At 44.8% G+C, this 51,686-nt stretch carries 41 protein-coding genes and 1 pseudogene (1 of these 42 cut by a window edge); 25 read left to right on the plus strand and 17 right to left on the minus strand.

The window, feature by feature from the left end; genetic code table 11:
- Positions 1-220 carry the 3' portion of a prolyl oligopeptidase family serine peptidase gene (locus R7P67_RS01820; protein ID WP_238967412.1) on the plus strand. 1,814 nt of this gene lie to the left of the window's left edge, so only the last 220 of its 2,034 coding nucleotides appear in the window; its start codon lies off the left edge, out of view; the stop codon is at positions 218-220.
- Between the two features lie 236 nt (positions 221-456).
- Here the strand turns inward: R7P67_RS01820 and R7P67_RS01825 are convergent, their stop codons facing one another.
- The gene (locus R7P67_RS01825) at positions 457-2,088 is read right to left on the minus strand and encodes an ABC transporter ATP-binding protein (protein ID WP_238967413.1); all 1,632 of its coding nucleotides are present in this window, start codon (positions 2,086-2,088) and stop codon (positions 457-459) included.
- 85 nt (positions 2,089-2,173) lie between these two features.
- On the minus strand, positions 2,174-2,671 hold the full coding sequence (locus R7P67_RS01830; RefSeq protein WP_005375116.1) for a hypothetical protein: 498 nt from the start codon (positions 2,669-2,671) through the stop codon (positions 2,174-2,176).
- A 187-nt stretch (positions 2,672-2,858) separates the two neighbouring features.
- Here R7P67_RS01830 and R7P67_RS01835 point away from each other — a divergent pair, with 187 nt between their 5' ends.
- The 3 genes from R7P67_RS01835 to R7P67_RS01845 all read left to right on the plus strand — a co-directional run bounded on the left by R7P67_RS01835 (position 2,859) and on the right by R7P67_RS01845 (position 8,498).
- A complete protein-coding gene (locus R7P67_RS01835; protein ID WP_136976844.1) occupies positions 2,859-5,219 on the plus strand; it encodes a Lon protease family protein in 2,361 nt (786 codons plus the stop codon).
- Positions 5,220-5,512: 293 nt separating this feature from the next.
- Entirely contained in the window at positions 5,513-7,141 is a 1,629-nt protein-coding gene (locus R7P67_RS01840) for a methyl-accepting chemotaxis protein (RefSeq protein ID WP_005375120.1), read from the plus strand.
- Positions 7,142-7,538: 397 nt separating this feature from the next.
- Positions 7,539-8,498: a porin gene (locus R7P67_RS01845; protein WP_151515316.1), complete on the plus strand. Its 960-nt coding sequence runs from the start codon at positions 7,539-7,541 to the stop codon at positions 8,496-8,498.
- 124 nt (positions 8,499-8,622) lie between these two features.
- Here R7P67_RS01845 and R7P67_RS01850 read toward each other — a convergent pair whose 3' ends face one another.
- Positions 8,623-9,369 (minus strand): flagellar brake protein, encoded by a 747-nt coding sequence (locus tag R7P67_RS01850; RefSeq protein WP_411912800.1) that lies wholly within the window; start codon positions 9,367-9,369, stop codon positions 8,623-8,625.
- Between the two features lie 127 nt (positions 9,370-9,496).
- Here R7P67_RS01850 and R7P67_RS01855 point away from each other — a divergent pair, with 127 nt between their 5' ends.
- Complete coding sequence (locus R7P67_RS01855; RefSeq protein ID WP_262653289.1) at positions 9,497-9,772, plus strand: GNAT family N-acetyltransferase; 276 nt, start codon at positions 9,497-9,499, stop codon at positions 9,770-9,772.
- Positions 9,769-10,746 (plus strand): ecdysteroid 22-kinase family protein, encoded by a 978-nt coding sequence (locus R7P67_RS01860; RefSeq protein WP_262653306.1) that lies wholly within the window; start codon positions 9,769-9,771, stop codon positions 10,744-10,746. The genes R7P67_RS01855 and R7P67_RS01860 overlap by 4 nt, the downstream gene beginning before the upstream one ends.
- 46 nt (positions 10,747-10,792) lie before the next feature.
- Here R7P67_RS01860 and R7P67_RS01865 read toward each other — a convergent pair whose 3' ends face one another.
- Positions 10,793-11,293: a GNAT family N-acetyltransferase gene (locus tag R7P67_RS01865; protein ID WP_318085863.1), complete on the minus strand. Its 501-nt coding sequence runs from the start codon at positions 11,291-11,293 to the stop codon at positions 10,793-10,795.
- A gap of 395 nt (positions 11,294-11,688) precedes the next feature.
- On the opposite strand from R7P67_RS01865, the gene napG reads away from it, so the two are divergent.
- From napG to R7P67_RS01885, 4 genes are all read left to right on the plus strand, one after another.
- Positions 11,689-12,459 (plus strand): ferredoxin-type protein NapG, encoded by a 771-nt coding sequence (napG, locus tag R7P67_RS01870; RefSeq protein ID WP_213875886.1) that lies wholly within the window; start codon positions 11,689-11,691, stop codon positions 12,457-12,459.
- On the plus strand, positions 12,459-13,313 hold the full coding sequence (gene napH, locus R7P67_RS01875) for a quinol dehydrogenase ferredoxin subunit NapH (protein WP_213875888.1): 855 nt from the start codon (positions 12,459-12,461) through the stop codon (positions 13,311-13,313). The genes napG and napH overlap by 1 nt, the downstream gene beginning before the upstream one ends.
- A 199-nt stretch (positions 13,314-13,512) precedes the next feature.
- Complete coding sequence (locus R7P67_RS01880; protein WP_005375129.1) at positions 13,513-14,694, plus strand: MFS transporter; 1,182 nt, start codon at positions 13,513-13,515, stop codon at positions 14,692-14,694.
- Positions 14,695-14,900: 206 nt separating this feature from the next.
- Entirely contained in the window at positions 14,901-15,182 is a 282-nt protein-coding gene (locus tag R7P67_RS01885; RefSeq protein WP_025768568.1) for a YrhK family protein, read from the plus strand.
- Positions 15,183-15,304: 122 nt separating this feature from the next.
- Here R7P67_RS01885 and R7P67_RS01890 read toward each other — a convergent pair whose 3' ends face one another.
- The 9 genes from R7P67_RS01890 to deoD form a co-directional block, all read right to left on the minus strand.
- The gene (locus tag R7P67_RS01890; protein ID WP_104976444.1) at positions 15,305-16,144 is read right to left on the minus strand and encodes an energy-coupling factor transporter transmembrane component T family protein; all 840 of its coding nucleotides are present in this window, start codon (positions 16,142-16,144) and stop codon (positions 15,305-15,307) included.
- Complete coding sequence (locus R7P67_RS01895) at positions 16,141-17,880, minus strand: ABC transporter ATP-binding protein (RefSeq protein WP_213871256.1); 1,740 nt, start codon at positions 17,878-17,880, stop codon at positions 16,141-16,143. The genes R7P67_RS01890 and R7P67_RS01895 overlap by 4 nt, the downstream gene beginning before the upstream one ends.
- Before the next feature lie 6 nt (positions 17,881-17,886).
- On the minus strand, positions 17,887-18,435 hold the full coding sequence (locus R7P67_RS01900; protein ID WP_005375133.1) for an ECF-type riboflavin transporter substrate-binding protein: 549 nt from the start codon (positions 18,433-18,435) through the stop codon (positions 17,887-17,889).
- A 335-nt stretch (positions 18,436-18,770) separates the two neighbouring features.
- A complete protein-coding gene (locus tag R7P67_RS01905) occupies positions 18,771-19,901 on the minus strand; it encodes an HlyD family secretion protein (RefSeq protein WP_005375134.1) in 1,131 nt (376 codons plus the stop codon).
- Positions 19,901-20,281, minus strand: coding sequence for a DUF3302 domain-containing protein (locus R7P67_RS01910; RefSeq protein WP_005375135.1), 381 nt, complete (start codon positions 20,279-20,281; stop codon positions 19,901-19,903). Before R7P67_RS01910 ends, R7P67_RS01905 begins: the two co-directional genes overlap by 1 nt.
- Before the next feature lie 244 nt (positions 20,282-20,525).
- Positions 20,526-22,109, minus strand: coding sequence for a GGDEF domain-containing protein (locus R7P67_RS01915; RefSeq protein ID WP_151515322.1), 1,584 nt, complete (start codon positions 22,107-22,109; stop codon positions 20,526-20,528).
- Entirely contained in the window at positions 22,093-23,577 is a 1,485-nt protein-coding gene (locus tag R7P67_RS01920) for a hypothetical protein (protein ID WP_005375137.1), read from the minus strand. The genes R7P67_RS01915 and R7P67_RS01920 overlap by 17 nt, the downstream gene beginning before the upstream one ends.
- A 166-nt stretch (positions 23,578-23,743) precedes the next feature.
- Complete coding sequence (locus R7P67_RS01925; RefSeq protein ID WP_005375138.1) at positions 23,744-25,213, minus strand: hypothetical protein; 1,470 nt, start codon at positions 25,211-25,213, stop codon at positions 23,744-23,746.
- A gap of 70 nt (positions 25,214-25,283) precedes the next feature.
- The gene (gene deoD, locus R7P67_RS01930; RefSeq protein ID WP_005375140.1) at positions 25,284-25,994 is read right to left on the minus strand and encodes a purine-nucleoside phosphorylase; all 711 of its coding nucleotides are present in this window, start codon (positions 25,992-25,994) and stop codon (positions 25,284-25,286) included.
- A gap of 398 nt (positions 25,995-26,392) precedes the next feature.
- On the opposite strand from deoD, the gene R7P67_RS01935 reads away from it, so the two are divergent.
- The 4 genes from R7P67_RS01935 to R7P67_RS01950 are packed head-to-tail and all read left to right on the plus strand — an operon-like array spanning position 26,393 to position 30,504.
- On the plus strand, positions 26,393-27,343 hold the full coding sequence (locus tag R7P67_RS01935; protein ID WP_005375141.1) for a YbgA family protein: 951 nt from the start codon (positions 26,393-26,395) through the stop codon (positions 27,341-27,343).
- Complete coding sequence (locus R7P67_RS01940; protein WP_262653296.1) at positions 27,333-28,133, plus strand: MerR family transcriptional regulator; 801 nt, start codon at positions 27,333-27,335, stop codon at positions 28,131-28,133. The genes R7P67_RS01935 and R7P67_RS01940 overlap by 11 nt, the downstream gene beginning before the upstream one ends.
- Positions 28,134-28,155: 22 nt before the next feature.
- Positions 28,156-29,571 carry a deoxyribodipyrimidine photo-lyase gene (phrB, locus tag R7P67_RS01945; protein ID WP_047104510.1) on the plus strand — a complete coding sequence of 472 codons (1,416 nt, stop codon included), beginning with the start codon at positions 28,156-28,158 and terminating at the stop codon, positions 29,569-29,571.
- A 6-nt stretch (positions 29,572-29,577) separates the two neighbouring features.
- On the plus strand, positions 29,578-30,504 hold the full coding sequence (locus R7P67_RS01950; protein WP_005375144.1) for a L,D-transpeptidase family protein: 927 nt from the start codon (positions 29,578-29,580) through the stop codon (positions 30,502-30,504).
- A 26-nt stretch (positions 30,505-30,530) separates the two neighbouring features.
- Here the strand turns inward: R7P67_RS01950 and R7P67_RS01955 are convergent, their stop codons facing one another.
- Positions 30,531-30,785, minus strand: a complete 255-nt coding sequence (locus R7P67_RS01955) for an Lpp/OprI family alanine-zipper lipoprotein (RefSeq protein WP_005375145.1) — start codon at positions 30,783-30,785, stop codon at positions 30,531-30,533.
- A 550-nt stretch (positions 30,786-31,335) separates the two neighbouring features.
- On the opposite strand from R7P67_RS01955, the gene R7P67_RS01960 reads away from it, so the two are divergent.
- The 6 genes from R7P67_RS01960 (at position 31,336) to R7P67_RS01985 (ending at position 41,438) form a co-directional block, all read left to right on the plus strand.
- A complete protein-coding gene (locus tag R7P67_RS01960; protein ID WP_053350051.1) occupies positions 31,336-32,679 on the plus strand; it encodes a DEAD/DEAH box helicase in 1,344 nt (447 codons plus the stop codon).
- 324 nt (positions 32,680-33,003) lie between these two features.
- Positions 33,004-35,001, plus strand: a complete 1,998-nt coding sequence (locus R7P67_RS01965) for a prolyl oligopeptidase family serine peptidase (protein ID WP_054574923.1) — start codon at positions 33,004-33,006, stop codon at positions 34,999-35,001.
- Positions 35,002-37,143 carry a TonB-dependent hemoglobin/transferrin/lactoferrin family receptor gene (locus tag R7P67_RS01970; RefSeq protein ID WP_054574924.1) on the plus strand — a complete coding sequence of 714 codons (2,142 nt, stop codon included), beginning with the start codon at positions 35,002-35,004 and terminating at the stop codon, positions 37,141-37,143.
- A 9-nt stretch (positions 37,144-37,152) separates the two neighbouring features.
- Positions 37,153-39,405, plus strand: a complete 2,253-nt coding sequence (locus tag R7P67_RS01975; protein ID WP_262653298.1) for a proprotein convertase P-domain-containing protein — start codon at positions 37,153-37,155, stop codon at positions 39,403-39,405.
- A 25-nt stretch (positions 39,406-39,430) separates the two neighbouring features.
- The gene (locus tag R7P67_RS01980; RefSeq protein ID WP_262653300.1) at positions 39,431-40,864 is read left to right on the plus strand and encodes a DUF1566 domain-containing protein; all 1,434 of its coding nucleotides are present in this window, start codon (positions 39,431-39,433) and stop codon (positions 40,862-40,864) included.
- A 1-nt stretch (position 40,865) separates the two neighbouring features.
- Positions 40,866-41,438, plus strand: coding sequence for a DUF1566 domain-containing protein (locus R7P67_RS01985; RefSeq protein ID WP_017820503.1), 573 nt, complete (start codon positions 40,866-40,868; stop codon positions 41,436-41,438).
- Positions 41,439-41,539: 101 nt separating this feature from the next.
- On the opposite strand, the gene R7P67_RS01990 is transcribed toward R7P67_RS01985, so the two are convergent.
- Positions 41,540-43,183 carry a methyl-accepting chemotaxis protein gene (locus R7P67_RS01990; RefSeq protein WP_262653301.1) on the minus strand — a complete coding sequence of 548 codons (1,644 nt, stop codon included), beginning with the start codon at positions 43,181-43,183 and terminating at the stop codon, positions 41,540-41,542.
- 331 nt (positions 43,184-43,514) lie between these two features.
- On the opposite strand from R7P67_RS01990, the gene R7P67_RS01995 reads away from it, so the two are divergent.
- From R7P67_RS01995 to R7P67_RS02015, 5 genes are all read left to right on the plus strand, one after another.
- A complete protein-coding gene (locus tag R7P67_RS01995; RefSeq protein WP_005375153.1) occupies positions 43,515-44,336 on the plus strand; it encodes a phosphate ABC transporter substrate-binding protein in 822 nt (273 codons plus the stop codon).
- Between the two features lie 100 nt (positions 44,337-44,436).
- Positions 44,437-45,369 carry a phosphate ABC transporter permease subunit PstC gene (gene pstC, locus R7P67_RS02000; RefSeq protein ID WP_005375154.1) on the plus strand — a complete coding sequence of 311 codons (933 nt, stop codon included), beginning with the start codon at positions 44,437-44,439 and terminating at the stop codon, positions 45,367-45,369.
- Positions 45,370-45,391: 22 nt separating this feature from the next.
- The gene (gene pstA, locus R7P67_RS02005; protein WP_005383923.1) at positions 45,392-46,255 is read left to right on the plus strand and encodes a phosphate ABC transporter permease PstA; all 864 of its coding nucleotides are present in this window, start codon (positions 45,392-45,394) and stop codon (positions 46,253-46,255) included.
- Between the two features lie 60 nt (positions 46,256-46,315).
- A complete protein-coding gene (gene pstB, locus R7P67_RS02010) occupies positions 46,316-47,065 on the plus strand; it encodes a phosphate ABC transporter ATP-binding protein PstB (RefSeq protein ID WP_005375156.1) in 750 nt (249 codons plus the stop codon).
- Between the two features lie 327 nt (positions 47,066-47,392).
- Positions 47,393-49,516 (plus strand): GGDEF domain-containing protein, encoded by a 2,124-nt coding sequence (locus R7P67_RS02015; RefSeq protein WP_132936297.1) that lies wholly within the window; start codon positions 47,393-47,395, stop codon positions 49,514-49,516.
- A gap of 129 nt (positions 49,517-49,645) precedes the next feature.
- On the opposite strand, the gene R7P67_RS02020 is transcribed toward R7P67_RS02015, so the two are convergent.
- Entirely contained in the window at positions 49,646-51,292 is a 1,647-nt protein-coding gene (locus R7P67_RS02020; RefSeq protein WP_205391373.1) for a BatD family protein, read from the minus strand.
- A 4-nt stretch (positions 51,293-51,296) separates the two neighbouring features.
- A pseudogene (locus R7P67_RS02025) lies at positions 51,297-51,686 on the minus strand (hypothetical protein); the annotation flags it as partial.

Below are 51,686 nucleotides of genomic sequence, written 5' to 3' on the forward strand. Positions count from 1 at the left end.
CTTGGTGACAACCGCTGATCATGACGACCGAGTTGTGCCTGCTCACTCGTATAAGTTTATTGCTGAACTGCAAGACAAACAGCAAGGCGAAAATCCGGTGTTGATTCGTATTGATGTGAATGCCGGTCATGGTGCCGGTATGCCGCTCAGCAAGCAAATCGATCTCACGACCGATGTGTACGCATTTACGCTATACAACATGGGTATCGGTTCGATTTAACGATTTTGAGCTTTAGAGAATAAAAAATGCCGCGACAGAATCGCGGCATTTTTCATGGTTGGGGGAACTCAAGTAATACTATTTTTCAGTATTGTTGAGTCAGGGTGACTAAGTCTGACTCGATGAACCAACCAGTCTCGGCGGCCAAACCGAAAGGCAGCTACGCCATTCTCAAGTAAAGATGAAATAATCATCTTTACTTAATCCTAGTTCATTAATATGAAACTGTGATGAATCTAAGCAGCATCATTTTGATTTTCATTGTTTTCAAGATCAAATGAGGCATCAATCAGTTTTCTAGTGTACTCACTTTTTGGGTGATGGAAAATCTCTTGTGCGCTTCCTTGCTCCATGACCTCGCCCTTTTGCATGACAAGAACACGATCAGAAAGGGCTTTGACGACTGATAGATCGTGGCTAATAAACAAGTAGCCAATGTTATGCTTTTTCTGCAAATCTTTCAGAAGGTCAATCACTGTCAGTTGCACCGAGCGGTCTAATGCAGAGGTTGGCTCATCAAGCAGAATAAACGAAGGTTCAAGGATCAGTGCTCGCGCGATAGCAATACGCTGACGCTGGCCTCCTGAAAACTCGTGCGGATAACGGTTGATGGACGCGGGATCTAAGCGGACCTCACGGAGCACGTTGCGCGCTTTCTGCATACGTTCTTTTTTACTCAACATTGGTTGGTGGACAGTTAATCCTTCTGTGATGATCTCGCCGATAGTCATACGAGGAGAAAGCGAACCATAAGGGTCTTGGAATACCATCTGAACGTCTTTTTTCAGCTCAAAACGTTCTTTGTTTGTCAGCAAGGCCATATCTTGGCCTTTATATTCTATTTTGCCAGTTGAGGTCAGTAGACCTATCAAAGCTCGGCCGAGTGTAGACTTACCTGAACCGGACTCCCCAACGATCCCGAGGGTCTCTCCTTGTTTAAGCTCAAGAGAAATGCCTTTTACCGCTTCGAAGTACTCATTCTTGCTCGCAATAAAATGCGACTTTACCAAGAATTTGACTCGTATATCGTCGGCCTTTAAAAGCTGTGTAGCACTTTCGCTAATAGGCTCCTTACTGCCTTTAGGAATCGAGTTGATTAGCATACGTGTGTATTCGTGCTTTGGGTCCTCGAAGAGTGTTTGCGTTTCGCCTTCTTCGACGACTTCTCCTTTACACATCACAATGACACGGTCTGCAAAGTGTTTTACGACGCCTAAGTCATGAGTAATAAATAGGATTGCCATGCCCATCTGAGCCTGAATTTCTTTAATCAGGTGCAACACTTCTGCTTGAACCGTGACATCCAACGCTGTTGTAGGTTCGTCGGCGATCAAAATATCGGGCTCGTTAATCAGTGCCATCGCAATCATGATGCGTTGCAATTGACCACCAGAAAATTCGTGTGGGTACTTGTTGTACGCTTTTTCTGGGTTTGGCATATGAACCAATTCAAACAGCTCTAACACCTTTGCTTTTGCTGTTCGTCTGTCGACCGGGCGGTGACACATGATGGCCTCAGCGACTTGGATACCCACCCGCATGTACGGGTTTAGTGAGGTCATCGGCTCTTGAAAAATCATGCCAATGCGATCACCGCGAATACTTTGCATTTCACGCTCTGTTTTATCCAAGATGGAGCTACCCTCAAACATGATGGATGAGCTTTCATGCACAATAGCGTTGTCTGGCAGTAGTTTCATCAGTGCGTTGGTTGATACTGACTTGCCAGAGCCAGATTCGCCAACGATGGACAGCGTCTCGCCTGCTTTTAAATCGAAGCTAACATTCTTTACTGCATCGACGATCCCATCGTTTGTCGTAAAGCTGACTGATAGGTTGTTCACCGAAAGAATGGTTTTAGAAGACATCACAGATCCTTGTGGTTGATAAAGCAAATGATACTCAAGCAATGGACAGCATAAACCTAGCTGGCCTCAATGCTTGAGCTTTAGATTAATTATACAGGTGAGAAGGCGAAGATTTTGCCGAACTCATTGCTTGCAAATGTAAGAACTGCTCATGCGCGCGCGTTACGTGCTCGAGTTCTATCATCCATTGAGCATTACGTTGGGCAGAGCAAAATGCCGCCATGTGAGCTAACAAGTCTTCGCTCTGTTGACCAAGTAGGTGACCTACGCGCTCAATCAGTTCATGGCTCTCTAGCTGCAAAAATTGAAATAGCGCGTAAGTTTGATTGAGTATTGAGAACGCATCATGCTGTAAGCCGAGTTTGTTGAGAATCTCTGATTGCGTCACGCTGGCATCTCTAAGCCCCGTAATGAGACATACAAACTGGCAAGGTTTAGTTTGTGCATTTTCTAGCGCTAGATGAATGTGGTTGGGTAGATTGTTGAGCACGTCGTCATATAAACGATGAGCTTCTGGCCAATGGCCTTGTTCCATCAGTTGCTCCGCTTTTAAGTAGCGCATCCAGCATTGCTCAATATTCATATCCATCTCCACAACATTTGATTTGTTTAGATATTAAATGAAATTGATTATCAATTGCAAGTGCGTGTTAATATTACTTATGTGTTCATAAAATGTCCAATCAATCTAGGGTGGAAGGTAAATCACTTAAAATTAAGCAAATAATCTCTACACTCAAATAACGAAAATAAGAAAAAAGGAAGTGGATATGGCAATACTAAGATTGGAAGCTAAGCAGCTATATTCTGTAGCAGATCTAGAGAATATGCCATGTAAGTCGACCAAGGAGTTACCTCCAATTGATGAAATCGTGGGCCAAGAGCGCGCGCAAAAAGCGGTCGAGTTTGCGATGTCCATCAAAGAGAAAGGGTATAACATCTACGCCATTGGTCAGAATGGGCTAGGTAAACGCACCATGATCTTGCGCTATCTGAATCGTCACCAACACGATGCAGCAGCCCTGTTTGATTGGTGTTACGTTGCGAACTTTGAGGATACCCGTACACCAAAGGTATTAAAGCTGCCTTGTGGTATCGGAAATAAGCTACGTGTTGATATTGAAGCTTTAATGGGCAAATTATTGAATGCTTTACCCCTAGCATTCGACAATGAAATGTACTTTAGCCGCGCTGAGCGATTAAAAAATCAATTGGCAGCTAAGCAACAAAACGAGCTGGATCGTATTAGTCGAGAGGCAAAAGAAAAAGGCATCAGCCTAACACTGACTACACAGGGGGATTATCAGTTTGTCGCCATGAACGGTGATGAGCTTCATACGGAAGAGTCTTTTGATGCACTAAGCAAAAAAGAACAAGAGCAATTCAGCGATGCTATTGATGAACTCGAAGTGCGATTGCGCTCGATGGTTCGTGAGCTTACGGAGTGGGAAGAGACATACAGCGATAAAATCAAAAAGCTCAATGATGAAGTGACGCTTGATGTGATTACTCACTTCATCAAAAAACTCAAAGTGGATTACGCGCAATATTCCGAAATCAAAACCTACTTAACTGAGCTGCAAAAAGATATTGTTGAAAACGCAGATATCTTCCTTGACCAAAGTGGCGAGCAAGGCGAAATTGCGACGGCATCCTTGGATAAAAAATTGCCACGTCGTTATAAAGTGAACGTCTTGGTAAGCCGTAAAAGCAGCGAATTTCCTATCGTTGTTGAAGAAAATCCCAACTATCATTCACTCTTCGGGTCGATTGAGACTGCCACTTTCAAGGGAACGGTGTTTACCGACTTCTCGCTGATTCGCGCAGGGAGCTTGCATAAGGCGAATGGCGGCGTTCTATTAATGGATGCTCAGAAAGTACTTGAACAGCCTTACGTTTGGGATGGTTTGAAGCGCGCATTGCGTGCTCGTCAATTGAGTTTTACGTCTCTAGAAAAAGAGGTCACATTGACGGGGGCGGTATCACTCGATCCTGAACCGATTCCGCTTGATATCAAAATTATCTTATTTGGTGATTACCGAACTTACCAATTACTCCAACATTACGATCCAGAGTTCAGCGAGTTGTTCCGTGTGACGGCAGATTTCGAAGACGAAATGAAACGTACGCCGGAGTCTGAGCTGCATTACGCGCGCTTTATCTCTAGCGTGGTGCATGACAACAATATGCTGCATTGCGATCGCAAAGCCATTGCTCGGATCATCGAATACAGCTCACGTTTGTCTGGCGACCAATCCAAGCTATCTCTACATTCGGCTAATATCGCCAACTTGCTTCGAGAGTCGAACTACGTGGCTCGTCAAGCCAACTCCAACATGATCCGTATTGGGCATGTTGAAGAGGCGCTCAATAACCAAGAAATGCGAGTAAGCCGATTACGCGATAACGTAATGGAAACCTTTATTAACGGCACAACGCTGATTCGCACCGAAGGAGAAGCCGTAGGCCAAGTGAACGCACTTTCGGTATTGAGCACTAGTGACTACATGTTTGGTGCACCGAATCGCATCACAGCGACGACGTGTTACGGTGATGGGGATGTTATCGATATCGAGCGCAGCGTGGATTTGGGTGGCAGTATTCACTCTAAGGGCGTAATGATTTTGTCTGCCTACTTATCTTCCGTATTTGGTAAAACGGCACGAGTGCCATTAACGACAACCATTACCTTTGAGCAATCTTACGGTGGTGTTGATGGTGATAGTGCCAGCATGGCTGAGTTATGTGCGGTTGTGTCTGCTTTTTCAAAGCAACCAAATCGACAAGACATTGCGATAACAGGGTCGATGAATCAATTTGGTCAAGCTCAGCCTATTGGTGGCGTAAACGAAAAGATCGAAGGCTTTTATGATGTGTGTGTAATTAAAGGTCGTCATGACGGGCAGGGGGTCATTATTCCGCGCTCTAATGTTCACAATCTAATGCTTCGTTCCGACATCGTGAAAGCAGTCGAAAAAGGTGAGTTTAATATTTGGGCGATTGACCATGTTACTGAAGCTATCGAATTGTTTACGGGGAAAGTTGCTGGTGAGCCAACCGATGAAGGCTCTTATCCAATCGATACCATTTTTGGCCTTGCTCAAGCTAAGCTCAATTCGTTGAGAAAATAGGCTGAAACCGTCCTAAATGTGAATGTATCTCATCATAAGTGATCATAATTTATCATAACGACAATATCCCGACGCCACTGTCGGGATATTGTCAATAACAGATTGAAAATGGAGAGTTTTTGTACTAGACAAAAGTGTGATCAACCTCTAATATTCGCCACTTGTTTATTCGTCTGGGATTTATCCCGTCGCAAGGAAGCATAGATATTCAAACTGCCGAAAAGTAACGTTGTTATAGGCACTGCTCGAGTTTGTTTGGATATAGACATCACGCATACAACTGAGGCCCTGTCATGCAGTTATCACTGAAAAATTTGTCAGTACGAACGCAAATTTTGGTTCCGGTATTATTTACCGCGATTGTTTTGTTTATTGCTCTTTGGATTACTAAAAACAATCTTCAAGCAGAGCAAGATGTTATTGCTTCCAACCAAGAATCTTTGGTTTTTCACAAAGACACATTGGCGAGTATTGACGACCAAATTTACCCTCTGCGCATAAGCGCGGTTTACGCTATTTACGATGCTTCTCGTCGTGAGAATTTTCTAACCGAATTGAAAGAAGGCTTAAAGCAAGTTGATGCCGATTTAAGCGCAATTGAAGCCCGAAACCTATTCCGTGACGATGCCGTTAAAGTTCGCCAAGCAATTGAATCCTATGTGCGATATTCAGAGCGCTCAGTTGCTTTCTTCAACCAATACGATCAAGGTTTGAAATCGGATAGCGAGTACCGTGCATTTGTCAAAGAGTATCGCAATGTTGGCCGAGAAATGGTCCAACAAATTAACACACTATCAAAGCATGTAAACGAGCAAGCTGAACAATCTACTATCAGAAGTCATCAGCAAAATGAACGTGTGCAAAATAACGCTATGTTGACGGTTTTAGCGGTATTTGCTTTCTCATTGATAGGCGCTTGGTTCCTATCTGGCATGATTGTTACACCAATCCAAAAGCTGCAAGAAGTGATGCGTCAGTTAGCAATGGGTAATCTATCAGTACGTGCAGATGTCGATGGGGACAATGAGATCTCTAAGCTGAGCAAAGATGTAAACCAAACCGCAGAGCAGTTATACAACACTGTGGACCAGTTAACCCGTATTAGTGAGGAAGTTGCATCTGCATCGACCGAATTAGCTGCGGTAATGACGCAAGCGGAAGCGAACGCTCAACAAGAGTTAGCGGAGATCGAGCAAGTTGCATCTGCGGTTAACGAGCTTGCAAGCACTGCGAATAATGTGAGTGATAACGCGACCTCTGCTGACGCAACCGCGCGTGAAGCTGATGGACTTGCTCAATCAGGTTTGGCTATCTTCCAAGAAAGTGCGGAAGCAAGTGCGCAAATGTCTCAAGCATTGAACGATGCAGCGCAAGTTGTTTTGCGTCTAAAAGAGCAATCTGTACAGATCAACGATGTTATTGAAGTGATTCGCGGCGTATCTGAGCAGACCAACTTGCTAGCATTGAATGCTGCGATTGAAGCGGCGCGAGCTGGTGAATCTGGTCGTGGTTTTGCGGTAGTAGCTGATGAAGTACGCATGCTAGCAGCGCGTACTCAAGACTCGACACAAGAGATCCAAACGATCATTGAAGAGCTTCAAGCGCAGTCTGGGCTGGCGAATGACAGTATGCAAGTCAGCCTTGATATGCTTAGCCGCAACAACGAGCTGACGCAACAAGCGAATGAAGCGTTGGTTGGAATTACCGAGTCGGTCGCCAACATCAACGATTCAAACACGCAAGTAGCAACCGCAGCCGAAGAGCAGTCTCAAGTTACTCAAGATATCAATCGCAACGTGGTTAACATGTCGGAGCTTGTAAACCAAAACGTAGCGGGCATCAGCCAAAGTGCAAGTGCGAGTACTGAGCTTTCATTACTTGCAGAGAAGCAGAAAGAGCAATTAAGTTTCTTTAAGCTTTAATTCATCATCTACTTATCAAATCTCTAAATCCCTGAGTGAATGCTCAGGGATTTTTTTGTTTGTAATAATCGGATTTATTATCAATAAGTCTATCTAAAACAGTCAGTTAACAAGATTTTTTTGCGGGCAATATCACGTTTTGTGATATTGTTTTTACATTTTTTTCGTCAATTTTTTTTTGACGCGAACATTTTTTTTAACTCAACCGATAACTTGATGGTTGAGAGGTATTCATATCGTCATTTTAAGTGGTGTTTTCTTCTATAAGTGCTGTTTATTCAACACGTTGCGTGAAAAATAACAGCTGCTACTATGCCGCCAGTTTTCTCGTTGGTACAGAAAAGTCCTGTTTTTCTGGTGAGAAAACACATATAAAACAATGATATGGAAAATAACAATGAAATTAAAAACTTTAGCTGTAGCAGTGGCGCTAATGGCATCAGGATCTCAAGTTGTCGCTTCAGAACTATACAACCAAGATGGCACTTCTCTTGAGATGGGCGGCCGCGCTGAAGCGCGTCTTTCTATGATGGATGGTAAGGCAGAAGACCGTACTCGCATCCGTCTTAACTTCCTAGGCAAACAGGAAATCAATGAAAACCTATACGGCGTTGGTTTTTGGGAAGGTGAGTTCAAAACAAAAGAAGAAGGTGCCGTAGATAACAATAGTGATCTTGAAACTCGTTACGCTTATGCGGGTCTGGGTGGCAAATACGGTGAAGTAACTTACGGTAAAAACGACGGCGCACTAGTGGTTCTTACTGACTTTACTGACATTATGGCTTACCACGGTAACACAGCAGCACTTAAACTGCCTGTTTCTGACCGTACAGATAACATGCTGTCTTACAAAGGCCAATTCGAGCAACTAGCTGTACGTGCTAGCTACCGTTTTGCTGATCGCACAACAGATGCACAAGGCTTTACAGACAACGAGGAAGATGGCTTCTCTCTATCTGGTGTTTACGCGTTTGCTAACACTGGTTTTGAACTAGGTGCTGGTTACGCAGATCAAAACGACAGCGATGAGTTCATGCTGGTAGCTGCATACTCTGTAGGTGACTTCTACTTCGCTGGTAACTACACTGGCGCGGATATGGATGTTGCAGGCAAGACTCTTGATTACAAAGGCTACGAACTAGCTGCTGCTTACACTATGGGTCAAACTGTATTCACTTCTACGTTCAACAAAGGTGAACTAGAAGACGCAGATACTGTAGAAAACCTAGCTGTTGATGTAACTTACTACTTCAAGCCTAACTTCCGTGGCTACGCATCATACAACTTCGATCTAATGGATAACGAAGGCGCTGATGAAAAAGATGAGCTAGCGCTAGGTCTACGTTACGACTTCTAAGTCATGACTCTTATCTAAGATACTGCCTTATTCTTAGTAAATAAAAACCCCTTACTGAAAAGTAAGGGGTTTCTTGTTTTCTAGCACTTCAAAGCTTCTTGATAAGCGATAGGGGTTATCAAATCTATCTTTTTAGTGTGAGCTTAGTACCATCAAATTTGAGGTGACTGAGGAGGTTTTTAGCGTTGTTTTTACCAACCTCATCAAACTCCATTCCGTAGCGAGCATAGTGCGTTGATTTTTGTAAATTACAAATACGACCTCGCAATGGCGCTAGCATACGACTCTCTCCGGGCATCGTTAGATCCAATGAAACGTGGTCACCAACCTGAAGTGGCCGGCTCATTGGTGATGTTACAAAACGACAGCCACTACGAGATAAATCTCTTATTTCGCATTCAGTTCGATAGGCTTCTAAACAAACACGCGCTCTCAAATTTACTTCGTAACGTACTTCTTTGCGAAGCTGAAAGACCTGCATAGTGTTGGGTAGGTCTAGCACCAAAATTGGGTACGGTTCGCCTAGTCGATGCTGTAATTGGGCCCTAAATGGGATAACGGCCCCTTCACCTCGATGAGAGTAGGCTTTTACATTGATCCAAAAGCCTTCTTGAAAATAGAACTTCAAGTCTTCATCGGAGATGTTCGGAACCTCTATCAATGCAGTATTATTTGAGTGACAGCCAACAAATGTGCTGGTTGTAATAAACTTTGTACCAACGGGGGTGGTGACGTTTACGCTCACTTCACTGCCGTGTTCGACCATTGCCATTGCATCGGTGCTATTTAATGTACTTGCCTGACGTTCTGGTGCCTTCTTGTTTTGCAGAGGTAGCTTGCCGTCTCTGGCAATTGGGCTCATATTTCTCATTATAATTGTCGTACCTGATGTAAGAAGGTAATCGCGTGAGGCGAAGAAGCACTCTCGCATGGTATCGATTTTATTCAGTGATATAGTTTGATTCAATCAATCTGTAACAAAAATTAGAGAGCAAGATATGCATGAAGTAACTCATGAAGCCACGAATAGTACATTCTGGGTTGATTTAGAGCAGGGCTATAAAGCCAAGGTGATTTACCAGCTTGAGGGTAATGTCATGCACATTACATCAACGGTTGTTCCTGAAGCACTGCGAGGTAAGGGGTACGGAAAAGTGATGATGGAAGCGGTGTTGCCAGAAATTGAGTCACTCGGTTATCAAATCAAACCAGTTTGCTCATATGTTATTCACTATATGGAGAAGAACCAAACGTGGTCACATCTGCTCGCATGATGAGTAACAACCACCAACGCTACCAAACTATTGGCCAGGAACTCAATCTAGGTAATTACCGCTCTGTAGAAGTCATACAATCGCTATGGGGAGGCTATGGAGAGTTAGTCCGAGTTACTTCTTCTACTCGTTCGGTGATCATTAAGCATGTAAAACTCCCTAAGCCTTCAGAGCATCCTAGAGGCTGGAATACGGACCGTTCTCATCAAAGAAAGTTGCATTCTTATCAGGTGGAAGTGAATTGGTATGAGTATTTTTCCGGAGGGGTGGATACTCGCTGCCGAGTACCACAAGGTCTAAAAACGTTCCAATCGGAGAATGAATGGCTCATTGTGATGGAAGATCTCGCCGAGGTGGGCTTTCCAAAAGTCATCACAGATGCACAGCTAGAGCATCTACAAGCCTGCCTCACTTGGTTGGCGAACTTTCATGCGCGATACATTGATGTTCGTTCGGATAAGTTGTGGCATACCGGAACATACTGGCACTTAGCAACCAGACCCGACGAGCTTGAAGCATTGCAAGACACTGAGCTACAAAATGCGGCTCAATTGATTGATCAAACGCTTTCGCAAGCTAAGTTTAAAACACTAGTACACGGTGATGCCAAATTGGCGAACTTCTGTTTTGATGAAGAAGAATCAAGCGTTGTTGCGGTTGACTTTCAATACGTTGGATGTGGGTGTGCAATGAAAGATGTGGCACTGTTTATGAGTAGCGCCGTTAAGCCAGAACGTTGTGCAGAGATGGAAGTTTGGGTTTTGGATACGTATTTTGCTCAGTTGCAACACGCGCTAATGGTCTATCAACCGAATCTTGACCCTAATGAAGTCGAGCGTGAATGGCGTCCTTTGTTTGCTGTGGCTTGGGCAGACTTTCAGCGATTTGTGAAAGGTTGGAGTCCCGACCACTGGAAGATCAATCCCTACACAGAAGCATTGACTCGCAGAGCGTTGGCTTACTTACGAAAGTGAGTCGAAGTTTAAAAAGAAAAGCCTCCAATTAGTAGGAGGCTTTGTTTTATCTTTGGCCTGGTCTGATGCGCGCCATGTAATAGGTATTGATGAATTCACCATCACGGAAGGAACCGTCAATCGCTTCACCTTCAATTTGAAATCCATGCTTTTTATAAAGCCCAATGGCGGCGTCGTTATCGGCATTGACCTCTATCTGAATTCTTCTCACATTTAACCAGTTATCTGCTAGTTCAGTGACTGTTTCTATCAATTTGCTACCAATACCGAGTCCATGGAAACTATCATGTACTCCGATGCCAAACGATGCAGTGTGCATCGTTCTTGGACGTAGAGAGTGGTGAAAGCCAATATTTCCGACGACTTTACGATCAATTTCAGCGACATAGCTATAAACACCATCAGGTATGTTTGACAACCTTTCCACCCACATCGCGAGCGAAGGCTTTGGGAGTTGCAGGGTTTCACGTTGTGCTTTTGGTTGTGAATAGATTTCTACGAGTGCCGCTGCGTCTTCGACGGTCGTTGGACGTACGATAATTTCCATGCCTCTCTCCTTCGCTTTTTAGTTTTAATTTTTAATCTAACCACAGTTTTCTTATTTGGATAGTGTTTTTTTATGTTTAATGGATAAATGCCTTTTAAATTAGCTTGTTATGATGTGTTTTTTTGAATTTTTAGTAGTGATTTGTCATCGAATTGAACGAGTAGATTGCAAAGGTGTTGAATTATTGTACTGAGAATGGCGCGTACTGCAGAGTATCGTGGTGAATTTCATGTCGCAGTAAATAAACGCATTTAGTCAAACTGTGACGACGGCACTGTGCGTCAGTTGACTTGAATCAATAGAGGATGGAGTTACCTCCTATGAGGTATAGGGAAACGACACGTTTAGGGCTATTTATGCTTAACTTGATAAGGGAGTTTTGTTGAGGAAATAGCATGAAATCCTCTCAGTCTAAAATATCGCAAAGTCGGCGCCGATTTTTGCGTGATACAGCTCGGACTGCGGCTGGTGTTGGCGCAGCTGCGTGTGTATTGGGCTTACAATCGCTACAAAGCCAAGCTCGAGAAACCAAAGGTGTGCCTATTCGTCCGCCAGGTGCATTGCCGGAAGGCGATTTCGAATCAGCTTGTATTCGATGTGGCTTGTGTGTTCAGGCATGTCCTTACGATACCTTGAAACTTGCGACATTACTTTCACCCGTCGCGACTGGCTCACCTTACTTTACTGCACGCGATATTCCCTGCGAAATGTGCGAAGACATTCCTTGTGTTGTCGCTTGTCCGAGTGGGGCGCTGGATCCGAAACTAACCGATATTGATGATGCTCGAATGGGTACAGCGGTTCTTATTGACCATGAAACTTGCCTTAACTGGCAAGGGTTACGATGCGACGTTTGTTATCGCGTTTGTCCGCTGATTGATGAAGCCATCACGTTAGAGATGGTTCACAACGACCGAACCGGCTATCACGCCAAACTTATCCCTACAGTGAATTCCGAAGTGTGTACCGGATGTGGTAAGTGTGAACAAGCGTGCGTGTTGGATGTCGCTGCTATTAAAGTTGTCCCGACGGATTTGGCGAAAGGCAAAGTGGGCAGCCACTACAATTTTGGTTGGAAAGAGATCGACAAACCACTCGAAAATATCCTCTCTAGTGAGACGCCTGTGCCGGAAGGTGCGCTTGAATCGCTAAAAGGAGGTAAGTAATGGCAAAGAATTTAGCTCAAAATGCTGGCAAAGAAGCGCTTGAAAAGCTTGGTTGGTGGCGCGCGCATCGGTTTTTGATTTTACGTCGGCTATGTCAGTTCACCATCATTGCGCTATTTATGGCTGGGCCGACGCTGGGAATTCTAACTGGTAATCTGTCATCAAGTATGTTGCTCGATACCGTGCCGTTAAGTGACCCGTTAATTGTGCTTCAAGCTTTGGCGACAGGGCATGTTCCGGAGTTTAATGCGTTGTTAGGCGTAGTGATTGTCGTGGTGTTTTACGCGATTTTGGCGCCGCGCGCATTTTGTGCTTGGGTGTGCCCGTTGAACATCGTGACAGACTTGGCGGCGTGGTTGCGTCGAAAGCTCAACATGAAAGCGAGCTATCGTTGGTCTCCCGTGATTCGTTATTGGCTGATCCCTGTTTTGATGTTGGGCAGTGCGCTGTCTGGCGCAATTCTTTGGACATGGTTAGATCCAGTGGCGGCACTGCATCGCGGGTTGGTGTTTGGTATGGGCGCAGGTTGGGTGTTGATCGCCCTAGTGTTCGTGTTGGATTTACTCTTGGTTGAGCATGGGTGGTGTGGGCACTTATGTCCACTGGGGGCTACCTATGGCGTGATAGGCCGAAAAAGCCTGTTGCGCGTTACTGCTGTTCGCCGCGAAGATTGCACCAAATGCATGGATTGCTTTTACGTTTGCCCAGAACCAGAAGTGCTTCGGCAGCCTTTGAAAGAGGGAGATCGTCGAGTTATGGATCAAAACTGCATTAGCTGTGGTCGTTGTTTGGATGTATGTCCAGAACATGTGTTTGAATTTAAAAATCGCCTATCAGTAAAAGTCATTGATTAAGCCACTGAGCACATTTACTCATGCTTTATTTCTCTTGATACTTGAACATCGCGCTTAGCCAAGGAGTTAAGTGCGATGTTTATCTTCATAACAATATCCCTCAGCCATATCTGCTTGCTCTGGGTTGAAAATAATAATGATATTGCGAATTTGTTACATTTAAAGCTATGATGATGCCTTCATATTTAAAGGAAACATCATGACTACCTCATCGCACGGCTGGAGAACGCCGCAAAATTTCCTCCTGTTAATTTCCATTATCGTGCCCATTGCTTTTTCTACCTGGATGGCGTTGTTGAACAACTTTGTTATCGAGAAAGCAAACTTTGATGGTGCCGACATAGGCCTATTGCAAAGTGTGCGTGAAATTCCGGGTTTTTTGGCCTTTACCGCCGTGTTTGTATTGCTGTTTATCCGAGAGCAACGCTTTATGCTCGTCTCTTTGGCGATGCTTACGCTTGGTACGGCATTAACAGGTTATTTTCCCACTTTGTACGGTCTACTTTTTACAACGTTGTTAATGTCCACCGGCTTCCATTACTTTGAAACACTCAAGCAGTCTTTGTCTTTACAATGGCTATCTAAAGAAGAAGCGCCAGAAATGCTGGGTAAGTTTATTTCTGTTGGAGCTTTGGCTTCTCTGTTTACCTACGGCGCCATTTGGGTTTCGCTCGAACAGCTCAAACTTGATTTTAAAACGGTCTATTTAATGGCTGGTGGTTTAGGTTTTGTGCTCATTTTGGTGATGGCATTTGCCTTCCCACAATTTAAGACAAAAGTGCCTCAGAACAAGAAGCTCATCCTGCGTAAACGTTACTGGTTATACTATGCGCTTACGTTTATGAGTGGAGCACGCCGTCAAATTTTTACGGTGTTCGCTGGCTTCTTGATGGTAGAAAAGTTTGGTTACTCCGCCGCAGATATTACGTTGCTGTTCCTGATTAACTATGTCTTTAACTTCTTGTTTGCGAAGCGAATAGGCCGTTTTATCGGCGTTGTTGGTGAGCGCAAAGCGTTGATGTTTGAATACGTCGGTTTGATCTTCGTGTTCGTCGGGTACGGTTTGGTGCAAACGGCAGAGTGGGCGGCAGCATTGTATGTTGTCGATCATTTATTTTTCGCGTTAGCGCTTGCGATTAAAACCTACTTCCAAAAAATTGCCGATCCTGCCGATATGGCGTCGACCGCAGGCGTTGCGTTTACGATTAACCATATTGCTGCAGTTGTAATACCTGTTACGTTTGGTGTCATCTGGCTTGTTTCACCTGCGAGCGTATTTTACATCGGCGCTGGTATGGCAGCAGTGAGCTTGCTGTTGTCACTCAATATTCCAGCGAAGCCGGAAGAAGGCAACGAAACTCGCTTGTTGAAGTGGAGTTAAGTTGGTACTCACTATCTAATCATTAAAGCGAATACCTGTAATTAGACTCGCTAAAAAGGGTGCTTATGCGCCCTTTTCTTTTTATTGCAAAGAGATAATCCCTCCAATGGTTGTCAATGCATGCCACGTCCGTTAGGGTTTAGAACTAAGTATTTCGAAATAACTTGGGCATAACTGACGCGAAACAATAAGAGGGGAGCTATACAGTGCAGATACATGGCAGAGAGTTGGATTTAGATCTAGGAAGCCGTCACATCGTTATTCAGCGCCGCTATGAGGCGTTAGGTGCTGCAAACGACCTACTCATTGCTATTTGGTTTTTAATTGGTAGCTTTTTCTTTTTGAATGATTCGTTGATTGAAAGTGGTACTTGGCTTTTCATCGTGGGCAGTGCGCAGTTGATCATTAAGCCCCTGATAAAACTGATGAGTTTAGTTCATGTTGGTCGTTTAAATAAGCAACTTTCTGGCACATCAGCGAGCCGCTGAAATTACCGCTTCTTTTGAACACTCGCAAGCAAGAAGCCAACAGGCGAGTTATCGAGGGGAAAGCGGGAAGATAACGTGTTCGCAATACTAAGCACGTTATCTTCTGTTTGAAGCTTAAGAATTTAGAACGGATACCAGAACAGTTGTGTGTCGATAACACGCTTGCTGATCGCCGCAATCACTATCACCGCAATCCCAGCCATGCAGATCATATCGGCTTTGGTCAGTGGTTTTAAGCTGTACCAAGTGCGAGAGGAGTGGCGGCCAAAACCACGTAGCGTCATCGCGTTTGAGATTTGATCGGCTCGGTCTAAACTAGAGAAAATCAGAGGTCCAAGAATCTTCGCGACGTTCTTCATACGAGTGAACAACGGAGCCTTCTTGCTCAGTTCTACTCCGCGTGCTTGTTGCGCGTGCATGATGTTAACAAAGTCCTTTTTCACTTCCGGCAAGTAGCGCAGCGTTAAGCTTACGGCATAGGCGATTTTGTAAGGCACACCCAAGCGGTTCAAGCTGGCTGAAAACTCCGTCGGGTGAGTGGTAAATACAAACACCAACGCGATTGGAAACATGCTGAAGTACTTCAACGTCACTGTTACTAGGTAAAACAATGTCTCTTGAGTGAGCGAGTAATTACCGGGTAACGAGAGTAAAACCGTTGATGAACCCATGAACTCAGTACCTTGTTGCGGTGCTAACGCGAACATAAACAGGGCATTGATCAGTAATACCGTGCCTGTACCGAATAACAGCGGTTTGTAGACATGAAAGGGCACTTTGGTCATTTTCAATAAGCCCAAACCCAGCACGATCAACAGCGCGATGATTCGCAAGTCAAATGTGGTCAATACCACCGTTACCCAAGCAATGAAAAGCAAGAACTTAGTAATGCCATTCAACTTATGAAGTGGCGATTGGGTATCGATGTAGTTGATACCAAACTTCATTTTGTTGTCTTTCATGCCACTGCTTTCTCTGGTTGGTTTACTTCGTCGCTTTTTTGTTGGCGGTGCGCTTTTTCTACATTGATAAAATGCTGCATAAAGCCATTGGTGTCCTCGATACCAACTTTCGTAGCCAACTCAAACAAACTTGTGGTAGTGAGGTTTGCTTGGTCTAGTAGCTCTGGACTGCTGAATACCTGCGTCATTGGTGCATCCGCGACTAATTTACTGTCTGCAATCACGATAGAGCGCGTGGTGTATTCCAGCACTAAATGCATGTCATGAGAGATGATCATCACGGTTACGCCCAACTCGCGATTGAGCTTTTCGATGAAACTCAGCATAGACGTGTAGTTTCGATAGTCCTGACCTGCCGTCGGTTCATCAAGGATCAGAAGCTCTGGTTCCAATACCAAAATTGACGCAATGGTTACGCGCTTTTTCTGGCCGTAGCTCAATGCTTCGATTGGCCAGTGACGGTATTTGCTCAAACCGCACAGCTCAAGGACTTCAAGTACTTTAGCTTCGATTTGTTTCTCTTCAACGCCACGATTACGGAGGCCGAAGGCCACTTCGTCGAAAATCATGTGATGGGAAATCATGTGATTCGGGTTTTGCATCACCACGCCCACTTTCTGGCTGCGCTCGAAGATGGTCAGTTCGTTAAGATCTTGACCATTCATACTCATTGAGCCGCTATCCGCTTCAATAACGCCCATAATCAGTTTGGTGATGGTCGATTTACCCGAGCCATTTTTGCCAAGTACAGAGACAAACTCGCCACGCTTGATGTCAAAACTCACGTCTTCTAACGCGTTTTTCTCACCGTCGTAAGAATAGGTGAGGCCACGGACTTCAAGCAAAGTCTCGGCTGGCGTTTTGGGCGGTTGTGCTTTTGAACCATCAAACCATGCTTGTACTGCCGGTTTATATTGCTCCAACGGTAAGGTAGTTAAGCTAGAAGGTTTTGCATCGCCCTCAATCGAGCAGCCTGCTTCTTTCAGTGCTGAAATATAAAGCGGTTCGCGGATGCCGTAATCTTCTAGCAGAGGCGACGCTAAAATTTCATCTGGCGTTGTATCGGCAATGATTTCGCCGCTTTCCATCAAGATAATACGGTCAACGGAGCAATGCAGAACGTCCTCAAGACGATGCTCAATAATTACGATGGTTTTACCCGTTTCGCGGTGTAGATCATCGATGATCTCGATGGTTTTTTTACCCGTTTTAGGGTCAAGCGCAGCTAGTGGTTCATCAAACAAAAGGATATCGACGTCATCGACGAGAATGCCCGCCAAAGAAACACGCTGTTTCTGCCCGCCAGATAAATCGTGGGGTGAGCGTTCTAGCATCTGTTCCAAGTCGACCATTTTGGCCGTGGCTTTGACCAATGGGTACATGTCGATATTTGAAGTTAGCTGGTTTTCCAGCGCAAATGCAATGTCTTCGCCAATGCTCAAACCGACAAATTGGCTGTCCGTATCTTGCAGTACGGTGCCAACTTGCTCAGTGTATTGGTGCATGTCGAAAGGGGCGGTGTCTTGACCATTGATGGTCAATGTTCCACTGGTTTCCCCTTTGATTGCGTGTGGGATCAGTCCGTTAAGACATTGCCCAAGGGTAGATTTACCACTACCACTTGGACCGATAATGACGATTTTCTCTCCTTTCTCTATCCTTAGATTGATATTTTTTAGCGTCGGTTTGTCCAGCGACTCATATCTAAAAGAGAAGTTAGAAAATTCGATTGTCATTCGACATTAAGCCTCTGTTAAGTTACGGCTTTGCTTGTTACGTTTAGCGACAGACTTAAGAATGAAGAAGCCAACAATAGCAATAAGAATGGTGTTACCGATCGCGATAATAGAAAGCTGGGTAAACACTTTAGTGAACGGTTCTGCGTATAAAATCGTGTCGAGGAATGCAGAGCAACCGTAACCAAATACGTTGCCTAATAGCGCAAGTACTACGAATAACGCGAAGTCTTTCATATTGAAATCACCTTTCTCCAAACGGTAGCGCGTTAGAGAAGGGAATAGACCGATAATCAAACCAACAATACCTGAACCAAGTACCCAAGTGAGCCATACGCCCCAACCTGCAAATAGGTCAGTAACCCAGTGACCAATAAAACCAACCAAGAAGCCAACAAGTGGTCCAAATAGTACTGAGAACAATGCTAATACTGCCATTGCTGGTTTTAGCGTTGTGTTTGCAAACACAGGGATGCCAAACATAGGTAAGCCGCCGATACCGTAAAGAGCAGCACCGATTGCAATAACCACAACAGTTTTAGCGGAAAGATTCATAGATAACCTCAGTTCAATAGTCGATTTTAAAGAACGTTCATTTATATTGTTGGAAAGCGTTAGTTATTTGATTGTGTAACATATATTCAAAACAACCAAGCTGCTTATTGTTTGCTCTATTTTTCTTCAGGAAATGTGTGATTTGATTCACGCATCCCTTTGACTGGCTTTGGTTTTAGCAAGCATTAAAAATAAGGCGCGCATTATACAGAATATTAATAAAAGTGGGAATGCTATCTATCTGGATGGCTAGAATGAATCAGGGGCTGATCGTCAGCCCCTGATTACACGGTTTGATGTTATTTTTACCAATAAATGAATGCGCTATATGTTCATTAATGGTCGAGGTATAAATAGTTCTGCCAGCTCTTCATACGAATAAGCACTTTGCGCATCACTGATACGTGAGTAAAGCTGTCTGAATAAACTGCAACTTCAACCGCAGTACCCATTGGTAGGTGGTATCCACTCAAGTCGTCGGTAATTTTCAGCTTCGCAAAAACACGTCCGCTCGTGCGCAAGGCATCAGTCCCAAGCAGAGCGCCTCGCGCTTGAATTTGGCTTTCACCAATGGCTGGAATCACGTCAATGACTTCGCCACGGAACACTTTGCCCGGAATTGCGCGGAACATAAATTCTGCTTCAAAGCCTGGCTTCAAGCGTTGTAATGAGTTCTGTCTGAATGCCGCGGTGTACGTAATGTCTTCGGTATGTACGAAGGTCATTGCCGGGGCAAGTGGCAACGGCACAGCCATAACACCAGGACGCAAAGCCAATTGCGTAACGTAACCATCGGTTGGCGCACGAACGACGGTTTGCTCTAGGTTAAACTCTGCTTTACGCAGCTCGGCAAGAAGTTGCGCGACTTGGGTATTTTCGCCTCCGATTTCAGAGTCCAGAGCGATTTGAGCTTGTTCTTGTTGCAAAATCGCAACGTCTAACATGGCTTCTGCCGCTTTATACGCTTGGCGTCGAGTATCCAAATCTTGTTCAGTAAACGCGCCACGATCAAAGCCCCTTTGATATCGGCTAAATTCCCTTTGTGCTTTATCTCTGTCCGCTTGCGCTTTCAATACAGCAGCTTCTGCCTCTCTTAGATCAGACTCTAAGCCCAACGCACCTTGGCTTGCTTCTTTGACTTTCGCTTCCAGGCGAGCAACTTCTGCTTCAAAAGGCACAGGATCGATTTTGAAAAGAATATCGCCCGTTTTGAGCGGTTGGTTGGCCTGGACTGGCACTTCCACCACGCGGCCACGCACGCCAGAGACGATAGGCGTAGTCGGGAACACTTGGTTACCCAATTGAGTAAATGGGTGGTTGTAGTTCATAAGCAGCACGAGTGTGCCCACTAACACTACGCCGCCAAGTACGGCGGTTGGAACGGTCCATTTGTTTAGAGGAATATTGAAAATTTTAAAAATGGCAATACAAAGAGCTGCGTAAGTCAGAATCAGCAATAAGTCCATTATTCGTCCTCTTTACTTTGTTCAGGCAAAGGCTTTTGCTGAATCTTTTGTTGTTTCAACATCGATACTTCGTTTTTGAGTTCGTTGACTTCATCGATGAGTTCTTCAAGGCGGTGATGAATGTCGTGTGTTTCTTGTTCTAGTTGTTTAAAACCCCAGCCGCGTTCCTTGCGCCATAATGTTGCCCAGATCCATAAAAATGGCCACAGCGCATGCAAAGTGAAAAGGCTGACCCAGCCAGCGTAGTGAATTGCGTCTTGGTGCGGGTGCTCTCTCTCTTTGGCGATTTCATATGGAATATCATGGATGACAATGATTCCGTAAAAGATCACTAAAGCAACGAAGATGAGTAACCCAAGTGCAAAATAGTCTAGAAACATCTTACCTACCTGTGCGTATTGCGAAATGGAAAATCTACGTAAATTAACAATTTAAGTATTTGTCTTAACTACAGATGAATCAAGCGGTTTTTATGTAGGAATTATGTTTATGCGATGTAAGTATCCACTGATGTTTATTGGCAGTTAAGGTGTTGCTGAGTACTTATTTAAACAAGCAGTGAAGTGATATAGGAAGGATAAGTAAAAAGTATACTAAAGCCCCAGGTGTCAACCGGGGCATGGTTTAAAGTTCGGTACAGACTTGGTTTCTGCCATTGGCTTTGGCGCGATAAAGAGCTTTGTCTGCACGATAAAAAGTTCGCTGAGTATTCTCGCCTTCTCGATGCAAGGTAATCCCTATGGATACGGTCAGCCCCCGTTCACCAAGAATATCGTCCCAACCATATTGATAAATCCGTTCACGATAATTCTCGGCATGCATTTCTGCGCGTTCCAGTTGGGTATTCTCAAGGATCACGAGGAACTCTTCACCACCAAATCGTACGCACGATGCGCCTTTAAATCTGAAGTAGGACGCCAGTTCCTGTGACACACTTTTGATCGCTTTGTCGCCCACCAAGTGGCTTAGTTCGTCATTGATGGATTTGAAGTGATCGATATCGATGACCATCAATGCAAATGCAGTATCGTGCAGAAGTAGATCTTTTAGTTTAACTTCTAACCAGCGTCGGTTGTGTAAAGACGTAAGTGGATCGGTAAAGACGTCCTGCTGTAGCTGAGCAACAGTATTTTTATGCTGCTTGGTGGTTTCTTTTAGTTCTTTGTTTTCTAGCTCTGACAAAATGAGTTTGAGTTGTAACTCAAAGCGTGAAAGTCGGCGTAGTTGAGCAGACCCTAACTCACCGATCGGAATATGTTTTACAAGATCACATTCGATTCTGTGCGCTTTTTTTTCACAATTTAATGCTTCTTGATACAACCCTTGAGAGGCGTAAACTTGACTCATCGCGTTATAAAAATGCTGAGTAACGATAGGAGATAGCTGCTTTTGAATCCTTTTACTGATGGAGTCCAGCGTTAAGTTAGCTAAAGAAGTGTGCCCTACACCGTTTAGACAATACGCAGTCTCAATTTTGACCATCGTGGATAACCAGTATGTCGTGGCACTACCCGTTGTATACTGAACATTCGAAATAGCCAGCAACGCACTGGGGTAGTCTTCTTGCAGACGATATAATTTGGCTCGGTAGAGGTGAATTTGTGCGGCGAGGTTTTTATCACTGACGAGAATGCTCAGTTCTTCACATTCACTCAATAGCTCTTTGGCGTCTGCGGTACGGTTCAAGCTGATATAACAGGCTAGCATGTACAGCTTGTAACGAAGGCGTAGGGATCGACTGCCAATAGCGTGATCGATAGCATCTATTTTTTGATAATAACGTAATGCACGTTGGTGATCCCCATAGGCATCGCACAAATTACCCATTCCAATAATGGCCAATACGTACTCATCAATATAGCCGTACTCGACGGCGATATTGGTTGAAGCAACATACTCGGTTAATGCCGCATTGTAGTCACCTACTTCAACTAAACGCTCACTCAAGCTTGCTTTCACAGAAAGAATATCTTCTACATCCTCTGGTAAAACAAGCAACTCAAGCGCTTGTTTCAATTCACTAATGCTGTCGTTGAGCTGTTTGATCTCTCTTCGATACTCGGCGCTAATGATATAGCAATGCGCTTTCTCTCGGTTTGTTGACGCAATATGTAACCCTATGTGTTCCCATAGCGTAATCGCTTCTTCACCTGAAACGGAAGAAGGATCGATACCTGCGTCAGTCACCTTGCTAAGCAGTTGTTCCATTCTTCATTACCTCAATATAACTTTCTTCGAGCTGTTCTAACGTGAATGGGAAGGTCAGGATATCTTGCAAATACAGTATCGGTTTCGGGCCTTTGATTCCGCGTCGCTTCCATGGATAGATGTCTAACATCGCTTGGACAGTGCGGTAGACCTCTTCTGCTGCTTGACCTTTTTCTGCAATTAACATTGCTAGCCTGTTACTGGAAATTCTCGAGATGAGGTCGCTGGAGGTTGTCAATGCATGAACGAGCTCGGTACAAACATCGAGAACTTCGGGGTTTGAATGCTGAATCATAATGATGGCGTGGTTAGAGCGTTTGAGCTCCGTTTTAAACAAAACTAACTGTTCCCACCAGTAGGTCTCAGAAACGACATTAGAGAACTGTTTTTCAGGGTCGTATTCGTGTTGAGAGCGAATATGATTGATCAGCTTACGTGCTCGCTGCTCTAGTTGGCGTTTAGAGCCTCTTGCTTTATCCATGCTGATTCGATGAGTTTGTTCTTTGAGCATTTTGAGTGCGTGCTTACGGTATTTCTTGAACGCGTTAAACGCAGACTCAAAGTCACCTTGTTCTTCAGCGACTCGTGATTGTTGGAAGCAAATTTGGCTGAGTAGCTCACCGTGGTCGAAACTGAGTGCAGACTCTTCTGCTGCAAGTAGCAACTTGGCAGCGCTGTCTGTATTTTGGCGCAAAAGCTCAAGTCTTGCTCGGCTAATAAAAGAGTGTGCTTTCATCCAAACGAGGTCATGCTCAATGGCGAGCTGGTGGGCTTTTTGGGTGGCTTCTTCGGCCGCATCAAGGCGTTCTAGTCCAAGCAGTGCTAACCCTTTAAAGTCCCAGATCTCGGCTTGCCACGTACTGTCATCATGATCTTTTAATACTTCGGTTGCTCCATCCAGTACCGTAAGCATCTCGACAAACTTATTTAGTAAGTAATAGTCCCAAGCTAATAGGATGCGCGCTTTGCCTTCTAACCAAGCAATACGAACATTGTTTGCCACTTTAACGGCTAACTCATGAGTTGAAGCGGCAAGTTGGTGTTCATTAGTGATGCGCCATACATTACCAAGCCCAATTAGAGATTCGATTTGAATTTCAACATCATCAACAAGAGCAGATTGTTCGAGCGCATTAATCCAATATTGTTGCGCGGAATAATACTTTGCTTGGCCCCAATATTGGAGAGCAAAAAGATGGAGAATTTCCGGGAGATGATCGTCGGTTTCAAGCTGTGTTTGTTTGCTGTAAGCGTCTTTGACGAGTTTTAAGCCTTGTCGGTAATCCATTAGGCACCAACAGCATTGCGCCATGATGAGTAAGGCTTTGATCTCTCCGTCCACAAATAAAATTTGTTCCGCGCGGATACGATATTGCTGCGCAATATTAAAGGTATGTTTAGGGGCCGATTTTATTTGGCCTTTAAGCTTAGTGAGATCATCTTCTAGCTGAATTTGGTTTTTATCCAACGTTCACATCCATGACTATCGAACTGGAAATCACACCTAATATTAAGTGGTTAGATGCATGTTTCTTTACCAAAGCGATGCGGATAACGTTTTGGTAAACGATCAGGGGCCGTAATGTATACCGTTACAACCCCTAATTACTACATCTAAATTACCAATAGAATAGCTACGATAGGAGCTGTTTGATTGTCAAAGGTGCATCAGAGACTTCTAACCTTTGTGCAGCGGTAAGACCTTGTTTATCCTGATAGCACAAATTATGCCAAGCTCTGAATATATCTAAAAGAGGTAAAATACCAGCAGGTCGTAATTTGCGACGTGGCTCGTTAATGAAGCTTTCGAAAAGAATCTGAAAGCGGTTTTGATAAAACTTCACATGACGAGTTGTCGCAACGTTAAACCATTTTTCAGGCTCATTTTGATCGCCAGCGAGGTAGCAAATGCCTTTGTGGTTTTCGTTTTGACTAGAGATTGCCCAACGATCGCGCCACCAACTCATATAGGCGATATCGACTTTGCCAAAGGGAGTGCTCATGTCCCAACTAGCGTCCTCTTCTACGTACATCAAGTCGACACTTTTCTCTTTAATACGAGGTAAACAAACGCTCAGTGCAGCTGAACGTAGTAGGGGATCTTGAGGCATGTATAGAGATACACGTTTGTTTGGGCAGCACATATCAAGTACGTGCAAATAGTGTGCATACGAGGTGTATGGCGGACGGACTAATGCCCCTTTTGAAGGGTAATGAAATACAGATAGATTACCAAGAGGGTCTTCTACGTTACCGCGAGCCAAAATTGTTTGGTATTTTTGGTCAATTCGCTCTCTGAGGTGATAAGAAGGTTCCGCAAGCGGCTCACTTGCTTCCGCTACATACTCCTGGGAAACAAAACGAGACACCTCATCGTAAGGATTATGATCGAGCGTTGCGATTGGCTCTTCATCAGCGGAATAATTGACGTGCTGGCAAAGAATATAGCCAGAATGCGCTTCGCCAGAAACAATCCAATACACACCGTTATTGCTGTTCGGTTGCAATGCAATATAGTTTGAGGCCAATTCATAATGCGTTGCGTGGTTTACCCAGCGCGCATCAATGGTTGCAAGCTTGCGGCGGCAGCGGCTAGCTATATGGTCAACATGGTCGTAAAAGGTTTTTGGGTTAATACTAAGCTTACGGCAGATTTCTCGTACGGAATATCCCGTAAACAACAAGCCCATCAAGTTCTCTTGAAACTGAAGCTTCTTGTTGGCACCAGACCACTTGTCGACAAAGGTACTTTGACACACTTTACAGCGGTAACGTTGGCGATCGCCACTGTAACCGAAAGCGTGATAGAGGTGTTTGTGAGTGTGGACAGAAAGTCCAAAGTTGTCGCAATCATCATTACGGCAAGCAGGCAACCCGTCACTGTGGACGTGCCGCAGGCGATGAAGTTCGTTCACGACATCGCGATTATTAAGTAAGGGGGGGAAAGCTCCACATTCACGGCATACCATCGCCGGACGCTTAGGGTTCGCATGTTGCAGAACGTAACGCTTTGCATCACTCAATCCAAAGTTGTCACACGCCAATGTTTTACAAAAGTTGAGTTGTAACCCATCTGCGTCTTTTGGCAGTTCGCCGTTAGACACAATCGCCCCCTCGGGATAATTCGGGCAGCCAGCATAACTCTGGCTGCAAATTATTACTTACTATTTGTTCTTAGATGTTGATTGCAGTTTCTAGTGCAACTTTCATCATGTCGTTGAACGACTTCTGACGCTCTTCTGAGCTTAGTTTTTCACCACGGATGATGTGGTCAGAAACTGTCAGGATAGTCAGTGCTTTCGCGCCTAGGTCAGCTGCTACGCCGTAGATACCAGCCGCTTCCATGTCTACACCTAGGATGCCTAGTTTTTCCATCTTCTCGAAGATGTCTGCTTCTGGTGTGTAGAACAGGTCTGCAGAGAATACGTTACCTACTTTTACAGGCACTTCCTGAGCGCGTGCTTGGTTAACTGCTTCTTCTAGAAGACCGTAATCAGCGATTGCTGCGAAATCGTGGTTGTTGAAACGGATACGGTTAACTTTAGAGTCTGTAGAAGCACCCATACCGATAACAACGTCCATTAGTTTCACGTCGTCACGTACTGCACCACAGCTACCCACACGGATAACGTTTTTCACGCCGTATTCAGCGATTAGCTCGTGTACGTAGATACAGCAAGACGGGATACCCATGCCGTGGCCCATTACAGAAACTTTTTTGCCTTTGTAAGTGCCAGTAAAGCCGAACATGTTGCGAACGTCACAAACTTGTTTCACATCTTCTAGGAACGTTTCAGCGATGTATTTAGCGCGCAACGGGTCGCCTGGCATCAGAACTGTTTCAGCGAAATCACCTGGTTGTGCGTTAATGTGTGGGGTTGCCATAAGTGCTCTCCAAAGTTTTGTTTTGATAAAACGCCTCTATTATAGAACGCTATTACCAATTCTGTTGAACTTGTTCGTTTTCGTTGAGGCAATAATATCGGGACGTACAGTAGCCCCTTGAGAGCTTAGTCACAAAAACCACGCATTTAGAAACTGCAACTCCTATTGATAACTAAATCTGTTGAAACCAAAAGAGCAATCGATTTGCTTTTGAGCAGTTTGTCGATTGCGCGCACAAATTCTTTGTTTTTGGGCCAAACTTTTTTCTGAAAGCTGGTTGATCGAAATACTTTCGAGTGAAGTAAAACGATTAAATTGTACAACTTATTTTCTTGTACAATCTGGAAAGGCTTGCTATAAGTTATACAACAAAACTTTTTGTATAGGGATGCGTCATCATGGAATCTTCAATCAAAGTAGGTATCAGTTCGTGTGTTTTGGGTGAACGAGTGCGTTTTGACTCTGGTCATAAGGTGAGCAACTTTGTGACTAAAGAGCTCAGCCCGTATTTTGACTTTGTTTCGGTATGCCCTGAAGTCGGCGTAGGTATGCCAGTACCCCGTCCAACAATTCGTCTTGTTTCTAATGAAGAGCGTGTTGCATTGGTTGAAACCAAAAATCCAGAAAATGATCATACCGACAATATGCTCACTTACTCGGCCAATAAAGTAGATGAACTTCAAAGCGAGCAGCTTTGTGGTTACATCGTTTGTGCCAAGTCACCAACTTGTGGCATGGAGCGAGTCAAGGTTTACAGCAAGAACAGTGCTGCGAAAGAAGGTGTTGGCTTGTATACACAAACATTGATGCAAAAAATGCCTTGGTTGCCTGTTGAAGAGGATGGCAGACTTAACGACCCTGTATTGAAAGAAAATTTTATCACTCGAGTATTTTGTCTAAATGACTTTTACGACTCGATGGATGGTGAGCCTACTCGTGGCAAAATCATCGACTTTCATTCGCGCTACAAACTGACGTTAATGGCACACCACCCAGAGTCATACCGCTCCCTTGGCCGCTTAGTCGCTGATGTCGCTAATTATGAAATTGAAGACTTTTACCAAGAGTATCGTTTAGGACTTATGAAGGCGTTAACGAATCGGGCTAGCCGCAAAAATAACACAAATGTGTTGATGCATTTACAAGGATACTTCAAACGCTCACTAACTAAAGAAGAAAAAGAAGAGTTAGCGACAGTGATTCACGACTACCGTATCGGAATGCTGCCTCTGTTAGCACCACTTACATTGATTAAGCATTACTTAAATACTTACCCAGACGAGTATTTAGCAAAACAGAAGTTTTTAGAACCGTATCCGCAGGAGATGAGATTACGCTATGGTTTGTAGTTCAGAAGAAAAACTATACGCGATCCGAGATGTCGCAGAAATCACGGGTGTAAAACCAGTTACGCTGAGAGCTTGGCAACGAAGATACAACTTGATCCAGCCTCAGCGAACAGAAAAAGGACACAGACTCTATCGCCAGCAAGATCTCGATACGATTCGCGAAGTCCAGAGTTGGCTCGCGAAGGGGATTTCGATTGGTAAAGTGAAGGGGCTGCTAGGAAAAAGCGCCGATGTCGAAGTCAAAAACGAGGTTCGCACACTCGAAGAAGTTGAAAACATGCTGATTGCGCTGTCTACCCTGAATCGAGGAAAAGCAGAGAGTTTACTTGCCTCTGTTCTTAAAGAGTATCCACTAAAACTCGTTATTGATCAGTTTATTAGCCCAGTATTTGATGCGCTAGACATGGTGAAAGGATCGCTGCGATCTTTACAGGTCGGGTTATTTCAGACTTGTTTGATCACTCGACTTGCCCTTGTTATCGATTCTGAAAACAAAGCCGCTTCCAAAGGAAAGTGTCTGCTCATTAGCTTTGAACAAAACAGAGAGTCTGAGAGTTGGATTCAAGCAGCGAAGCTTTGCGAACAAGGGTATCACACGACTTTGATCGATAAGGTTGATGATGTTTCTGGTCTACTAGATCACGAGGTCGTTGAAAATGGTTCGTTTATCTACCTTTTCTCCAACAAAGCGCTAGCTGCTAAACAAGTAGCGTCCATCAAAATGCTTCACGCACAACTAGGTGATCGGATGGGGTGCTCTGAAGTGATAGAGAAATTACACCTAACTTAGTAGACAAAAGATAGGAGCTACCATGATTTTAGTATGGTTTCGACGTGACTTACGTACGTTAGACCACACGGCACTCAAAGCGGCATTGGATTCAGGTCAGCCTGTCGTCGCTTGCTTTATCGCGACGCCAGAGCAGTGGCGGGAGCATCACATGGCGCCGATGCAGGCAGACCTCATTGCTCGTCGCTTAGCTTGTCTTAACGAGGAGCTTGAAAGCCTTAATATTCCCTTTTTGTACAAAGAGGTACCGTCGTTTTCCGATTGTACAGATGTGATTAGTGGGTGGGCGGAAACACTTGAAGCTACGTCTGTCATGGCAAACATTCACTATGAGGTGAACGAACGAGAGCTCGATACACAAGTAAGTGAAGCGTTAGCTTCTCACGATATCGAATTTGAACTGTTTCATGACAAATGTGTGCACGCGCCAACGACGGTTCTTAATAAGCAAGGCGAATATTTTAAGGTGTTTACGCCATTCAAGCGTGCTTGGTTAACGCAGTTCCATATGCCGACGGTAGTAAAACCTCACGAGCAAGCGCCACTCAATAAAAAGGTACTCGAACAATTAGAGTCGGCTCGATTTAATTCAAGCTTCACATTTAGCTATCCTCGAGAATCCAGTGAAGACTGGCTGGCTTCGACTAATGATATTTTGAAGCAGCTTAGGGAATTTGCACGGGAGCGCAGTGACGCGTATCAAAGCGAGCGAGACTTTCCAGCTATTGATGGCACTAGCCAACTGTCTCCATACCTTGCGATTGGCGCGCTATCACCAAGGCAGTGTATTGCTCGTTTGTATGCTGAAAATCAACAAAATGACCTTACAGAAGGGAAAGCAACTTGGTTAAGTGAGATCATTTGGCGTGAGTTTTATCAGCACCTATTGGTTTTCGAACCAAAACTCGTCAAAGGCAAAGGATTTATCGATTGGGAGGATAAAATCCAGTGGTCCTATGATGAGAAAGCCTTTGAGCGATGGAAGACAGGAACAACAGGATACCCAGTCGTTGATGCAGCAATGCGTCAGCTCAATCAAACAGGTTGGATGCACAATCGATTACGTATGATTGTCGCGAGCTTTCTTACCAAGGACTTACATATTGATTGGCGATGGGGAGAAGCGTACTTCATGAGTAAGCTGGTGGACGGCGATTTTGCAGCGAACAATGGTGGCTGGCAATGGTCTGCTTCTACGGGCTGTGACGGGCAGCCATACTTTCGTATTTTCAACCCGATAAGCCAAGGCGAAAAGTTCGATGCTAATGGTGAATTTGTGCGCCACTGGGTACCAGAAATCAAAAGTGTACCGAACAAATACATCCATAAACCTTGGACTTGGGAGGGCTTTTCTTTACTGGAATATCACAAGCCGATGGTTGATCACAAGACAGAAAGAGAGATAACCTTACAGCTCTTTAAAAGTGCCAAGGAATAGAGTGAAATGCTTAGCAAAAAGCGATCAATGAGTTTCGCAAAACGTACCCTGCTATCTGTGTCGTTATCTTTAGTGAGTGGTCTATCATTCGCTAAGATGTACGAATTACCAGAGGATGGAAGCCGTTTAATTGGTCGCCTTGAAAACCACGTCGTGCAAGAAGGCGAAACCATGGCAAATATCGCTAAGCTCTACGATGTGGGTATGCTAGGTTTAATGGCCGCAAACAAAGGCGTGGATCCCTTCTTACCAGAAGAGGGGCATGTTCTTACTATTCCGACACAGCTAATCCTCCCAGACGTACCTTATAAAGGTATCGTTATTAATCTAGCCGAGCTGCGCTTATATTACTTTCCGAAAGGAGAGAATATTGTCCATGTATTTCCTGTCGGAATTGGCCGAATAGGGCGCGATACCCCAGTAATGACAACGCGTATCAGCCAAAAACGACCGAACCCTACATGGACTCCTCCAGCCTCTATTCGTGCCGAGTACAAAGCAAAGGGCATTGACCTACCAGCCGTTGTTCCTGCGGGGCCTGATAATCCACTTGGTATGTTTGCATTGCGTTTAGCTTACGGGAATGGCGAATACCTAATTCATGGTACCAACAAGGACTTTGGGATTGGTATGCGGGTCAGCGCGGGTTGTATTCGTATGGACCCAAGTGACATTGAGTGGTTATTTGACAAGGTTCGTAACGGTGAAGACGTTAACATCATTAACCAGCCTATCAAAATGACACTTGAGCCTGACAGAAGTGTGTTCTTAGAAGCACATGAGCCTTTGACTCGTAGTAATGGCGAGAAAGATGAACTCAAAGTGCCGAAAGAGTTAAAGTGGTGGTTGGATGAATTCGGTATGAAAAACGTGAAGGCTAAAGCAGCAATCGCTGCACAGAATGGGGTTCCTATCGAAATAACCGCGCCTTAACGGGCGTTAAGACGCGGTATTAAATCTTACTTAGTGTAAGACTGAGCGATGTTATCGATACGCTCGTTAGCACGCTCAGCTTCTTCTTGAGCAGCCATTGCTGCTGCGCCTGATTTTTGAACGTCAGATTGAAGAGCTTGTACGTCTTGGCTTAGTTGGCTAACTTGGTTGCTTAGTTCGTCTAATTTTGCTGCATTTGCTGTAGCTGCGTCATCAGAAGAAGCACAACCGGCTAGTAGAAGTACTGAAGTTGCTGCAGCTGCGATCAACGTTTTGTTCATATAAGAACTCCTTGCTTATAGTGAAAGTCTCGCTACTAACTATTATTTTATACAGTAGCGAGGTTAAATGTGGTTACATTTTATCAGTACATGATGTAGCAAAAGTCAAAAAAACCCAAGAATTTCATGGAGTACCTGACGTCAACTTTTACCTGAACTTAACAAAGTTTAACTACCTATCCTTTATTTCGTTCTCACAACAGTTTTCATAGCAGGTGTATTTGCCACGTTCCTGATATCAATAATTTAGACGATATTGACACAAATGAAAGTTTATTGGCCCAAATAACTGCTATTTAAGTCGTTTTGTTGATGGATAGAAGGCATATTTGAACGGCTTTTCTCTAAACTTCCTGTCCAGCTGCTCATCAAAAAGGCTAGTCTTTACTCTGAACTGAGCCACAAATGATGTTTTACCGTTACCACAGGGAATTAGTTTGTGTGATCTCTATCTATACTCCTATGATTTGCGGTATTATACCGAGCTTTATTTTTTTGCTGCGTTAGAGCGGAAACGACACTACAGAGCGCTCAGACGCTGACTGATTTATTGGAGAATACTTTGCAATTTAAAGATCTAGGCCTAGACAACCGATTGTTGAAGAACCTAAAACACTACGATTTTAAAAAAGCGACTGACATTCAGCAGCAGGCGATTCCTGTTGCGATTGCAGGCAAGGATCTATTGGCATCTTCGAAAACAGGTTCGGGCAAGACTTTGGCGTTTGTATTGCCAATGCTTCATAAGTCTTTAAAGACAAAATCGTTTTCTGCGAAAGACCCTCGCGCGGTAATCCTTGCTCCTACTCGTGAGCTAGCGAAACAAGTATATGGTGAGCTTCGTTCTATGCTAGCTGGCCTATCTTATGAAGCAGCACTGATTTTGGGTGGTGAGAACTTTAACGATCAAGTAAAAGCTCTGCGTCGTTACCCGAAATTTATCGTGGCGACACCAGGACGTTTGGCTGATCACTTAGATCATCGTTCGCTTTATCTGGATGGTTTGGAAACGCTGATTCTTGACGAAGCAGACCGCATGTTGGATTTGGGTTTTGCACCAGAGCTTCGTCGCATTCATAAAGCAGCCAAGCATCGTCGTCGTCAAACGTTGATGTTCTCTGCGACATTAGATCATGCAGACGTCAATGAAATCGCGGCTGAAATGCTCAATGCGCCAAAGCGAATTGCTATCGGCGTTTCTAACGAAGAGCATAAAGATATCACGCAAAAATTTTACTTGTGTGATCACCTAGATCATAAAGAGGCAATTTTAGATCGTGTTCTTTCTGAGGCTGAATACCGTCAAGTTATTATCTTTACGGCAACGCGTGATGATACTGAGCGACTAACAGAAAAGCTAAACGAAAAGAAACTGAAGGCTGTAGCACTAAGTGGTAACTTGAACCAGACTCAACGTAACACCATTATGAGTCAGTTTGAGCGCGCAGTGTTTAAGATCCTTGTAACGACTGATGTTGCTTCCCGCGGTTTGGATATTGCAACTGTGACACACGTCATCAACTTCGATATGCCAAAGCATACCGAAGAATACGTACACCGAGTTGGTCGTACTGGTCGTGCTGGAAACAAAGGGGATGCAATCTCTCTTGTTGGTCCAAAAGACTGGGATAGCTTTAAACGTGTAGAAGCATACCTACAACAAGCTCTTGAGTTTTCAGTGTTCGAAGATTTGAAAGGTAAGTTTAAAGGCCTTAAGCCACCTAAACCAGATTTCCGCAATAAGAAAGCGACAGCAAAGAAAGCTCGCCCTCAAGCGAAAAAATCGGCGAAAAAACCAGCTAAGCGTGACAAGAGCTTCTACAAAAACGTATCTGTGGGTGATGATATCTTCATCCCTAAGAAAAAACCAGCGGCACCGAGCTCTGAAGAGTAAAAGCTGCTGTAGTTTCCCATCGATTTTAGTTCTTAAAAATCCGAGTGTTCGCACTCGGATTTTTTATGTCTGTCGCTAGGTGAAATAGCGTCTTTCCATACTCACTCGTTTGTCAGCCTTTATATTTGTCTGGTTGTATATAAACAGCATAGAACGCTAATTTAGGAAGTTATTAAGTTTTATAACCTCGGTCAAAGCAAACGTTTTTCCTCACACACTAGATAAAAATCTCACATGATTATGAAAATGATAATTGATCTCATTTTTATTTAAGGGCAGAATACGCGCCATTGTATTAATCCTATAAATGAATTCGCTCTCTATATGAAATTTACTCATGTTTTTTTAGGGCTCATAATTACCTCTAGTTCTGGCTTTGCTGCTGGTGATTTCAACTGGCTTCGAGATGATGCTCGTAAAGATGAGCGAGTTCTTACCTACCTAACAGAACAAAACCACAAAACTGAACAGCACCAAAAAAGTTATCAGACGTTGACAAAAAACCTACTCACGCAGTGGGGTACCATGGTGGCAGACAAAGGTGATAAGCCATGGTCGATCGTAAGTGGAAGAGAATGGACGCTAACGCGTCGCGATGGTCGTTACTTACTATTATCCCGTGCGAGTCAACATGCACCAGAAAACGTGGTGTTCGATTTCGATGAACGACAATCTGCGCATCAGTACTACCAACTTGGTCAATGGCAAGTGAATGGTGACACGCTACTTTTCACGGAAGATATCGACGGCAGCGAACAATACCGCGCCGTGGTTGTTGATTTACTCTCCGGCCAATCTACGGAACTGGCGACGCACGTCGATAGTGGCGTATTGTTGTCACCTAACGGAAAAGTGGCATTCCTCGTTGCAAAGGAAAAGCGCACTCAGCGACCTCATCAGATCTTACGTATCTCCACTGAATCTTTGGCAAAAACAGTCCTATGGAATGAACCCAAGTCAGATTGGTTACTTTCTTTCTATCGTGCGGCAGATAGCCGTTATGCTGTGCTGCAAAGCAACAACGAGTCAACAACAGAGCAGAAGCTTGTCGACCTAGAAATGGGCACTGTCTCCGATTCATTGCGAAAGCCTGAAGTGGGTGTGGAATATTACGCGGATGTGGCGAAAGGTTACATTTATCTTAAAAGCAACCTGGAAGGAAAGTTCGCCCTTTACCAAGCCGAACTCGCACCGCTTGGCGCAACATGGCAACGCTTTACCAATCCTCGTGAGCCGCTTGAACAGTTCTACCTTTATGATGCAGGAGTTGTGGCACTTAGTAAGCCAAACAATTTGTCGACATTGACGGTGTATTCTTACCAAGGGCAGGAAAAAGTGATACTGCCATTGGAACACGATGGTAATGTCGCTTGGCTAAGCACATTGGGCGATTTTGAATCAAACAAAATTCGTATCCGAAGCATGTCGATGACTACGCCTCCTCAGTGGGAAGAGTTCGATGTAAAAACGCTGAATAAATCCTTGTACTCTCAAGATGCTTACCAAGACTTTGATAGTCAGCGTTATGTATCCCAACGTATTTTTATTAAGCACGACGGCGTTTCTGTCCCGGTCTCTTTGGCGTATCGCAAAGACAAATTGCACCCACAATCTCCTGTGATGATTTACGGTTACGGCGCGTATGGTTTTACGATGAAACCGTACTTTATGCCTCAGGTTATCAGTTTACTCGACCAAGGTGTGATTTACGCTATCGCCCATGTCCGTGGCGGTGGGTACTTTGGCGATGAATGGCACGAGCAAGGCCGTGGTGTGCGAAAAGCCAATTCTATTGGTGATTTTGTCGCGGCCGCGAAGGCGCTGCAAACATTCGAACGTGGCAATAGAGAGGTTTTCGCCATCGGTTCTAGTGCTGGTGGTACGTTGGTGGCCGGAGCGGTTAATCAAGATCCTAAATTGTTTTCAGGTGTCGTACTTAAAGTGCCTTTTGTTGATGTGGTTGCAAGTATGTCGGATACCTCACTTCCGCTTACCACACAGCAGTATGGCGAATGGGGTAACCCAACCAAACCTGAACAATTGGCGTTAATGAAGGCGTACGATCCGATTCTCAATATCCATAAAAACGCTTACCCACCCATGTTGGTTCAAGTCGGTTTAATTGATCAGCGCGTGCCATATTGGGAAGGCGCAAAGTATCTGGCTAAAGTTTCAGCGTTAAGTGAGCGCAACGGGCCGTACTTGTTGCAAACTGATTTTAATTCGGGCCACCAAATGGACCCACGACAAGCGCAAGAACAACAAGCAAAAGAATACGCATTTCTACTATCACTCATTAAAACATCTAAAGCGGAGCAGTAAATGAAGCTTACCCCAGTGTCAGCGGCAGTACTTTTGGTACTTGCTGCCAGTCAAGTGCACGCCGAATCTAAGGTTTTCTCAATGGAAGAGGTGGTGGTAACCGCCAATAAAATCGATCAGCCATTGTCAAAAGTGGCAGGTAGTGTCGCGGTTATCACAAACGAGCAAATCGAAGAAAGAGGCGAGACCGAGCTATATGACGTGCTGCGTAACGAACCTGGTGTAAGCGTGACGGGCGGTGCAGGACGTCCGCAAAACATTACCATCCGTGGTATGACGGGTAACCGCATTATGATCGTTCGTGATGGCATTCGTTCTGCGGATGGCTTCGGTGCGAATGACATTAATGATGCAGTTGGGCGAGATACTTTTGATTTATCCAATTTTGAATCGCTGCAAATCATTAAAGGGGCAAGTTCTTCGGTGCATGGCTCTGGAGCGATCGGCGGTGTGGTGATTTTAGAATCCAGTCAGCCGGGTGATTTCTTAAAAGACAAAGACTTTTACACCGATGTTTCCGGTACTTACACCGATATCAGCAACAAGTACAAAGGCACGAGTAATCTAGCTTTTCGTTCCGGTGATACAGAGAGTTTGTTTAACGTTTCATACTGGCAAGGACAAGAGACACGTAACTTTGATGAAGATTTGTATAACCGCGACCTCGATGGTTACAGCGGTGCTTATACGATCAACCACTTTTTCAATGAAGAGGTGATGTTGAAAGCCAAAGCGGAACTCTACACCCAGAACCAAGAGCGTTTGGAGGGTTCACCGTCCATTCAACCTGATGGAATTTGGCATATTGAAGACTTTGCTGAGGATGAAACCACGGAAGAGTACAGCGCTTATATTGGTGCAGAGGTGACTCCGATTAATCCAACTTGGTTCGAAGAGTTGGATACCAAAGTTTACTGGCGTCACACCGAAGTGGTGGAAGACACCAACCGTTTAATGCGCCAAGTGGATCACAATGGTTTGATCACCAAGCGTCGCGAGCTGGAACACAAAACCTTCATTGACGAAACAATTGGCTTCCGTGGCGATTTCACCAATACGATTTATGCAGCAAATGCTGAGCACCAATTGGCTTACGGTGTTGAGCTTTCTACAGACTATTACGAGCGCACAGATAGCGACTCCAAGATTGATTGGAACGGAGTAACACCTTCGACCAAACAACCTTTCGCTCCTGCTCGTGCTTATAACATTGGCTTGTATGTCCGAGACATGGTGGAACTGGATAAATGGACCATCACAGGTGGCCTACGCTTTGATGCGCACCGTCTCACGCCAGACGGTGCGGGTGAAGTGGGCGGCTTCCCATTAAAAGACATGGATAGCTCAGAGGTATCTCCAAGTCTTTCGGTTTCTCGTGAAATGTTTGCCAACAACATCGCTTATGTATCTTATAACCATGGTTACCGTGCTCCGGAATACGATAAAGCGTATGGCTTCGTAAGCCACGACTTTGTGCCGCTCACGCCGTTTGTCATTGCACCAAACATGGATCTAGAAGCTGAAACTTCCGACTCATTTGAAATCGGTAACAAGTTCGATAACGGTCGTGCGTATGTCTATGCGTCTTTGTTCTACAACAAGTTTGAAAACTTCATCGACGTTGTGACCACGGGCTTTGACTCAAGCAATGGTAATTACATTAAACAATACCAAAACCTCGATGGTGTCGAGACGTATGGTGCAGAGCTTTCTGCAGGTTACGCGATCACTAAGCGATGGAACATCAGCACCAAGTTTGGCTACGTAGATGGCAAAGACGCGGAAGGTGAATACGTTCGAAGCATTACGCCATTCGAAGGTAACGCTCAACTGAAATACGCCGACCAAGACTTCAATGCTTACGTGGCTTGGAACTGGGCCGCGGCCATGGATCGCGTTCCTAAATGCCAGACCACGCTTGGTCTAGCGACAGATTGCGCGCAGACAAGTGCGTGGAATACGTTTGATATCGGCGCAACTTACCACGTTTCCAAAGACCTTCGTGTTAGCGCAAACATCATCAACCTATTCGACAAAGAATACATCCGATACCAAGACGTAGCGGGTATCGTTGAGGAAAGTAAGCGTTACTCAACTGAGCCAGGGCGCTACTTCACGCTGACTGCAAAATACGAATTCTAGGACGAAATCATGAAGCTAAAACCATTAGCGTTTTCACTGCTTATTGCATGTACCCCTGCGGCGCTGGCTGCAGAGTGGGATTATCCCTCAACGGATTCTGTGGTGACCAATGAAGCGCAAGCGAAAACTTATCTAGACAGCCACTACTCAGAAGCGGGCGAGTTTAAGTTCCGTTACAAAACCCAGTCTCAGCTTGGCAAGCATTACAATTTTGATGTTTGGGTTAACGGTGAATATCAAGCACAGCGTGCCCTCGTAGTAACAACCGATAAAAATCATCACGTTGTGCGAGTGTTTAAGAGCCTTGACGATACGATCATTCGCAACGGTAAACCAACGGTTGCAATGGAATTGGAATCGCCTCGCCAACTGCAAGCACAAGAGCCACCGGCTTTGAGCTCTGGAAGTCTGGTTGATGTTGAGGTTTCTTTATTCAACCCAGATCTTCGCACCATGCAACAGCAAGCAGCACCAGAATCGACGTGGTCAGCACTGTCCGATTACCCTCAGCCGATCGAGTACGTAACCAAGTCGATTGAGGTTTTAAAGTCGGGAGGTAAGTTCTATCTCTCTAACCCAAGATTAAAGCAAGTGGATGCGACGGGTTTATTTGCAGCCCCAGCACCTGGTGAAGCGCCTGTACTCGATACGTTGGACTTTCTCAGCGCAGAAGGGGTTCAAGCATTTGACAGTGTTGATGAGATGCAAAGCACCGAGTTTGGTGACAATGCGTTCCCACAGTTGATGGCTTTTTATCATCTTGATAGCTCGATCCAATATCTGACAAGCCTGACTTACGACTTGTTTGACGAACCGCTTCGTTTTGACGCTCGCGGTTTATCAAAAGATAACTCTACTTACTATTACGGTCCGAAAGCACTCATGCTGGGTGTCGGTGGTGTTTCTCCGGATGCAGTCGATGCTGATGTCGTGATACACGAGCTTGGGCATGGCATTCATTACCAAATCGTACCGGATTGGGCGTACGGTCACACTGGTGCTATCGCAGAGGGTTTTGCTGATTACTGGGCGGGCAGCGCGAGCTACCACATTCAATATTTGGATGCTTCGCGTCGTGGTCAAGAATTCGAGTTAGATACGGTGTTCAACTGGGACGGTGTGTTCGGAACACGCAAAACAACTCGTAGCTTATGGAACCAAAGAGCACGTTACTTCGAGGGCTCAGAGTATCCAGCGCACGTTAGTGTGGGCGGTGAACTAGGCGACGAGCTATGGTCAACACCACTGTTCCAAGCGCTTAAAGCATCGGTTGAACGATACGGTGATGATACCGATAACGTGTTCCGCGAGTTTGATGCCATTGTACTTGAAGGCATGTACGGCATTGGTCGTGGCGTGAAAATGCATGATCTCGCGGAATCTACCGTGTTTGCCGCAAACACCTTGTTCCCAAATAAAGACTACGCCCAATTCCTGACGGACAGCTTCAACAGACACAACTTACTTAAAGCGCCTCTTCGTGTTCGCTATGACGCTCGATACATCGCACAAGGTCAAGACGTTGGTTTGAGCCTGAGCCAAACTGGCCGTGAAGCGAGCATCAAAGGGCAATGGCGCCTAAACAACGCATCTGTTTTCGACTTTGATGAAACGCTTTCTGACTCGACCTCAATGAAGGTGGCGTTACCAAGCGGTCTAACATGTGGCACGCAATTCGATTCCTCTATTTCATTGGATTATCAATTTTCTGAAGGCCTAAAGACTCACCAGTGGAGTGAAAAGGTGATGCTGGTTAATGGTACGCCAGAGCTCGATATCCAGCCTCAACCAGTGAACTCCGCTTTGCCGGAACAGGGCGACAGACTGTTCTCTCAGACGCTATCGGACAAATCACGCACGATTGATGATTCGTTTGCGGTTTACCTGAACATCGAACATGACTCACTGCAAGATCTGCAAGTGACGCTTGTGTCTCCACAAGGCAAATCGGTCGTGCTACTTAGCCATCAATCAAGCAATACCAAAGGATTTAAAGGTTACTTCACCGCTCAGTATGACGAGGAGTTACAAGCACTTGTCGGGCAACCGAGTTGGGGTACTTGGCGTCTCGAAGTGTCTGACCGCGTGTCAGGGAACTCTGGGGTGTTGAAAGAGTGGGGTGTGAGTCACTTTGCTCAGTATCAGTGTAGTGCTGATACCACTAAAGAAAGCAGTGGCGGTGGTTCAGGTGGCAGTGGTTCGCCTTGGACCTTGTTAGGACTTTTCCTGCTTTCAATGGTGAGAGTGATTCGCTCTCGTTAATTAAAATCAAAAGAAGATAAAATCTATGAAGTTTCAATATTCTTTCGTTGCTATGTCACTAGCCCTTGCTGGCTGTGGCGGAGGTTCTGGTGGTGACACGTCGGCACCGACCTATGATGTAGCTGGCACCATCGTTTCTGCAGGTACACTTCTTGATACGCCAGTATGTATCGATTTAAACCAAAACTACGTTTGTGATTCCACTGAACCGAGTGCTAAAACGGATAATGCCGGTAAATTTAGCCTGACTTCAAGCGACAAAAACGTACTAACCAGTACCATTCTTGCTCAAGTTGATCAAGGTTCAAACCAAACGTTGCGTCTTGCGGCTCCGGGTCAAAATTTAGCAACGGGTAACACGGTCAATGGTGTAACAACGTTGCTCGCGGGTCTTGTAATTGACGGTAAAACCGTTGCTCAAGCTGAAGAGATTGTGAAAGCGCAACTCGCCGATGCCGGCGTTTCTCTTTCTGGTACGGTGATGTCTAACGCAGAAGCTAGCGAGCTAGACAAGCTAGAGCAAAACACGGTTGTGCTATTAGCTGCGATGCAACCAAAGCAAATGATCAAAGGCGTAGCGCTGCTTGCTCAAAATCTTAGCTTCCAAGGTAAATCGTTGGCCTCTGATCTTCTGTCTGAAGCGGAAGTAAGTGCATTTGCTGAAGAAATTGTAGCGGTTGCTGAACAAACGGTTGGTAGTAACGATACGGGCGCCGTTCTTTATTTTGCTGAAGGAGCAGCAGACGTAGCAGAGGTTCAAGCGTCTTACCCTGGTCAAGATGCGGAATACGGCTTCGACAAAGAGGACAAGCAAACGTCGACAGGCGCTGGCTTTAAGTTCGTTAAGCTAGATTCACAAGGTGCAGCTTTAGCTGCAGATGCGACTGAGTGGGCTTGTACTATGGACGAACGTACTGGTCTTGTTTGGGAAAATAAGAGTGCGGATGCGAGCTCGGTTCAATTTAAAGATCGCCTATTTGCGTTTGAGTCTGAAACATTTAAGCCGTATTACGAAGATCTTGAAGTCGCTGGTTGTGTGGATGCTGCTGATGGCATCTGTTCAACAAGCCAATATGTTGAACATATAAACAAGCAATCACTATGTGGCATTAGTGACTGGCGCCTACCAACATACCAAGAGTTCTACGATGTTCTCGACTTAGGTGAGACAGAGAAAGATGCCGACGGCAATGTCTATGGTATGACTACAGCTTACTTCCCTCAACAGGGTAAAGGCAGCCCAGATGCTAATTCAGGTGCTATTTGGCTAAGTGATTTCACATTTAATAATTACTCTCCTGCTAACTACGAAGGTGCACTTCAATTTGCAGTGATTGCAGCGAGGGGCGCTGACCGTGGCCACGTAAGCTTTGTTGAAATTTATTCTGACAAAGTAGAGCGTGACACAGGCACGTCATTCCAATTCCCAATCCGTCTAATAGCAGTAAAGGACCAATAAGATGAAGAAATTAATAACTGTACTATCTCTTGCTTTGGCTTCTCAAACTGTAATGGCTGCACAAGAGTGTTCTACTGACTTTGCTAAAACGGCACCTAACACGCGTTATACATATTCTGAGAGCGGTACCGTAACTGACCTGAAAACAGGTCTAACATGGATGCGTTGCCCTGTTGGTTCAACGTGGAATACGGCAAACGAAGCTTGTGATGGCGCTGCGACTAAGATGTCATGGCAGTTAGCGCTATCAACCGCTGAGCAAATCCGCAATGAATCAGGTAATCATGCTTTATATGACTTCGCTGGCAAAAAGAATTGGCGCATACCAAACATTAAGGAGTTAGTCGCGTTGACAGAACGTGCTTGCCATAGCCCTGCGATGAACGGCACTGCATTCGCAAGTGGCTACACGCTAGAGGTGGGTGACTATGCTGGTTACATCTGGAGTAACACACCAAACGGTGATGGCTCAAACGTTATGGTGTTTGATTCATTTAATGGTGAGGTTTACAACTGGAACCCACTAGAGTCAACGAACATTTCCTCTGTTCTGCTGGTTACTGACGAGGAGTAATCACCCCGTTGGATTTTCACGAATCCAGATGTTAATAAGCTCCGCCAGTGCGGAGCTTTTTCTTTTCTAACCTTTGGAACTTATCGTGTTGAGCAGAGTATTTAAACTTGGAACTGCTTAAGCTGATGTTTTTGGTTTTCTGCTAAACCAGACAACTCTTGCGCTGCCGCGGCGGATTGAGTGATACCAGTTACGTTCTGGCTCACTAGTTCATAGATGTTCGTTAAGTTGTTGTTGATATCAGCCGTGACCTGTTTCTGCTCTTCTGATGCGGTTGCAACTTGAGTGTTGATTGAGTTCAGATCGGCGATAGCATTACTGATATTAGCAAGTGATTGGCTAACTTCTTGTGTCAGAGCTTGGTTGTCTGACAACATGGCTAAGCTGGAATGCATACTTTCATTTGCGTGACCAGATTGTTGCTGTAGCTCTTCTATAATGGTTTGGATCTCTTTGGTGGACTCCTGAGTTCGTGCTGCCAGCATACGTACTTCATCGGCGACTACCGCAAAGCCTCTGCCACTTTCGCCCGCCCGTGCAGCTTCAATCGCTGCATTCAGTGCAAGTAGATTCGTTTGCTCAGAAATACCTTCAATCACTTCGATCACGCGACCAATGTGTTCTGATTGATCTTTTAGTGAAGTCACGACGGCAGCGGCTTCGTTAAGTTGTTCCGCCATCTTTTCACTTGCGCGAGTGCTTTCCCCAAACATGCTTATACTTTGTGAGGTTAACGTACGTGCTTGATTTGATGCACTATCGGCTTCTTGTGCATTGGTCGATACTTCAGCTGCGGTCGACTCTAGCTGATTGATCGCCGAGGCTACTTGCTCAACTTCTTGCTTTTCTTGATCCGAGTTGACGCTGCTTTGAGTCATAACAGTTGCTAACTCGGTTGATGCTGATGCCACATCTTCACTAATGCGAACCAATGCGCTTACAGTTTCACGCAGTTTTTCTATGGTCTGGTTTACATCTCGAGCCAGCTGAGACACTTCGTTTTTCCCGATGGCTTCGGCCTTAACTAGTAGGTTTCCCTTCGCGACTTCCTGCATCGTTACTTGAAGGTTACGAATCGGCGCAACGATGTAGCTGGCGAGTACCCAACTAATAAGTGAAGCGGCACTCAAGATCACCGCAAGCGAGACGGCGCTGTAAGTTAGCGTGGTTGAATGTTGTTCGCCATTCGTTTCGACTTCATCGGTGACGATTTGATTCAATTGTTTAGATAGTTTGTCGATGGCGTTGATCATCGCTTCGCCAGCTAATCGATACTCAGCCATTGCATATTCGTACTTTTGATTGAAATCAGAGGTGGTGTAATCAGAAGAGTGTTTAGTGGTGAGCAGAGGTGTCATGGTAACGCGAGTGAAATCAACATAGTGATTCATGGCCTTACGCATAGCATTGACTTCATTTTGAACGCCAGGGAGATTGTCGATGGAGTTAAGAAAATCGCGGTTTTTGTTTTGTCGCTCAGAAAGCTCTTGGTTGAGAGACTGAACATCTTCGGCTCTAAATAGACTATAAATGGCTTTGATGCGCATGGCGTAAGTGTTGTCTACGATGCCGCTAAGTTCCTCTTTGTGAATGATTAGCTTATGGGTGGAAGCCGAAACCTTATTGAATGCTTGATCGAGTTTACCGATTCCGACACTCAGTCCAATGATGAGTAATATAACTGTGAATAGAACAGGCAGAAAAACCTGAAGTTTAATAGAAAGCGTACTAAGAAATTGACGCATGAGATTGACCCTCTATCGGTTTAATTATTATCTTTTTTATAAATAAGCATTTCGATTTTAATTGTTATATTTGCCAAATCAATGAGTTACTCATATCTAATTGTTATGAAATGTACCAAAATCGATGGGGTTATCATCTTGAACATGAGGCAACGTTATAAAAACGTTACGTTCAAATTGAGAGAGGGATAAGTCGCGGAATTAATAGTTAGAAATGACAACGTGTCATAGAGGGTTCAACTAAGTGAAACACAACTGTCATATTCAAATTCTAAAGTGAGCACCGTTCAAGTGAAACACAACGGCAATAAAGCCACTTAAGGAAATTGTGATGAAAAAGACAGTAATCGGTGCAATCGCACTTCTAGGCGCAATGGCAGTGACTCCTGTTTCTGCTAAAGAAACTATCTCTGCAGTGGGTTCTAGCAGCGTAACTCCACTGATGGAAGTTTTCTCTGAAACGTACATGAAGAAGAACCCTAACGTATTTATCGAAGTTCAAGGTCCTGGTTCTTCAGCTGGTGTAAAAGCAGCGAAAAATGGTTCAGCAGACCTTGGTATGTCTTCTCGTAATCTAAAAGACTCTGAAAAAGAATCAACACTAATCGAAGAAGTGGTTGCTCGTGATGGTATCGCAGTGGTTGTTAACCCACAAAACAAACTACCAGGTCTAACAGCCGAGCAAGTGACCGCAATCTACAAAGGCGAAGTATCAAACTGGAAAGAAGTCGGTGGTGCAGACAAGCCAATCGTAGCCATTACTCGTGACACAGCTTCTGGTACTCGTGGCGCATTTGAAGACATCATGTCTCTAAAAATGAAGATTTCTGGTAAGAAGGTATCAGCTATCTCTCAACGTGCTCAAGTTGCAAACGGTAACGGCGCACTGAAAACAATGGTTGCATCTAACCCATACGCAATCGGCTACATTTCTCTTGGTACTGTAGACAACACTGTTAATGCGCTAGCAATCGACGGCGTTGATGCAACGGTAGCTAACGTTAAAAACGGTTCTTACAAAGTAGCGCGTCCATTCCTTGTTCTTTACAAAGAAGGCAAGCCATCAACAGAAACGCAAAAATTCCTAGACTGGATGCTAACTGACGAAGCGCAAGCGCTAGTTGACCAAAAAGGTTACATCTCAGTTAACTAATCCCATCGGGACTCTAAAGTTTGCTCAGCCCAACGTTTAGGGCTGAGCCTTTTCTATCCATTGTGTTCAACGGCATTGCCCAGAACCGTGAGATTTTTAAATGACCATCGCAACAAATAGTGAAAAGCTTATGAATACTGACGCTAGAGCTATCAGCAAGTCAGGCCTACGCGAGAAGCGTCGTGTAGACTGGAAAGAGCGCATCTTCCACGGCTTGTTCCTAACGAGTGCCGTAATCGGCATTGTTTCATTGGCCGTTATTGCATACTTCATCGTTCGAGAGAGTATTCCGGCATTCCAAGAAGCAGGCGTATCGGGCATTGTCTTAGGACAAAACTGGTTACCACCTGCGCTTTACGGTGTCGCCACCATGATTGTGGCATCTATCGTATCGACGGCTGGTGCTGTCATTGTTGGGGTTCCAATTGGTGTTCTGACCGCCATTTTTATCGCTGAAATCGCACCAAAGCGATTAGCAGACATCATCCGTCCAGCGGTTGAGCTGCTAGCCGGTATTCCTTCAGTGGTCTACGGTTTCTTCGGTCTGGTTATTATCGTTCCATTGATTCAGAAGGTATTTGATGTACCTGCAGGTAATACTATCCTTGCCGGTATCATTGTTCTTGGTGTGATGATTCTACCAACGGTAATTACGGTATCTGAAACGTCTATCCGCGCTGTGCCTCGTACTTATAAAGAGGGTTCTTTGGCACTGGGCGCATCGAAAATCTACACCATCTTTAAGTTGCTCGTTCCAGCGGCTCGCTCAGGCATCATGACAGGTGTGATACTGGGTATCGGTCGTGCGTTGGGTGAGACCATGGCGATCATTATGGTTATGGGTAACGCGCCGGCAATGCCAGAAGGCATCTTGGATTCGGCTCGTACACTAACTGCAAACATCGCTATTGAAATGTCTTACGCAAGTGGTGTTCACGCGAACGCACTTTACGCTACAGGTGTAGTACTTCTGGTCTTCATCATGTCGTTGAATGCTGTACTACTGTACCTAAACCGAGAAAAAGCGAAGTAATCGCTCGTTAAAGGTGACTATTATGGATCGCGCAAAACTGAAAAAAGCACGCCAGTTCAAAGATAATGTCTTTAACGCATTTGTCTGGATCTCGGCAGCACTAACGGTAGGTTTTTTGTTCTGGATTATCTGGTACATCCTATCAAACGGTCTACAACACGTAGATTGGAACTTCATTACTGATAACTATACGCGCACAGGTGAAGAGCACGGTATCTTCCCAATGATTGTGGCGACCATTTACATGGTTATCGCTTCTATCGCAGTGGCAGCGCCACTCGGTATCATGACGGCAATCTACTTGACCGAATACGCGAAAGTGGGCAGTCGTTTGGTGAAAATCATCCGATTCTGTACCGAGTCATTGGCGGGTATCCCGTCGATCATTTTCGGCCTGTTTGGTATGACTTTCTTCGTGGCGATTCTTGGCCTTGGCTTCTCGATTCTATCGGGTGCATTGACGCTAAGTATCCTAATCCTGCCAGTGATCATCCGTACAACGGAAGAAGCGCTGATGGCAGTGCCACAAACTTACCGTGAAGGCTCTTATGGCCTCGGTGCTTCTAAGATTTACACTATCTGGCGTTTGATTCTTCCAAGCGCAATGCCAGGTATCTTAACCTCGGTCATTCTAAGTATTGGTCGTGTCATTGGTGAGTCTGCTCCAGTATTCCTGACAGCAGGTATGGTTGCACGTATTCCGGATTCTTTATTGGATTCAGGTCGTACGCTAACCGTTCACCTATACAAACTGACTACCGAACTGTTTACCGTTGAAGAATGGAATCAGGCTTACGGTACGGCAACAGTGCTTATCGTAGTTGTTCTCTTGATCAACATGGTAACGAAACTGATTGCTAGACGTTTTAACACCGCAACTTACTAACAACACTAATTAAGAACGCACGTTAAAAGACACGAATTCAAGAATTAAGAGATTAAGACAATGAACAAATTTGATATTGAAAACCTAGACCTATTCTACGGTGACAACCAAGCACTGAAATCGATCAACTTACCAATTCCAGTTCGCCAAGTAACTGCACTTATCGGCCCGTCAGGTTGCGGAAAATCAACGCTTCTACGCTGTTTGAACCGAATGAATGATCTAATCGAAGGCGTGAAAATTACAGGTAAATTGGCGATGGACGGCGAAGATATTTACGGCAACATTGATGTTGCTGACCTTCGCATCAAAGTCGGCATGGTATTCCAAAAGCCAAACCCATTCCCGATGAGCATTTACGAGAACGTGGCTTACGGCTTACGTGCTCAAGGTATCAAAGACAAAAAGACAATTGATGAAGTGGTAGAGCGTTCGCTGCGCGGTGCTGCACTTTGGGATGAGGTGAAAGATCGCCTTAAATCACACGCATTCGGTCTTTCTGGTGGTCAGCAGCAACGTTTATGTATTGCACGTACAATCGCGATGGAGCCGGATGTGATTCTGATGGATGAGCCAACGTCGGCACTTGACCCAATTGCGACACACAAAATCGAAGAACTGATGGAAGAGCTAAAGAAGAACTACACCATCGTTATCGTGACTCACTCAATGCAACAGGCGCGTCGTATCTCTGATCGCACTGCGTTTTTCCTAATGGGTGAACTGGTTGAGCACAACGATACGCAAGTGATCTTTAGCAACCCTCAAGACGACCGTACTCAAGGCTACGTAAATGGTGATTTCGGTTAATCCACCGTATTTACAAGCATAACTAAATAACTATAAGCGATGGTAACTTTGCCCCTCTTGATGAGGGGCCTTTTTCTTTTTAAGTCGTAGGCTTAAAACATCTACCAACACAAAAATCTTGTAAATAAGTACAACTTTCCTCCCCAGTTTATAAAGCATGTAACTTATGTGAAACATGGCTTTAAAAGTGCTGAAGAGCTCTCGAATGTAACACTAAGTCTGATAATTTTGCGAATGACTTAACAGCTCAAATTTGAACGTATTGATTGCATATCATGGCCTAAGTAGTTTTTTATCGAGGATAAAAAAGTAGATTAGGTTGGTAGGGTGAGTTTAAGAAGTTTTACAAGAAAAGTGTCTTCAACGAGGGACCATCGGTTGCTAGCGGAGGCAATCTTTGATCATTTAGAGAGTCTGTTCTCCCCTCAAGCCCTCGCTATTTTTGAAGATCCTTCAATTAACCCTCGTCATTCGATGAGCTTCTCTCGCGGAGAGCTTTACCCAACCCAAAACTATCCTGAGACATTCTGGGAGTGGGCAAGTCAGTTTGATACCTCTGAAAGCATCATACCTCTGGCGATCAACACTTGTAACTGGAATCACACCCGAGATTTAGGCGGTGATAGTTACATCATGATGCTCGACAACACGCCTATCAAACGTACCTACCTACTGATTCAATCTGTACATGCTCGCACAGCACATAATATCTATGAAGAAAGTTACGACGCAATGCAACTCGCAGCGGCGCGTTGGCAATGTATTCGTGCTGAAAAAAATGCCTCGAAAGAGATCAGGCACAGAGATATTCGTGAAGCGCAATATGTTGATGAGATTAGCCAACGCGAGCGCTTTATCGAAAATATGAAGTTAGTTCAGCAAGTTGCACTCGAAACCTCTAATCCTGATTCTTTAAAGGACTTGTACTACAAAGCCGTCGAAGCGTTACGTGAACGACTTGGGTTTGATCGCTCTACACTGATGCTTCTCGATATGAAAAAGCGCAGCTTCAGTGGTACATACGGCACGGATGAGTCAGGAATTACGATTGATGAATTTCACACACAATACGATTTACACCAACTTAGCGAGGAGTATATCACCGCGTTATCTAGCCTCGAGAGCAACTTAGTGATTGTAGAAGACGCGCCAATATACACAGCAGGCAAGGTCATTGGGCAGGGCTGGAATGCGATGTTGATTTTACGCGATGGCAATGAACCGTTTGGGTGGTTCGCGCTAGATAACTTTATTCATCGTAAGCCGATAACGGCATATCAAAAACAGATGTTGGACTCGTTTGGTTCACTTTTCTCTCAAATTTACATTCGTAAGCGCCAAGAACAAAACGTACGCATGTTGCATTCAAGCATGGTTGAGTTATCACGTTGCACTACTGTCAGTGGAGTATGCAAATCGGCCGTCACTTTCGCCATTAAAAATCTTGGCATTGACCGAATGGCGGTGTTTTTAACTGATGAAAATTGCTCTTACATGCAAGGAACGTGGGGTACCGATATTCAAGGTAACGTGGTGGATGAATCTTACTTCTTTGGCGAAACCCAAGATTTCTCTCTTATAAATCTGGCTCGCTCAATGCCAAACGAAGTCGCATTTGAAGAATCAGTGCCTATTTATCATGACTGTAATATTGTTGGCTTTGGTTGGGCTGCGATGACGGTATTGACTTCAAATAGCAGTGGTCCTATCGCCTTTATCGCTGTTGATAATTTGCTGACACGTGCGCCCTTAACTTCTCAGTTACGTGAAGTGATTCGTATGTTCGCGTCCAGCTTAGCTGAAGTATTGCAACGTACTCAAGCTCAAGAGGCGATTCGCGAATTAAACGAAAACTTAGAGCTGGAGGTTCAGAACCGAACAAAAGAGTTGGAGGAAGCCAATCGACAGCTTGAGGTACTTTCTAAGCTCGATCCTTTGACGCGTCTTGGTAATCGCCGCATGTTAGAACATGTGATGCAAAAATATTGTGCCCTAGAGTGTGAAGACGACATGTCGTTTGGCCTGATCCTGATTGATATTGACCATTTTGGCTTATTCAATAATCACTATGGTCATCTCGAAGGCGATATCGCATTGATGCGAATTGGCTATATCTTGGATCATCATACCAAAGGTGAAGATGAAGTTTTTTGCCGTATCGGAGGTGAAGAGTTTGCATTGCTCATGATTGGTTCTGAGCAAGAGGAGGTTCGACTGAGAGCAGAGTGCATTCGTCAATGTATCGAGGGCGAGGGGATAAAGCATCGACATAACCCAGAAGGGGAGTTACTTACCGTTTCAGTCGGTTACTCCTGTTATAAAGCGAAAGGCAAAGACTTTAATTTCGACCATTTATATCAGTTGTCGGATAAGGCACTCTATCAAGCGAAGAATCATGGGCGAAATTGTGTAAGGCGATACGAATACGAGCCCCAAGTGTTTGTTGAGTGAGTGATGTTCATAAGAGCAACTTGATAGGGAAGGGGGCGGCGGTTGGTGCTCTAGATAAAACCGCTAAAGCAAATTTGACCGCATAAGAGAATGGGCAGCTCATGAGAGCTGCCATTGTTATCTAGTTATTTATAGCTTTTCGAGTTGGTGGTCGGTTTTCGTTACGTTTGCTTTGCCAAGGTTTTGAATTTTCGCTAGCAGCGAATCAGGGCTCCAAGGTTGTTGGTTAGCACTAAAATACGCTTGATTCATGGCATTAAGCTCTTGCTTAATTGCTTGTACGTCACCAGGGTTTAACCTGTCTTGATGAGTGGTTAAATACTCATTTACAGAGCGTTCAATTTTCGCAGCATCGCCCTCTTCGATGACTTTTTTTAGCGCGTCGATGCAAAGTGGTTGTTCAGTATTTGAAACCGTTCCACTCGCTGTTATTGACCGCTTTTTCCATGCCCAAGTAGCGATTCCCAATGTCATTATCCAAAGCCCTAAGAAAACAAAGGTTAATGTTCGCCAGAGACTGTTTACATCGCCGCTTGATTCAGGACTAGGGGCTGACACTAAAGGCGCTGAAAGAGGCGATTCCGGCAACGTGATTAGCCCAGTGTCATTTTTCTCTACGTCTAATGTTAGCTCTGGTAACGTTGTTTTCTTCGCTTCATCATTTTGACTGTCCCACCAGTTCAAGTCGTATCCTGGTAAGGTATATTTCCCGGCCTCTGTAGGAATAATGACTTGCTTCACCGTCATGGTAACGGTGCCATCTCTCGCGCTATCGAACTTAGGTTGTTCGGGATACACGCGCAGTGAACTCGGGTAACTAATATTGACTCGTGGCAGATATTCGGCTTGTGTACCGCGAGCCTTAACTTGAATGGTTCGAGTGAGTGAAGAGCCTTGTTTTACTGTGTTGATCGCGTTAGTCGACAGTAGATTACCTTGATCGTCTTGCCAGCTCTGTGTCATTTCTAACGCTGAAGCAGGAAGCCATTCACCTTTAAATTCGCTCGGAATCGGTTTGACCGTTATTGGCATGCGTTCCGCTTTGGTATTGATAGGCATTATTTTGGTTGAGCCCGTCAAGCTGTCGCCATAAATATAAGAACCGGTCAGTTTAGGACCTATCAAGGTATAAGTGCCTGGTTGATTGGCCGTTAAGCGAAACGACTGCTCTATGACCGCTACTTCTAACCCATTTAAGATCTTCTGTCTTTGCTGTAAGCCACCCAGTGCCTCAAGCTTCATGCCTTCAATTTGCGGAGGTACTATTTGCGGGTTATCTAGGCGTCGAGTGTCCGCTTTGATTAGAAGCTGTATACGTAATGTTGCAGATTGCTGAGGGTAGAGCGTACTGTTGTCGACCGTAATATTGAAGCTAAATAGATCATCAAGATTGGGGTCTGTTTGGCTCGCGTTGACACGTAGTTTGATCGGCTCCGTTTTCATACCATCAGCGGAAAAACTTGGAATAGTCAGAACACCTTCTTTCATTGGTGCAATTGAGATACTCCACTCGGTACGCACTGATTTTCTTCCGTTAATGTTATTGCTAGAGCGGCCATAACGAGGTTGACCCAAGAAGAAGTCTTTCTCTAGAACATTGAAGTCGATTGAGTCTGAGCTGAGCTCAGTATCTGAAATGATTCTGAGGTTAATCACTTCATTCTTGGCTATTTGTGTTTTATTCACACTAGCTTGAAGTGTCTGTGCCATCACCGAGAAACTGGATATTAGGCTGGCCACAAAAATAAAGACCAGTTTTACGCCTTTGTTCATCACAGGCTTACCACTCCTTTTGAGATTGTTGTGGAGGTTGTTTTTGTTGCGCTTGAAGTTGCATTTGCGCACGGATCAAAAAGCTTGGGTCGCGAGCACTTTCTACTGCTTCTAGTCGACGGAACTCAGGATCATCCTGATGCATTTTTTCGGGATGCGCTTTAGCCTGTATTGGTTCACCTTGATCATTCACTTGCTTGTCATCTCGTTGCGGTTGATGTTGTTCCGTTTTTTGTTTTTCTTTTTTATTTTCAGAATCTTGCTGATTTTGTGACTGTTGTCCTTGCGCTTCTTTCCCTTCGTTTTGAGACTTTTGTTGCTGTTGCTGTTGCTGTTGCTGTTGCTGTTGCTGTTGCTGTTGCTGTTGCTGTTGCTGTTGCTGTTGCTGTTGCTGTTG

Source organism: Vibrio sp. Vb0937, from assembly GCF_033338855.1.

Coding starts and splice junctions, on each gene's coding strand:
- R7P67_RS01825 (WP_238967413.1), bottom strand. CDS start 2,088: ATGTCTTCTAAAACCATTCTTTCGGTGAACAACCTATCAGTCAGCTTT.
- R7P67_RS01830 (WP_005375116.1), bottom strand. CDS start 2,671: ATGAATATTGAGCAATGCTGGATGCGCTACTTAAAAGCGGAGCAACTG.
- R7P67_RS01835 (WP_136976844.1), top strand. CDS start 2,859: ATGGCAATACTAAGATTGGAAGCTAAGCAGCTATATTCTGTAGCAGAT.
- R7P67_RS01840 (WP_005375120.1), top strand. CDS start 5,513: ATGCAGTTATCACTGAAAAATTTGTCAGTACGAACGCAAATTTTGGTT.
- R7P67_RS01845 (WP_151515316.1), top strand. CDS start 7,539: ATGAAATTAAAAACTTTAGCTGTAGCAGTGGCGCTAATGGCATCAGGA.
- R7P67_RS01850 (WP_411912800.1), bottom strand. CDS start 9,369: ATGAGAAATATGAGCCCAATTGCCAGAGACGGCAAGCTACCTCTGCAA.
- R7P67_RS01855 (WP_262653289.1), top strand. CDS start 9,497: ATGCATGAAGTAACTCATGAAGCCACGAATAGTACATTCTGGGTTGAT.
- R7P67_RS01860 (WP_262653306.1), top strand. CDS start 9,769: ATGATGAGTAACAACCACCAACGCTACCAAACTATTGGCCAGGAACTC.
- R7P67_RS01865 (WP_318085863.1), bottom strand. CDS start 11,293: ATGGAAATTATCGTACGTCCAACGACCGTCGAAGACGCAGCGGCACTC.
- napG (WP_213875886.1), top strand. CDS start 11,689: ATGAAATCCTCTCAGTCTAAAATATCGCAAAGTCGGCGCCGATTTTTG.
- napH (WP_213875888.1), top strand. CDS start 12,459: ATGGCAAAGAATTTAGCTCAAAATGCTGGCAAAGAAGCGCTTGAAAAG.
- R7P67_RS01880 (WP_005375129.1), top strand. CDS start 13,513: ATGACTACCTCATCGCACGGCTGGAGAACGCCGCAAAATTTCCTCCTG.
- R7P67_RS01890 (WP_104976444.1), bottom strand. CDS start 16,144: ATGAAAGACAACAAAATGAAGTTTGGTATCAACTACATCGATACCCAA.
- R7P67_RS01895 (WP_213871256.1), bottom strand. CDS start 17,880: ATGACAATCGAATTTTCTAACTTCTCTTTTAGATATGAGTCGCTGGAC.
- R7P67_RS01900 (WP_005375133.1), bottom strand. CDS start 18,435: ATGAATCTTTCCGCTAAAACTGTTGTGGTTATTGCAATCGGTGCTGCT.
- R7P67_RS01905 (WP_005375134.1), bottom strand. CDS start 19,901: ATGGACTTATTGCTGATTCTGACTTACGCAGCTCTTTGTATTGCCATT.
- R7P67_RS01910 (WP_005375135.1), bottom strand. CDS start 20,281: ATGTTTCTAGACTATTTTGCACTTGGGTTACTCATCTTCGTTGCTTTA.
- R7P67_RS01915 (WP_151515322.1), bottom strand. CDS start 22,109: ATGGAACAACTGCTTAGCAAGGTGACTGACGCAGGTATCGATCCTTCT.
- deoD (WP_005375140.1), bottom strand. CDS start 25,994: ATGGCAACCCCACACATTAACGCACAACCAGGTGATTTCGCTGAAACA.
- R7P67_RS01935 (WP_005375141.1), top strand. CDS start 26,393: ATGGAATCTTCAATCAAAGTAGGTATCAGTTCGTGTGTTTTGGGTGAA.
- R7P67_RS01940 (WP_262653296.1), top strand. CDS start 27,333: ATGGTTTGTAGTTCAGAAGAAAAACTATACGCGATCCGAGATGTCGCA.
- phrB (WP_047104510.1), top strand. CDS start 28,156: ATGATTTTAGTATGGTTTCGACGTGACTTACGTACGTTAGACCACACG.
- R7P67_RS01950 (WP_005375144.1), top strand. CDS start 29,578: ATGCTTAGCAAAAAGCGATCAATGAGTTTCGCAAAACGTACCCTGCTA.
- R7P67_RS01955 (WP_005375145.1), bottom strand. CDS start 30,785: ATGAACAAAACGTTGATCGCAGCTGCAGCAACTTCAGTACTTCTACTA.
- R7P67_RS01965 (WP_054574923.1), top strand. CDS start 33,004: ATGAAATTTACTCATGTTTTTTTAGGGCTCATAATTACCTCTAGTTCT.
- R7P67_RS01970 (WP_054574924.1), top strand. CDS start 35,002: ATGAAGCTTACCCCAGTGTCAGCGGCAGTACTTTTGGTACTTGCTGCC.
- R7P67_RS01975 (WP_262653298.1), top strand. CDS start 37,153: ATGAAGCTAAAACCATTAGCGTTTTCACTGCTTATTGCATGTACCCCT.
- R7P67_RS01980 (WP_262653300.1), top strand. CDS start 39,431: ATGAAGTTTCAATATTCTTTCGTTGCTATGTCACTAGCCCTTGCTGGC.
- R7P67_RS01985 (WP_017820503.1), top strand. CDS start 40,866: ATGAAGAAATTAATAACTGTACTATCTCTTGCTTTGGCTTCTCAAACT.
- R7P67_RS01990 (WP_262653301.1), bottom strand. CDS start 43,183: ATGCGTCAATTTCTTAGTACGCTTTCTATTAAACTTCAGGTTTTTCTG.
- R7P67_RS01995 (WP_005375153.1), top strand. CDS start 43,515: ATGAAAAAGACAGTAATCGGTGCAATCGCACTTCTAGGCGCAATGGCA.
- pstC (WP_005375154.1), top strand. CDS start 44,437: ATGACCATCGCAACAAATAGTGAAAAGCTTATGAATACTGACGCTAGA.
- pstA (WP_005383923.1), top strand. CDS start 45,392: ATGGATCGCGCAAAACTGAAAAAAGCACGCCAGTTCAAAGATAATGTC.
- pstB (WP_005375156.1), top strand. CDS start 46,316: ATGAACAAATTTGATATTGAAAACCTAGACCTATTCTACGGTGACAAC.